Below are 55,930 nucleotides of genomic sequence, written 5' to 3'. Positions count from 1 at the left end.
GTCTCAAGGGGTTGTGTCATGCCCGAGTGCTCGATCTTGGCTGTGGCGCCGGTCACGTAAGCTTCAGGGTTTCCGATCTGGCTGATGAGATCGTCGCCTATGACCTGTCGCCACGGATGCTTGAAGTCGTGGCCGGGGCGGCTGCCGAGCGCGGGCTGGACAATATCCGGACGGTGCAGGGCGTTGCCGAGGCGCTGCCTTTTGCCGATGACAGCTTCGATATGGTGTGCAGCCGTTTCTCTGCCCATCACTGGCGCGATGTCGGGCTGGCACTGCGTGAAGCCCGGCGCGTTCTGAAGCCCGGCGGCGTGGCGGCATTCATTGATGTGACGGCCTCCGAGCAGCCGCTTTTCGATAGTTTTCTGCAAACGGTCGAGATGCTGCGCGACACCAGCCATGTTCGCGATTACGCCCCGAGTGAATGGGCGCAGATGGTCGGTGAGGCCGGGCTTGTCATGACATCCAGCACGCGTCAGCGCCTGCGGCTGGATTTCGAGACATGGATTGCGCGTATGCGCACCCCTGATGTGATGCGCGCTGCGATTTTGCACCTTCAGGGTCAGGTCGGTCAGGAAGTGCGTGATGCCTTCGAGATCGCTGATGATGGATCGTTCACTACCGATATGCTGGTGCTCTGGGCCACCAGGGAGCCGTTTTAAGGAAAACACATGAGCAAGAAGATTCTGGTACTGCCCGGCGACGGCATCGGCCCGGAGATCACCCGCGAGGCGCGGCGCCTGCTGGAAGCCTGCCGCCATGAGGGGCTGGATATCGCCATCGACGAGGCGCCGGTGGGCGGTGCCGAAATCGACCGCTCCGGCGTGCCGCTGGCCGCGGACACCCTGGAGCGTGCCCGGGCCGCCGACGCCGTGCTGCTCGGCGCCGTGGGCGGGCCGCAGTGGGACAGCATGTCGGATATCAGCAAGCGCCCGGAGAAGGGGCTGCTGGTACTGCGCAAGGAGCTGGGGCTGTTTGGCAACCTGCGCCCGGCGATTTTGTATCCCCAGCTGGTGGCGGCATCGAGTCTCAAGCCGGAAGTGGTATCGGGGCTCGATATCATGATCGTGCGCGAGCTGACCGGCGGCATCTACTTCGGCCAGCCACGCGGCCGCGAGACCCGCGACGACGGCAGCCGCTACGGCTACAACACCTACGTCTATGACGAGCACGAGATTCGCCGCATCGGCAGGGTGGCCTTCGAGATGGCGCAAAAACGCGGCAAAAGGCTCTGCAGCGTCGACAAGGCCAACGTGCTGGAAGTGACCATGCTGTGGCGCGATATCATGAACGAGCTGGCGCCGGAGTATGCCGACGTCGAGCTGTCGCACATGTACGTCGATAACGCCGCCATGCAGCTGGTGCGCGCACCGAAGCAGTTCGACGTGATCGTCACCGGCAACATGTTTGGCGACATCCTGTCGGACGCCGCCGCCATGCTGACCGGTTCGATCGGTATGCTGCCATCGGCCTCGCTCAACGAGTCAGGGCAGGGCATGTACGAGCCCTGTCACGGCAGCGCGCCGGATATCGCCGGCCAGGGGCAGGCCAATCCGCTGGCGACGATTCTGTCGGTGGCGATGATGCTGCGCTACTCGCTCGACGAAGCCTCCCTTGCCGGTCGCATCGAGCAGGCGGTGGGCGCGGTGCTGGACGACGGCCTGCGCACTGCCGATATCGCTTATGAAGGTACCACCAGGGTGTCGACCGCCGAGATGGGCGATGCCGTCGTGGCGGCATTCAAAAAGGCGGGCGACCAGAAGTAGTCCGCTGTTGGTCGGCTTTTCAGAATGCACCTAAGCTACCATTTTACTATTCAGAACGGCACGCCCTCGGGCCGTGTCGCATTCGTTCAACGATAACCATTCGGGGTACTTATTCATGTTGAAAACCGGATTTGTCGGCTGGCGTGGCATGGTAGGTTCCGTGCTGCTTGATCGCATGCGCGAGGAGAACGGCTTCAAACGGATCGAGCCGGTCTTTTTCACCACCTCCCAGGTGGGTCAGCCGGGTCCGAACGTGGGCGTCGAAGTGCCGCCGCTGAAGGACGCTTTTGATCTCGAGGCGCTCAAGTCGCTCGATGTCATCGTCACCTGTCAGGGCGGCGACTATACCGGTCAGGTCTACGACAGGCTGCGCGAGTCCGGCTGGAAGGGCTACTGGATCGACGCCGCCAGCAGTCTGCGCATGCACGACGATACGGTGATCGTGCTCGACCCGGTCAACCGCCATGTGATCGACCAGCGCCTCGACGACGGTTTCAGGACCTTCGCCGGCGGCAACTGTACCGTCAGCCTGATGATGATGGGGCTGGGTGGTCTTTTCGAGGCCGACCTGATCGAGTGGATGAGCTCGATGACCTATCAGGCTGCCTCCGGGGCCGGTGCCCAGAACATGCGCGAGCTGCTGGAGCAGATGGCGATGGCCGGCAACGCCGCCCGTGCCGAACTGGACGACCCCGCCTCGGCGATTCTGGATATCGACCGCAAGGTGATCGAGGCGATGCGTGGCGATCAGTTCCCCATCGAGCAGTTCGGCGCCCCGCTGGGCGGCAGCCTGCTGCCGTGGATCGATAAAAGGATGGATAACGGCCAGAGCAAGGAGGAGTGGAAGGGCAACGCCGAGAGCAACAAGATTCTCGGCCTTGCCCCCAATACCGTGCCGATCGACGGTATCTGCGTGCGGGTCGGCTCGATGCGTTCCCACGCCCAGGCCTTTACCATCAAGCTCAGGCGCGACGTGCCGATAGATGAGATCGAGGACCGTATTGCACGTCACAACGACTGGGTCAGCGTGGTGCCCAACGACAAGGAGGCGACGCTGGCCGGGCTGACGCCGGCGGCCGTGACCGGCACCCTTGGCGTGCCGGTAGGCCGACTGCGCAAGATGGCGATGGGCGGCGAGTACCTGAGCGCCTTCAGCGTCGGCGATCAGCTGCTGTGGGGCGCCGCCGAGCCGCTGCGCCGCATGCTGGCACTGCTGGTCGAGCGCCACTGACGCCATCGCTATTGTCGCTGTGATACGGGGCGCCTCGGGTAGAGGCGCCCTTTTTATCGGGCGTTAGAATCGTTGGGCGCCGAAATCATCGCGACACCCGGAGGAGACCGATGCCATCAGGGCGTGCCATAACGTTGTTTGCCGCACTGCTTTTAACGCTTTTGCTGCCCGCTTCGCCGGCGCAGGCGCTGGGAGTGGGGATGCCGCAGGTCAGTTCGGGGCTCAATCAACCGCTGCAGGCGAGGGTGCCGCTGATCGACAGCGGTGCGCTGAGCGCCGATCAGATACAGGCGTCGCTGGCCGATGAGCGGCTGTGGCAGGCACTGGGGCTGTCGCGCAGTGCCGCTACCGACACCCTGCGGCTCGATGTACAGGGCTCGCCGGGGGCGCTTTATCTCCGCATGCGCGGTACTCGTCCGTTTGCTGGCGCCATGCTGCAGACGCTGATCACCCTGCGCTGGCCGCAGGGGGCGATTACGCCGCGCATCACCCTGCTGCCGTCGCTCGGCGCCGGTGGTGGCGACGATACCACGCAGCAGATGGCACCGGCCGATTCGCTGGCGGCGCTGGCCAATCCGCGCAACGCACGCCAGCCGCCGGCGCCACGTGAAGTGAGCCGCGAGCGCAGCAGTGGCGCCGCCAATCCGTCTGCCGAAAGCGGCAGCGCTGCCAATGGCGTTGCCGCTGCCGAGCTGGCTGCGCTGCGCAGCCGGGTCGATGAACTGGAGGAGCGTCTGCAGGCGCAGCAGATGGCGCAGACCTCGCTCTCCTCCACGCTCAGTGCCGGCGGTAGTACCGCCGAGCTGATCGATACGCTCGACGAGCGTCAGCAGCAGTTGGCGGCGCGCCTCGATAGCCTTGATGAGCAGCGCCTGGCGTCGCTCACCGATGCCCCCTCGCCCGCCGGCGAGGCGCCGCCTGCCACGCCGAATTCCGCTGATAGCATCAGCAACGCTGCCAGTGCCGGCAGCGCGTCGGCTGCCACGCCGGACGCTGACGCGGCGCAGCAGGCGTCGTCTTCACCCTCTGGCGAAACCTCGCAGCCTGCTGCCCCCGCCAGCGCGTCGACTGCCGCCGCTGGCGGCTTTCCCTGGCTGTGGCTGGCAGCGGGACTGGCACTGCTTGCCGTACTGTTGATAGCGCTGCGCGCCTGGCGCGAACGCCGTTACCGCCCGGTCACCGCCGACGAAATCGGGCTGGCGGCGTCGACCGAAAAAGAGGGTGACGAGAGCGATCAGACTTCGGCACCGGAGCAGGAGAATGCCGAGGCTGACCGCCGGAGTGCGTCGCGCGGTGGCGCTGACAGTGCCACGCCCAGCCCCGAGGAGACCCAGGCGCAGGCGATACGCGATGAAGCGGCCATCTTCGAGCAGTACGGGCGCCTGGCTCAGGCACGCGAACTGCTGGAATCGGGGCAGCAAAACTATCCGGACAGCGAGATTCTGAAGCAGGCGCTGGCCGCGCTGGCGCTCAGAGAGCAGGAGCAGCAGGCGCAGGCGCAGGCCGGTCAGTCGGCAGCGCCGCAGGAGAGCGCAGCGCGCGCGCAACGGGATGCTAATGAGGCCGAGCCGAGAGCGCCGTCGACGCCCGAGCACGTAGCGTCGGGGGAGAGCGAGGACGATACCGAGGAGCCGCAGGAGCGGGGCGATAGAGTCGATACGTCGAGCAGTGCCTTCTCTCTGCTGACGCCCCAGGAGCTGGAACTGCAGGAGAGTGAACGTCAACAGCAGCGCCGCCCCAGTGTGGATATCGACACTTCCGGCTTGCAACTGTCCGCGCCGGGCCTGCCCGAAGAGCCCGGCACGGGGGACAGGGCGCGTGGCTCGAAGGTGGCGTTTTCCCCCGAGGATACGGATAATGAGCGCCCCGAAAGCGCGCGCCACGGGCAGCGCCACAAGCGCTGAGTGTGCCGCCGCGCGCCGGGTCGTCTCATTGCCTGTTTGACCGAGTGCCATGTCCCTTTTTGAGCCCATCGACGAGAACGAACGCATTGCCGGGCGCATTGCGCTGGGTATCGAGTATCGCGGCACCCACTACCAGGGCTGGCAGCGCCTGCGACACGGCCCTTCGGTGCAGGCGGCGCTGGAGCAGGCGCTATCGAAGGTGGCCGTCGCACCGCTCGAGGTGATGTGCAGCGGACGAACCGATAGCGGCGTTCACGCCAGCCGCCAGATCGTCCACTTCGACTGCGATCGGCCGCGTACCCTCAAGGCCTGGGTGATGGGCACCAACGTCAATCTGCCGCGCGATGTATCGGTGCGCTGGGCGCACCCCGTACCGCTGGATTTTCACGCCCGTTTCTGTTCGCTGGCGCGGCGCTATCGCTATCTGATTGCCAACCAGCCGGTGCCGCCGGCGCTGGACGCCGAGCAGATGATCTGGCACCGCGTACCGTTGGATGTCGAGCGTATGCAGCAGGCGGCGCAGGCGCTGGTGGGCGAGCATGACTTTTCCGGTTTTCGCGCCGCCGGCTGCCAGTCCCGCACCCCCTGGCGCCATGTGCATTTCATCGAAGTGCAGCGCATCGGCCCGCTGGTGGTGATCGATATTCAGGCCAACGCCTTTGTCCACCACATGGTGCGCAACATTGCCGGGGCGCTGCTCACCGTCGGTGACGGCCGTCAGGGCGTCGAGCGCTGTGGCGATATTCTCGCCCGGGGTGATCGCCGCCGCGCCGAAGCGACCGCGCCGGCCCAGGGTCTGCACTTCGTCGATGTCTATTACGACGCGCGTTTCGATCTGCCGCGCGAACCGCTGGGGCCGTCGCCGCTGTGGTTTCGCGGCGAATGGAGCGGCGAGCGCCGCCTGCCGCCGTCAAACTACCGACGCCCGGTCTATCGCGGCGAGCCGCGTCGGCCGTCACAGCCGGACGAGATCCCGGAGGAGGGGCGCCCATGAGAACCCGCATCAAGATCTGCGGCCTGACACGCGAGGAGGACGTTGACGCGGCAGTGGCGCTGGGTGCCGACGCCGTCGGCTTCGTGATGTGGCCTGCAAGCCGCCGTGCCATCACCCCCGACCGGCTGGAAGTGCTGGCAGCGCGAGTGCCGCCTTTCGTTACCCGGGTGGGGCTGTTCGTCGACCAGACGCCTGATCTGATCGCGCGCTGTGCCGGCGCGCTCGACCTGCTGCAGTTCCACGGCGAGGAGCCGCCCGAGGCGTGTGACCTTTACGGCATCAGCTGGATAAAGGCGCTGCGCATGCGCGAGGACATCGACCTGGCGCGTGAGACCGAACGCTTCGCCGCCGCCCGCGGACTGCTGCTCGACGCTTATCGCCCCGGTGTGCCCGGCGGTACCGGTGAGTGCTTCGACTGGTCGCGTATTCCCGCCGAGCTGGCCGGTTCGGTGATTCTGGCCGGCGGGCTCACCCCCGACAACGTGGCGCAAGCGGTGGCACGAGTGAAGCCGCTGGCGGTGGATGTCTCCGGCGGGGTCGAGAGCGCTCCCGGTATCAAGGATCACCGGCGCATGGCGGCCTTTATCGAGTGCGCCTCGAGAGCCGCCATGGCAACAGGAACCCTCGACGGGCTGGCCCCGAGCGGTATCGATGATTGATAATGGTCGCCAGACAAGGCCGTGCCCCGGTGCGCGGCGCCGTTTGATTACCCACCACATGGAATCGTATTTCCAATGAGCTGGCTCGACAAGATTGTGCCCTCCATGGGGCGCACCACCCGAACCGACCGTCGTAACAGCATTCCCGACGGTCTGTGGCGCAAATGTCCCAACTGCGAGGCCGTGCTCTACCGGCCCGAGCTTGAGCGTCATTACAACGTCTGCCCCAAATGCGATCACCATCTGCGTCTCAACGCACGCAAGCGGCTGGCGTGGTTTCTCGACAGTGATGGGCGTGAAGAGATCGCCGCCCGGATGGAGCCTGTCGACCGGCTGCGCTTTCGTGATTCGAAGAAGTACAAGGACCGTCTCGCGGCTGCCCAGAAGTCCACCGAAGAAAAGGACGCCCTGATCGCCATGAAGGGCACCCTCGAGGGGCAGCCGGTAGTTGCGGTGGCCTTCGAGTTCGACTTCATGGGCGGCTCGATGGGCAGCGTGGTAGGCGAGAAGTTCGTACGCGCTGCCACCATCGCCCGCGAGCAGCAGTGCCCGCTGGTCTGCTTTGCCGCCTCGGGCGGCGCGCGCATGCAGGAAGCGCTCTTCTCGCTGATGCAGATGGCGCGTACTTCGGCGGCGCTGGAGCGCCTGCGCGAGGCGGGCGTGCCCTATATCTCGGTGCTTACCGATCCGGTGTTTGGCGGCGTGTCGGCGTCGCTGGCGATGCTGGGTGATCTCAACATTGCCGAGCCCAATGCCCTGATCGGCTTTGCCGGACCGCGCGTGATCGAGCAGACGGTGCGCGAAAAACTGCCGGAAGGCTTTCAACGCAGTGAGTTTCTGCTCGAGCACGGCACCGTCGACATGATCATCCACAGAAACGAGATGCGTGGCCGGCTGGCGCGCCTGCTGCGCAAGTTGACCGCTCGCCCGGCGGCGCCCGTTGACCCCGAGGCGACCCCCGGTGAGGAGAGCGAGTCGCTGGACGGCAGTGCCGCGGCGCACTGATTGGCCATGTCGCGCACGCTGACGCAGTGGCTCGCCGAGCTGGAGCAGCGCCATCTAGTAACCATCGATATGGGGCTGGAACGGGTGGGCGTCGTCGCTGACCGCCTCGAGTTGCGCGATCGGCCGTTGGCCGGCCGGCTGGTTACGGTGGCGGGGACCAACGGCAAGGGGTCGACGGCCGCCATGCTGGAGGCGCTGGGTCGTGCTCACGGCCTGACCACCGCCCTCTACACCTCGCCCCATCTGCTGCGTTATAACGAGCGGCTGCGTATCGACGGTCACGAGGTCGAGGACAGGGCATTGATCGCTGCCTTCGAACGCATCGATGCCGCGCGCGGCGACATCAGCCTGACCTATTTCGAGATGGGCACCCTGGCGGCACTGTTGATTATTGCCGAACACCGCCCCGAGCTGGCGGTGCTGGAGGTAGGACTGGGCGGTCGTCTGGACGCCACCAACGTGGTGGATGCCGACGTGGCGATAGTCACCAGCGTAGCGCTGGATCATGCCGACTACCTGGGCGATGACCTCGAACAGATCGGGCGCGAGAAGGCGGGTATCATGCGCTCCGGCCGTCCGGCGGTGCTGGGTAGCCGCGATATGGTGGCAAGCGTTGGCGACTACGCCCGCGAATTGGGCGTAGCGCGGCTGCTCGCCCCCGGTGATGACTTTACCTGGCACGCCGACGGCGAGGGCTGGTGCTGGCGCTGCCCGGTCGATGCGCCGGCGCGCCTTGAAGCGCTGCCCGACCCCGCGCTGCCGCTGGATAACGCCGCCGCCGCGCTGATGGCGTTCGAGCTGGCCGGCGTCGAGCCGGTTGCCGAGGCCTGCAGTCGCGCCTTTGCCGGTGTGCAACTGGCGGGGCGTATGCAGTGGGTCGGCCGCTTCTGCCTCGACGTGGCGCACAACCCGCACGCCGCCGACTATCTGGCACGCCACCTGGCCGAGCGACCATCGGTCCATCGTATCGCCCTGCTGGGCATGTTGGCCGACAAGGAAGCGGCCGGCGTGATCGAGGCGCTGGCGCCTGTCGTGGACGCCTGGCTGCCGGTCACCCTTGGCGGCGCGCGGGGCCGCGAAGCCGCATCACTGGCGGCGCTGATCGAAGCGCGCCACGCCTGGGTGCTCTATGCTGCCGACAGCCCCGCTGCCGGTCTCGACTGGCTGGTTGCACACAACAGCGAGAGTGAAGTGCTGGTCTGCGGCTCTTTTTTTACCGTTGCCGAAGCGCTCGAATGGCTCGATAGCGATGGTGCCCTACAGGGAGCAGGGAAGCGATGAAATACGGTATGCGCGAACGCATCAGTGGTACCGTCATTGTGGTGGCGATAGCCATCATCGTACTGCCGATGCTGTTTGATCGTTCGGATGACGATAGTGCGCCTTCTCGGGGAACGTCGATGTCGATCGATCAGCCGGTCGAGGTCGAGCAGCGTAATATTGGCGCGCCCCAATCACCGCTGGCCGATGAGGCGGTACAGAATCCGCAAAGCGGTGATTCGACCACCCGCCGGACAAGTCAGAGCAACCAGCTTTTCCCCGGCCGCAGCAGTGATGAAAGCGACGGCGGAGAGCGCGTCAGCGAGGATGTGGCGCGCAGCAACGAGCCGGCGCCCGCCGCCGACGAGGCCGCTCCCACGGCCGGTCAGCGCCAGACGCAGAGCGCACCGAGTTCCACACAGCGCGGCAGCGGCAGTAGCGGCGGCGGTGAAGACCCCATCATGGCGGCAGCCAGTCGCGGTTCCGGCAGCGCTGCCAGCGCCAGCCGCAGCGCTTCCGGTAGCGGTGCTCCACCGGCTTCGGCGGGCGGCTGGGCGTTGCAGGCCGGCAGTTTTGGCCAGTCGGCCAACGCCGATCGGCTGGTCAGCCAACTGCGTGAACAGGGTTTCAACGCCTGGCAGCAGCCGCGCGGCGAATTGAGCACGGTCTTTATCGGCCCCTTTGACAGCCGCGATGCGGGTGAACGCGCCGCCGGTCAGCTGCAGCAGCGTGCCGGTATCAACGGTTTTGTGGTGGAGCGCGGAGCCGGGCAGTGAGCTGGACATGGATCGACTGGGCCTTTGCAATCCTGCTCGGTTTCTCCATCCTGACCGGCCTGGCGCGAGGCTTTATTCGGGAAGGGCTGGGGCTGGCCGCCTGGATCGTCGCTCTGCTGGCGGCGCGAGCGCTGGCCGAGCCGGCGGGTGACCTGTTTGAACACTATATCGGCAGTGCGCAGATTCGGCTGGTAGCCGGCTTCGCTCTGGTGGTTATCGCCGTGCTGATCGCGGCGCGACTGGTCATCCGGGTCGTGCATGCCATGATCGAATGGGCCGGCATGGGGTTTTTCAATCGCCTGCTGGGGGCACTGTTCGGCGCCCTGCGTGGTGCGCTGGTGCTGATTCTGCTGGTAGCGGTGGTCGGGCTGACGCCGTTGCGCCAGTCGCCCGCCTGGCAGCAGTCGCAGCTGATACCGCGCGTCGAACAGGGACGCGACCTGCTGATCGCCCGCTACCAGCAGCTCGATCGCGACGGTGAGCTGCTCGATGAGGCCAACCGTCGTGCCGAGGATTTACAGCAGTCGCTGCCGTCGCGTCTGGGTGAACAGGCAGTGGATCAATTTCAACGCACGCCGCAGAATGGCGGGCAGGGCGGCAGGACGCCCGGCGCCGAACCTGATTCGGCACGGTAACCGGCCGACCGCTCGATAGGACGTTTTGCGGCGTATCGGATCGCCACCGACAGCGAGGGTAGAACTCATGTGCGGTATCCTGGGCCTGATGGCCAACTCGATGGTAAACCAGGCCGTCTACGACGCCCTGACGGTGCAACAGCATCGCGGTCAGGACGCCGCCGGCATGATGACCTGGGACGAAGGGCGCTTTCTGCTGCGCAAGAGCAACGGCCTCGTGCGGGATGTTTTCCATACCCGCCACATGACGCGCCTGAAAGGGCATCTTGGCATCGGCCATGTGCGCTATCCCACTGCCGGCTCCGCCAGCGAGGCCGAATCACAGCCCTTCTACGTCAACTCACCCTACGGCATTGCGCTGGTGCACAACGGCAACCTGACCAACTCCGACCAGCTGGTCGAGGAGCTGTTCAACGCCGATCTGCGCCACATCAACACCAGCTCAGACTCCGAAGTACTGCTCAACGTCTTCGCCCATGAGCTGGGCAAGCAGGGCCACCATCTCGGCGCCGAGGATATCTTCGATGCCGTGCGGCGCGTGCATCGCCGCTGCCGCGGCGGCTATGCGGCGGTATCGATCATCAACGGCAAGGGGCTGGTGGCGTTCCGCGATCCTTACGGTATCCGCCCGGTAGTGTTCGGCAAGCGCGATACTGCCGAAGGGCCGGAGTACATGATCGCCTCCGAGTCGGTGGCGCTGGACGTCGCCGGCTTCGAGATGATTCGCGATCTGGCGCCCGGTGAGGCCCTTTATATCGACCTGGATCGCAACCTGCACACCCAGCGCTGCGCCGAGCAGACCCGGCTGGCGCCCTGCATCTTCGAGTACGTCTATCTGTCGCGGCCGGATTCGATCCTCGACGGCGCCAACGTCTACGCCACCCGCATGCGCATGGGGCAGAAGCTGGCCGAGAAGGTTCACCGCGACTGGCCCGACAACGACATCGACGTGGTCATTCCCATCCCCGACACCAGCCGCACCGCGGCGCTGGAGATGGCACTGCATCTCGACGTGCCCTATCGCGAAGGCTTCATGAAAAACCGCTACATCGGGCGCACCTTCATCATGCCGGGGCAGACGCAGCGCAAGAAGTCGGTGCGCCAGAAACTCAACGCCATCGATATCGAGTTCAATGGCAAGAACGTACTGCTGGTCGATGACTCCATCGTGCGCGGTACCACCTGCAACGAGATCATCCAGATGGCCCGTGAGGCGGGGGCGAAGAACGTCTATTTCGCCTCCGCCGCGCCGGCGGTGCGCTATCCCAACGTCTACGGCATCGACATGCCGGTGGCGATGGAGCTGATCGCCTACGATCGTAGCGTCGACGAGGTGTGCCAACTGATCGGCGCCGACCGTTTGATCTATCAGGATCTCGACGACCTGAAGGCGGCGGTCAGCGAAGTCAATCCGGCGCTTACCGAGTTCGACTGCTCGGTGTTCGACGGCCGTTATATTACCGGTGATATCGACCCCGACTATCTGGCGCGGCTGGAGCTGGCGCGCAGTGACGACGCCAAACAGCAGTCCAGCGGCGAGCATGCGCTGGTGGATCTGCACAATGACGTCGAGGAAGTTGAATAAAGGATATTCGCTTTTATACCGTTATCCTGATAGACCCATGACATGATAACGCTCGCCGATGCCGGCGGGCGCTGTTCGGCCGGGAGCCGCCAACATGAAAGACAATCCGCAGCAGGACGGCAGCCTGCCCGAAGGCCTGCACGCCGACACCCTGGCGATTCGCGCCGGCCATCGGCGCACCGACGAGCAGGAGCACAGCGAGCCGATCTTTCCTACCTCCAGTTTCGTCTACGCAAGCGCCGCCGAAGCGGCGTCCAAATTTGCCGACGACGGTCTGGGTAACGTCTATTCGCGCTTTACCAACCCCAGCGTGCAGACCTTCGAAGGGCGGCTGGCGGCGCTGGAAGGCGGCGAGGCCTGCGTAGCCACCGCCTCCGGCATGGCGGCCATCATGTCGATGGTACTGGGGCTTCTCGAAGCCGGTGACGAGATCGTTGCCTCGCGCTCGCTGTTCGGCTCTACCATCAGCCTGCTGTCGAAGTACTTCGGCAAGTTCGGTATTACCACCCACTTCGTCGAACTGGCCGATAGTGAGGCCTGGCGCGCCGCCATGACGCCGAAAACGAAGCTGCTGTTTGCCGAGACGCCCTCCAACCCGCTCTCCGAGATTGCCGATATCGCCGCGCTGAGCGAGCTGGCGCACGCCCACGGCGCCTGGCTGGCGATCGACAACTGCTTCTGCACGCCGGCGCTGATGCAGCCGCTGGCGCATGGCGCGGATGTCGTCATTCACTCCGCTACCAAATACCTTGACGGTCAGGGGCGTGCAGTGGGCGGCGCCGTGGTCGGAAGCAGTGCACTGATCAGGGAAGTGCACGGCGTGGTGCGCACCTGCGGCCCCTGCATGAGCCCCTTCAACGCCTGGATCTTCACCAAGGGGCTGGAGACGCTGGGGCTGCGCATGCGTGCCCACTGCGACAACGCGCTGGCGCTGGCGCAGTGGCTGGAGGCGCATTCGGCAGTCGCACGAGTCTATTACAGCGGGCTGGCCTCTCACCCCCAGCACGAACTGGCGGCGCGTCAGCAGCGCGGCTTCGGCGCGGTGGTGGGCGTCGAGGTGAAGGGCGGGCGCGACGCCGCCTGGTCGGTGATCGACGCCACCCGGCTGCTTTCTATTACCGGCAATCTGGGCGATCTCAAGACCACCATCACCCATCCCGCGACCACCACTCACGGCCGGCTCTCCGAGACACAGCGTGCTGATGCCGGTATCCATGAGGGACTGATCCGTATCGCGGTGGGGCTCGAGCATATCGACGATATCAAAAACGACCTTGCCCGCGGGCTGGACGTGTTGTAAGCCGTTTCCCCCCTTACCGGCCGTCAGGCCGGCGCTTCGCAACGATCCTGCAAGGCAGGCCGAACGGCCTGCCTTTATATCGTTTATCCGCCTGAACTGGCGCGAGATTTCACTTTGCAGCAGGAGGATATGTGGCTTCAGCCGCAACCAGACAGATGGGCCGTACCCTCTGGCAGCAGACGCTGCCCATGGCAATGGGCGTGGCGGCGCTGTTGGGGTTCAATCTGATCGACAGTATTTTTATTGCCCGGCTGGGCACCCGGCCGCTGGCGGCGCATTCGTTCACCTTTCCGGTGGCGACGGTGATTATCGGCGTGCAGGTCGGTTTCGGTATTGCCATCGCGGCAATCATCTCACGCGCTCAGGGCGCCGATGAATACGAGCGCGCTCGTCGGCTGGGCAGTTTGGTGCTGCTCGGTTGCAGCGCCATCATGCTGCTGTTGATGCTGGGGCTCTATCTGCTGGCACCGGTGATTTTTACCCTGCTGGGCGCTGATCGGGCGCTGCTGCCGCTGATCTACAGCTACTGGACGCCCTGGCTGGCGGCGAGCTGGCTGGGGGCGCTGCTCTATCTGGGCTACAGCCTGTTTCGCGCCCACGGCGAGACCCGTTTGCCGGGGCGCATGATGGTGCTGACCAGCCTGCTCAATCTGATTCTGGACCCGATTTTCATCTTCGGCGTGGGCAGCTTCGAAGGTTGGGGGCTGTCCGGTGCGCCGCTGGCCACGCTGCTGGCCTTTGCCATTGGCCTTGCGGTGCTGGGCGGCCGGCTTGCCGGGCGCCACTGGCTGAGTACAACCGGACTGCTGGACGAGATGCACCGCTCGCTGCGTCGCTTTGCAGGCATTGCACTGCCCGCCATGGCTTCGCAATTGCTGCCGGCGGTGTCGGCGCTGGTTGCCACGGCCGTGGTGGCGCGGCTGGGAGAGACGGCGGTGGCGGCCTGGGGGCTGGCGGCACGGCTTGAAACCTTCGTGATCCTGGTGGTGCTGGGTATGACCATGTCGCTACCGCCCTGGCTGGGACGCTGCTACGGTGCCGGGCGTTGGCAGGAGGTGCGTGCACTGATGAATCTGGCCGCTCGCGTGGTGCTCATCTGGCAGTTCGTACTGGGCCTGCTGCTGGCGCTGCTGGCTGCGCCGCTGGCGAGTTTGCTGGCCGGCAGCGACGCCGTACGTGAACTGCTTACCGTACTGCTGCGCTTTCTGCTGCCGAGCTATGCGCTGCTGGGCATCTGCATGCTGGTGGTCTCGGCCTGCAATGCGCTGGGTTGGCCGCGGCGGGCGGTGGCCATCTCTTTCGCGCGGCTTTTCGTCTGCTATCTGCCCTGTCTGATAGTGGGCAGCTGGCTGGGTGGACTGACCGGGCTGGCGGCCGGAGCGGCGGTCGGCAATCTGCTTGCCGGCGTGCAGGCCTGGTGGCTCTATCGTCGGGCGTTGGGTGAGCGTGGTCGAACCGAAGAGACGACAGCTGCGGCGCCGGTCAGCTCATCAGCCAGTGGGTAACCAGCGCCGTTACGGCGGCGCTCAAGAGCATGGCGGCGATCAATATCAGCAGGTGGTGGCGACGACCGGCGGCATAGTGTAGCGCCCGATTCAGACGCGCCTCCAGCTGCCCGCGGCGCCCGGTATGCCGCGGCGGTCGCGGGGTGAAGTCGTGGGCCGTCTCGCCCTGCCAGTGGGCGGCGTGGGTCAGCCCCAGCTCCGCACGTAGCCGGCCCAGCGCCGCCAGCTCATCGCGATGGGCGTCGTAGCAGCGCCGGTTGGCCGGCACCAGCAGTGTGGTTTCGACATCCTGTTTGAGCGACTGATTGTTGCAGTGCGACAGCGCGCGGCGAATAGCGCGCGGTGACGCGTTCGGGGCGAGATTGAGCCGCTGGTAGAGATCACGCATGTTCGATCAGATAGTCGTAGGCGTCACGGATGCGCTGGAAGCGCTGCGCCGCCAGCGCCATGCGCCGCTCGCCCTGGCCGCAAAAACGGTCGGGGTGATGGCGCTGGGCCAGCCGCCGATAGGCGCGCTTGATGTCATGATGTGATACCGGCTCCTCGAGTTCCAGCACCTGCAGGGCAAGCCTGCGCCGCCAGCTGTTGCCGGGTTCTGCCCGCTGTTCATGCTGCTGCTGTTGGCGCTGTTCCTGCTGGCGTTGCTGTTCGTCGCGCTGGTGCTGTTGCTCGCGGCGCCGGCGTTCGGCCTGCTCGTAACGATACTGGCGCTCATGTGCTCGCTGCCAGCGTCGATGGCGGGCATGGCGGCGCCGCAGGCGCAGTCTGGCGCGTAGTCTGAGTTGCCGGGCGTGAAAGCCACGCGCGATGGCGCGCAGCGGGTTCGGTCCGGGGCGAGGGGCGCTGTTGAAGGCCGCCGCGTGACTATCGGCCGGCCAGTAGCCGTGGCGGCTCGGGTCGCCGGGCGCCTGTGGCCAGCGGCCGGTGATGCTGTAGAAAAGGCGCGTAAAAGCGGCGTTCTGGATGCCTGCCAGATCGGCGACAAGACCCAGCACATGACGGTTGTAGTGGCTGACGCTGCCGCCGCCGGCAGCAAGGCCGATCGCGCGGGTCAGCAGGTTGGAGAGGGCAGTATCGTGGCGCTCCTGGATCAGCACTTCGGCGGCGAGCTGAATGTCTGCCAGCGGCTGCTGGCTGGCGGCGTCGATCAGAGTGTCGAGGGCGCCGTCGTGATCGCAGCCGTGCGCCAGACTGCGCAGATACTCCTGATCCTCGGCGAGGATGTGCGTCTTGTTGACCAGTATCCATGCCAGTATCAGCAGCGAGGCGGTATCCGCCGGCCGGCGACTCTGCAACAGCAGCAGTTCGAAGGGCGAAAAGCGCGCTGACATGCTGGACTCCGCTCGGGCTTGTGCTGACGCCGGGAACAGGGCGGCGGTTCGAGTATCTCCTTGTGACTATAAAGGAAACGCTGCATAAATGCCTACGCGAGCGAATCGCTTCGTTGCGTGGTACTCGAAAACTCGCCTAACCTCATGTTATGTCTCGTTTTCTGCGTTCCATGCGCCTCGCGCTTCATCTCGCTCGTCGATTTATTCAGCGCTTCCTAAACCGATTGCCCTGATATGGGGAGTGCGATTCCCGCCGTGAACGGTCAGTCAGCGGCGGGAGAACAACCGGGCCGGTCAGCGCACTACGCTGGCGATGGCCTCTGCCACATAGTCGAGGCTGTTGGCGGAGAGTCCGGCGACATTGGCGCGGCCGGAGCCCACCATGTAGATACTGAACTCGTCGCGCAGGCGCTTGACCTGATCGGCATCGAGCCCGGTATAGGAGAACATGCCGCGCTGTTCGCCAATGAAGGCAAAGCGCTCCGCGAGGCCATGGGGGCGCAGCGCTTCGACGAAGTCGCTGCGCAGGCCGTTGATGCGATCACGCATTTGCGCCAGTTCCTTCAGCCACAGCGTGGTCAGCTCGTCGTCGGTGAGGATCTCCCCCACCACCGCGGCGCCGTGAGAAGGCGGTGTCGAGTAGTTTTCGCGCGCGGTGATAGCGATCTGCGAGCGGACGTCGAGCATCTGCTTTTCGTTAGCGGCGGCGATCATCAGCGCGCCGGTACGCTCACGATAGAGGCCGAAGTTTTTCGAGCAGGAGCTGGTTACCAGCACTTCATCGAGGGATTCGACGAACAGCCGCACGCCGCGGGCGTCCTCCTCGAGGCCGTCGCCAAAACCCTGATAGGCAAAGTCGATCAGCGGCAGCAGCTGGCGATTTTTGACCACTTCCAGCACCTGTTGCCACTGGTCGGTATCGAGATCGAAGCCGGTCGGGTTGTGGCAGCAGGCGTGCAACAGTACCACGTCGCCTGCGGGGACTTCGTTGAGCGCCGCCAGCATGGCGTCGAAGTCGAGTCGATTGTCGGCATTGACATAGGGGTAGTGCTTGAGTTCAAGCCCCGCTGCGCCGAATACGGCCGGGTGGTTGGGCCAGGTGGGCTGGCTCAGCCAGATGGCACGACCGGGCAGGCTGGTGGCGATGAAATCAGCCGCCAGCCGCAGCGCGCCGGTACCGCCCGGCGACTGGGTAACGCTGATGCGGTTGGCCTCCAGCGCCGAGGAGTCCTCGCCCAGCACCAGTCGCGCAATGGCATTGGTATAGCGCTCGTCACCATGAGAGCCGATATAGCTTTTGGTCTCCTCGCTCTCCTCGAGGCGCTTTTCAGCACGCTTGACAGCGGCGAGTACCGGCGTATTGCCCTCGTCGTCACGATAGACACCGACCCCGAGGTCGACCTTGCGGGGGTTGTCGTCCTGCTTGTAGGCTTCGATCAGGCCGAGGATAGCGTCCCCGGGTACGCGCTCGATATGCTCGAACATGGCTGATGGTGACCTCGTCTACTGCGTGGTGAGAAAAGTGGCCCACGAGAATGCGGACATCGACGCACTGGCCGATGTCTCGCGCTCTAAAGCCGCTGCCACCGATGATGCCATTGCCACCGCCCGACTACCACCGGGCAGTGTATGCCAGGGCGGGTTTCAGCGCGGGGCGTCGTAGCGTCCGGAACGTTTTTTGGAGAACACCACCTGCCACAGCTGCAGGTCGCGGGCGCGGAAGGCGCCGGCGCAGCTGGCCAGATAGTAGCGGAACATACGCTGGGTGCTTTCCTCATAGGGCAGCGACGGCCAGGCGCTTTCGACGTTGTCGAGCCATGCCATCAGAGTGCGATCATAATCGGCACCGAAGTTCTGCCAGTCTTCCATCACCAGCTGATCCTCGGTCGACATGATGATCTGGGCGACCGAGGGCAGCACGCCGTTGGGAAAGATGTACTTGTTGATGAAGGGGTCGGCGCTCACCTTCGAGTTGTTGGAGCCGATGGTGTGCAGCATGAAAAGGCCGTCGTCGGCCAGCAGACGCTCGACGGTCGAGAAATAGGTAGAGTAGTTTTTCTGACCCACGTGCTCGAACATGCCGATCGACACAATGCGGTCGAAGCTGCCTTCAAGATCGCGGTAGTCCTCCAGCACAATCTCCACATCCAGCCCTTCACAGCGCTTGCGCGCGAGCTCGGCCTGCTCCTTCGAGATTGTGATGCCGGTGACGTGAACGCCGTAGTGGCGCGCCGCGTAGGCGGCGAAGCTGCCCCAGCCGCAGCCGATATCCAGCACCCGCATGCCGGGTTCGAGACGCAGCTTGCGGGCGGCCAGGTCAAGCTTGGCAACCTGCGCCTCATACAGGTTGGTAGCCTCTTTCCAGTAGCCGCATGAGTAACACATGGTGTCATCCAGCATCGCCTCGAAGAGGTCGTTGCCGAAGTCGTAGTGTTGTTCGCCGACGATGAAGGCGCGCGTCTTGCTCTGCAGGTTGGTGAAGGTCGTCTGCAGCTGATAAAAGAGCTTCTCACGGCGCGTATGGGCGTGTTCCCCAAGGTTGGCGCGCAGCAGCTTTTCTATAAACTGGTCGATACGTTCGCAGGACCACCAGCCTTCCATGTAGGACTCGCCCAGTCCCAGCGATCCGTTGCGGATAACGCGCGTGTAGAAGCCCGGATTGTGGACGCGAATATCGCAGGCGCGCTCGCCGTTGAGCTGAATACCGGCCGTTTCGAGCCACTGCTGGACCAGTTTTCTGGCTCGTGTATTGGCGTCACTGTTTGCGTTTTCAGCCGTATCGCTGATCATGACTTTCTCCTTTATAAGCGGTTATTCTGTTTGCAACACTTTCGGGAATACGTACGCCCGAAATGCCCGCTCTCAAAGCAGTGCCTGACTTTATTTTCTTTTTCCAATCTGAATAATCTAGCCAATTCGACGGCGTCATGCAGCACTGATCTATTCTGAAATACAGTGAAAGGCGATTTTTTCAATATTTTACAGGAGGTTACGCGATGCAGGTGATGATCGATCTATGCGTGGTGCCACTGGGCGTGGGCGTCTCCGTGGCGCCCTATGTGGCCGCCTGCCAGCAGGTACTGGAGGACGCCGGGCTGAGCCATCAGATGCACGCCTACGGCACCAATGTCGAGGGGGAGTGGGAGGCGGTGTTCGCGGCAGTGAAACGCTGTCACGAGGTGGTGCACGAGATGGGCGCGCCGCGCATTACCACCTCGATGCGTATCGGCACGCGAACGGATCGCGAACAGAGCATGGCAGACAAGGTGCAGAGTGTGTACGCCCTGCGCGGCTCGGGCGATGCGTAGCCTTACCGGTCGAGGCACTGAAACGAGAGCGTGGCGCGCCAGCGATCACCTTCGGAAGTGGCGGCGGCAAGAGCCTCGCTGTCGTCGTTGATGCCGCCTTCGGCGGGCTGTGGTGAAGAGGGGGCAACGATGTCGTCATCGACGATAGCGACCTCACTGCCGATATTGCCCGCGGCACACCGCTCGCGAGCGAGATCCAGGGCAGCGTCGTGCGCCGTTGTCGCATCGAGCGCCTCGGCGCTAACGCTCATCGGCGGTGCCGAGGCCGTCGTCGAGCAGCCGGTCAGCATGGCCGGTATCGACAGCGCACATGCCAGTACCAGGGCAGCGAGTCGTTTCATCACTACCGTTTCCCCGGTGGTCATCTAGAGTATCCCCGTGGTGTTATCAAAGCCCTTCAAGTCGGTCAGCCATTTTTCCGTACAGCGCGTCAGGTGGTCGGTCAGGGCCTCGAGAATGTTGCCCCCCTGGCGCCAGTAGTGCCAGTAGAGCGGTACTACGATGTCCGATTCGCTTTCCAGTTCCACCAGGGCGCCGCTCTCCAGCGCCGGCCGCGCCTGGAGGTCGGGGACCAGGCCATAGCCGAGGCCGGCATGAATCATCAGATAAAACCCCTCGGATGAGGGGCAGAGATGGTGCGGAAAGGGCGAGGTGACGCCCAGATTGGCCACGTAGCGGTGCTGTAGGCGGTCATCGGGGCCGAACACCACAGCCGGCGCCTCGCTCAGCGAAATGCGGTCGACGCCGTTGGCGAAATAGCGTGCGGCAAACTCGGGGGTCGCCAGCGGGCGGTAGCGCATGCCGCCCAGCGGGCGAGCGCGAGCGCCCTGGATGGAGCGCGGCGTGGTACACAGGCAGGCCGCCACTTCGCCGTCGCGCATGCGCTTGAGCGATGACTCCTGATCCTCTATCACCAGGTCGAAAAGCACCGACTGCTGCTGATGAAAGGGCGCCACGGCTTCCGACCACCAGGTTGCAAGGCTGTCGGCATTGAGGGCGATACGCAGGCGCTGTTCACGATCGCCCAGCGAGGGCACATGGTCGAGAAGATCGTGCTCCAGCAGACGTACCTGCTGCACGTGATTGAGCAGCCGCCGACCCAGAGGGGTAGGCGCGATGCGCGGCGCGCGTACCAGCACCGGCTGCCCGAGACGCGCCTCGAGCAGTTTGATGCGTTGGGAAACCGCCGACTGGGTCAGTCCCAGTGCCTGGGCGCCACGCTCGAACCCGACCTGGTCAACGACAGCACCGAGCGCTTCCAGAAGTTTGTAATCGAGCATAGCGCTTTAAAGCCATTAGTTGGATGATAAGTCACTGTCCAGCATCGGTTATAACAGAACCCTAACCGATTTGTATCGCGCCGCGCGGATAACGGGTCACGGGCACGCGTCGCCTGGCGATCAGATAGCCCAGTGACAGCGGTCCCACACGTCCTACCAGCATGGTGACGATGATGATCAGCTGCCCCGGCGCCGATAGATGTCCCGTCAATCCCAGCGACAGTCCTACGGTGGCCAGCGCAGATATAGTTTCGAACAGGATCTCCTCGAGCGTGGCATTGGCTTCTGTCATGGTCAGTGCCAGCACCACCAGAAAGATCATGAAGACCGTCCCCAGCGCCACGGCAATCGCCTTGTTGACGGTGGCGACGGAGATACGCCGGCGCATGATCACCGGTTCGTCACGCTGCTGGAAAAAGGCGCGGGCGGTCAGCAGCAGTACCACGAAGGTGGTGATCTTGATACCGCTGGCGGTGGAGCTGGGGCCGCCCCCGATGAACATCAGTACCATGGTGAAGACTGTCGCGGGTTGGGTCATGGCGGCCGTATCGAGGGTGTTGAACCCCGCGGTACGCGGCGTTACCGCCTGGAACCAGCCCGCCAGCAGGCGGTCGAGGGTATCCGGCAGGCCACCCAGCGTATCGGGATTGTCCCACTCGAGGGTGGTAATGACGAAAAAGGCAACCAGATTGAGAATCAGCGTGGTCATCAGGATCAGCCGCGTCTGAAACGCTAGCCGTGAGAAGCGTCGCTTGTCGCGCAGATCGCCCAGTACGGCGAAACCGATGCCGCCGATAATGAACAGTGCGGTGATGGTCAGGTTGACCAGCGGGCTGCCGACGTCATCCATCAGACTGTTGCTGCGGGTCGAGAAACCGGCGTTGTTGAACGCCGAAATGGTGTGGAAAATGCTCTCCCAGAGCCCCTTGCGCCAGCCGAATTCAGGCACCCATTCCAGCGACAGCAGCACGATGCCGATCGCCTCGGCGACCAGCGCATAGAGGATAACGGTACGTACCAGCCGGCCGATCTCGCCCACCGAGGTCTGGTTGAGCGACTCCCTTACCAGGCTCTGATGCACCATCGGCAGGCGTCCGCCCAGCATGACGACCGTCAGGGCGGCGAAGGTCATGAAGCCCAGCCCGCCGATCTGAATCAGGGTGACCACTACGAGCTGACCCCAGAAGCTCAGGTCGCTGCCGGTATCGATCACGATCAGGCCGGTCACGGTGATCGCCGAGGTGGCGGTGAACAGCGCTTCCAGCCAGCTGATAGGCAGGGTTGCGGCGCCGGGGATCTTGAGCAGCAGGGTGCCCAGCAGGCTGAAGGTAATAAAGCCCAGCAGCAGAATTTCCGGCGGATGCATCTGCAGGATAAGACCGCGCGGTGAGCGCCGCGCGGGAAGCCTGAAACGCGCATTGATCTTCATGCCGGCTGCTCGGCATCGAACTGTTTCAGCGCATCCAGATGGCCGATCAGAATGGCGCGATCGCCGGGTTGCATCAGGGTATCGGCGTCCGGTGAGCAGTCGAGCTCTTCGTCGCGCTTGATCGCCACCAGTCGCGCCGACTCGTGGGTACCCACGCGCACACCGCCTTCATCGCCGCGTATTTTGACCAGCTCGGCGGTGATTTCCACTTCGACCACATACTGGTCGTCACCCAGCTCGATCATGTCGACCACGCTGCGGTGATTGAGACTCTGCGCCACGTGGACGCCGTGGTCGTGCTCGGGATAGACGATACGATCGACGCCGAAGTGGTTGAGCAGCTTGTAATGGTCATCCGATAGCGCACGAACCCAAAGCTCGCGCACTTCGAGGTTGCGCAGGTGCATGGCGCACAGAATGCTGCTTTCGATGGTGCCCAGGTCGATCAGAACGGCATCGAAGCGCTGCAGGTCGAGCTCCTGCAGCGCCCGTTCGTCGCGGGCATCGGCGATCACGGTATGGGTGAGCTGGTCGGCCAGTGCGTCGACGCGCCCTTCGTCGTAGTCCACGCCCAGCACTTCATGGCGCTGATTCATCAGCTCCAGCGCCACTGTCTTGCCGAAGTAGTCGAGGCCGATAATGGCATACTGGCGGCTCATGGGGTCACCTCCGCGCCGTCGAGCGTCCAGCTGGCGCTGACGGTGGCCTCGACACTGATGGTGCCGGGCGAGTAGTCGGCGCTGCTGCCGGCTGCCTGGCTGCGCATGGCACTGACCATCATGGGCCGCATGACCGGTGCTCCCACCTCTTCTACCCGGACGACCTCACCGAGACCTGTGCTCAGCGTATCGGCGATCAGCTGTGCCTTCTGGCGGGCGCGCTCGAGGGCCTGACGCAGCGCTCGATCCTCGAATTTTTCGCGATCGCCGACGTCGTAACGAATACCCTCGAGGCTGTCGACGCCGGTGGCAAAGAGGGCATCCAGCGTCGTCGGCAGGCGCGAAAGCTCGCTCAGTTCGATATCGAAACGGCGCTCGATCACCAGCCGTTCGCTCACCGGCGTTGCATCGGCGGCGCCGTTGTCGTTACTGCGGCTTTCTCGCTGCACGCTGATGCTGCCGGCGCTGATGGCGGAGGGCTCGATCCCCTGATCCCGCAGGCTGTCGAGCAGTTTGCTGCTGCGCGCTTCGAGTCGCTGGCGTGCCTCGTCAAGGGCGCTGTCGCGGCGCTCGTCGCCGCTGCGCCAGGGGGTGGTTTCGCGCAGCACGGCGCCGATATTGGCACGATCGGGCATGACATCAAGACTGGCCTGACCCTGCACATCGACGCTATGCGGCGGCTGTGGCGGTGAGGGTGGTGTTTCGGCACGCACGGCAAGTGCCGGTAGCATCAGTAGTGCAGGCAATATAAAACGAACAGCAGGGGGCATTCAGTAAACTCCGAACGGCGATGCAGGCCCTTGGCAGGCAATGCGGGTTGATCTGACTCCGATAGTAAAAAGGGCGTTGGCGGCCGGTGCAACTATCGATGCCTTATTGGGCGTTATGCACCGCGGTTTGCGTCGCGCCGGCCTGCGCCGCATTATGCCCGCTGGCTCGCCGAAACGGCATTGGACAACTCCGAGGACAGTCAGCACTCATGCAGTTGGTATTGAAATGGTGTGTCGGCGCCGCCCTGGCGGCGTTGGTGACGACGGCCCACGCAGACATCAGCGTGGAGGATATCGAAGGGCGCCATGTGACGCTCGAGGCGCCGGCCGAGCGTATCGTACTGGCCGAGGGGCGTCAGCTTATCGCCCTGTCGCTGCTGGATGACAACCCGGCCCATTGGCTGGTGGGCTGGGGCAGCGACCTCAAGCGTTACAGTGCCCTCTACGACATTTATCGCCAGCGTGCGCCCGAGCTCGATGCACTGCCGATTGTCGGCGATGGCCCCGGGCCTGCGGGCATCTCCACCGAGACGATCATCTCGCTCGATCCCGATGCCGTAGTGCTGAGTCGCTCCCAGGTGCCGCCGTCCCAGGCGCAGCCGCTGCTTGCGCGGCTGGAGGCGGCCGGCATTCCGGCGCTGTTCATCGACTTCGCCACCGATCCGCTGGATGACACCGTGCCCAGCATGCGAACCCTGGGGCAGCTACTGGGGCGCGAGGATCAGGCGCAGCGCTTTATCGATATCTACACGGCGCGCCGCGATGCGGTGCTCGATGATATCGAAGATGACGCCGGCAGTGACGGCCCCAGCGTGATGATCGAAACCCACGCCGGCATGACCGAGTGCTGCAACTCGCCGGGGCAGGGCAGCTTTGATCACTTCGTGCGTCTGCTGGGCGCCGACAATATCGGCGCCGACGTGCTCAAGGGCAAGAGCGGACGCCTCGACCCGGAGTACGTGCTGACCCGTGACCCCCAGGTCTATATCGCCACCGGCGGCAGCTATCTGCGCGACGTCGGCGGACTGGTGCTGGGCCCGGGGGTCAGTGAGGAGGAGGCGCGGCAGTCGCTCGAACATGTTCTCCAGCGGCCGCTGATCAGCCACCTGAGCGCCGTCGAGCAGGGGCGGGTGCACGGTCTTTATCACCATCTGATCAATACGCCGCTCAACGTGGTGGTGCTGGAGAAGCTGGCGCAGTGGCTCCATCCCGGGCGCTTTGCCGATATCGACGCCGATGAGACGATGGCGACGTTCAACGCCGATTATCTCAGCGATCCGCTGACCGGCACCCTGTGGGTGGATCTGCAACCCGGCGACTAGCCGCCGGGCGTTTTACGCCGGTTCAGTAATCCAGCCCGCGCCGCGCTTTCAATCCGTTATTGAAGGCGTGGCGCGTCTCCTGCATCTCGGTGATGGTATCGGCCATCGCCAGCAGTTCGCGATGGGCGTTGCGGCCGGTGACGATCACGCTCTGCTCACGGGGGCGATTCTCGAGTGCCTGCCTGACCGCTGCCATCTCCAGGTAGCCGAACTTGAGCATGTAGGTGATCTCGTCGAGCACCACCAGGTAGCAGTTCGGATCGGCCAGCATGCGCGCGGCTTCCTGCCAGACCTGCTGGCAGGCGGCGCGGTCGCTGTCGCGATTCCGGGTATCCCAGGTGAAACCGGTGGCCATGATCGCCACCTCGAGATTGTCATCCGCTTCCAGCCGCGCTCGTTCGCCGCACTCCCACTCGCCCTTGATGAACTGCAACACGCCGACCCGATAGCCGTAGCCCAGCGCCCGCGTCACGGTGCCCCAGGCGGCGGTGGTCTTGCCCTTGCCGTTACCCGTGAAGATCAGCAGCTGGCCGCGCTCCTCGTCGGCGCCGGCGACGCGCTCATCGACGTGCGCCTTGAGCTGTTCCATGGCGCGCCTGTGGCGTGTCTGACGCTGTTCATCACTCATCGTTGGCTCCTGAATGGCGCTTACAGCGCCAGGAAAAGCCCCGCCAGCGAGGCGCTCATCAGGTTGGAGAGGGTGCCGGCCAGCACCGCCTTCGGCCCCAGCCGGGCCACGTCGCCGCGCCGTGACGGCGCCAGCACCGCCAGTCCGCCAAGCAGGATGGCGATCGACGACAGGTTGGCGAAGCCGCACAGGGCGAAGGTGATGATGGCGCGACTGTGCTGGCTCAGCTCGCCTTCGAAGCCGGTCAGCGCCGAAAAGGCGACGAACTCGTTGAGCACGATCTTCTGGCCGATGAAGCTGCCGGCGGTAATCGCCTCCGACCAGGGCACGCCGATCAGAAAGGCGACCGGCGAGAAAAGATAGCCCAGAATCAGCTGCAGGGTCAGCTCGCCATGGCCGAACAGCCCGCCAATGCCGCCGAGAATGATGTTGGCCAGCGCGATCAGACTGATGAAGGCGAGCAGCATACCGCCCACGTTGAGCGCCAGCTGCACACCGGTGCCGGCGCCGGTGGCGGCGGCTTCGATGACGTTGGCGGGAGGCTCCTCGTCGGCGATCGAAACGTCGCTGTCATGTGCCGGAGCATCGGTTTCGGGAATGATCAGCTTGGCCATCAAAAGTCCGCCCGGGGCGGCCATGAAGGAGGCAGCGATCAGATACTGCAGATTGACGCCCATGGCGGCATAGCCCGCCAGCACGCTGCCGGCGACGCTGGCCAGCCCGCCGACCATGATCGCGAACAGCTCCGAGCGGGTCATGCTGGCGATAAAGGGGCGCACCACCAGCGGCGCCTCGGACTGGCCGACGAAAATATTGGCGGCCGCGGAGAGCGACTCGGGTCGGCTGGTGCCCATCAGCTTGTAGATGGCGCCACCCAGCAGTTTGATCACCAGCCGCATCACGCCGAGATAATAAAGCACCGACATCAGCGAGGAGAAGAAGACGATGATCGACAGCACCTGAATGGCGAAGATGAAGCCAGTATCGCCGCCGGCCAGCGAGCCGAAGATAAAGTTGATGCCGGCTCCGGCGCTGTCGATCACCGCCTGTACGCCACGCGATATTGCCAGCAGAATCTGCTGTCCGGCCGGCAGGTAGAGCACGAAAAGGCCCAGCCCCGCCTGCAGCGCAAAGGCCCAGACGACGGTGCGCAGTCGTATTGCGCGGCGTTTTTCGGAAAAGGCGAGCGCTACGGCCAGCACGAAAACGATGCCAACCAGACCCATTACGATCTGCATGGTTGTTGTCTCCCGGTCTCTGTTTGTTGATTGTGCCAGGTAGGTGTTGAGGAGGCGGTTGCTCTCCGTGCCGACAGCAGGATGCCGTGGCGAGAAAGCAGCGGCCTACCTTATCAGATCGAATTTACGGCGCGGAACGCTTTTTTATCGGCAGCAGGAAAAATGACAGGTCGCGCCCTGTATCTCGAGCGAGCGCCCCTGGGCGCTCGCTCGGTACCTCAGGAGGGCAGCCGGTCGGGGTTATGGCTATCGCCGTTGTCGGGCGTGACGCGCTGGCCGTCGAGGGCGCGCTGCTGTCGCTCGTCGGGGGCCATCGCCGGTGAATCGGGATAGATCAGGCTGACCAGCCGCTCGCCGGAGCGCACCGTCAGCTCGTTGGCGGTGTGCAGTACCCGCAGCCGGTTGTTGGCGGAAATGCAGAACAGCGGCATCAGGCGGCTGTTATGAATACGGCGATACTCATCGAGCGTGAAGCTGTCGGTGATGCGTGCCACCCGCAGCTCGGCGCCGTTGGCGATCAGGCTGGCGAGATGGGCGAAGGTCGCCTCCTCGCTGAACAGCCTTGGCAGGTGGCCCAGCGCCCGGTCCTGCTGACGCTTGGCGTTTTTACCGGGCTCCTCGGCAAGGCGAAAGACATTGCCATGGCCCAGGTTGTGCTCGAAGTGCAGGGCGGCGAGGTTATTCAGCTCGCGGTAGGGCGACAGCGGCAGCAGCCGGCCGATACCCGTCATCTCCAGATGCTGCACGGCGTGCTCGGAAAGCGGATTGCCGTAGTAGACCGGCAGTCCTGCCATGCGCGCTTCCTGTACGGCGTCCCAGCTGGTGTCGGTCAGTCGTACCGTCCAGCCCAGCGCCATCAGCTCGCCGGCGATGGCGCGCGCCACCGGATTGGCACCGATGATCAGAAAGCCGGTGGGTTCCGGCTCGTTGACGCCCAGCGCCTTGACGATGGGGCGCGAGAACAGGCTCTGAATCACCACCGTGCCGATGATCACCAGAAAGGTGATCGGCACCAGCATATCGGCCCCTTCGACACCCGCCTGCTCCAGTTTGATGGCAAACAGCGAGGCGACCGCGGCCGCCACGATACCGCGCGGCGACAGCCAGGCGAGCAGTGCCTTTTCACGCCAGTGCAGTCCGGTACCGAGAGTGCAGACCCAGACCGTGATCGGACGGGCGATAAACATCAGGATGGCGAGAAACAGCCAGGCGGGCCAGCTGATGGTAGCCAGCTGTTCCTGAGTGATACGCGCCGCCAGCAGAATGAACAGTCCCGACACCAGTAAAACCGTCAGCGTCTCCTTGAACTCGATGATGGGACGCACCGGCAGGCCGCGCATGTTGGCCATCCAGATGCCCATCACGGTGACGGTCAGAAGTCCCGACTCCTCGAACAGGACGTTGGAGCCGGCGAACAGGGTCAGCATGATCATCAGGGTGCCGAAGCTGTGCATGCGCTGCGGCAGCCAGTGATGGCGCAGCACCAGCCCCCACAGCCAGCCGCCCAGCGCGCCGAGGCCGAACCCCACCGCCATCGCCTTGCCGAACATCAAAAAGGTGTGGGACATGGCGCCGTTTTCCTGTCCCAGCGCCACGAACTCGTAGACCAGTACCGCCAGCAGGGCGCCCACCGGATCGACCAGGATGCCCTCCCAGCGCAGAATCTGGGTCAGGTTGCCCCTGGCGCGCAGCGTCTGGAGCAGGGGAATCACCACCGTCGGGCCGGTGACGACCAGCAGACCGCCCAGCACCGCGGCGATCTCCAGCGGCATGGCCAGCAGCCACCAGGCGGCCAGGGTGCCGATGATGGCGGTAATCACCACTCCCCAGGTGATCAAACGGCTGACGGTGCGGCCGTGGCCGCGCAGGTCTTCGTAGTTCAGCGTCAGGCTGCCCTCGAACAGGATCACCGCCACCGCCAGCGAGACCAGCGGGAAGAGCAGATCGCCGAGAATGGCGTCGGGATCGAGCCAGCCGGTCACCGGGCCGGCAATCATGCCGACGATCAGCAGCGGCAGGATCGCCGGCAGATGGACGCGCCAGGCGGCCCACTGACAGGCGAGCGACAGCAGGCCGATCAGGGCCAGATAGAGAGCGATATGTTCCATGCGGCGGAGTTCCGGTAGGCGAAAGGTATTGTTGTCCGGTCAACGGCACCCGAAGGATAGCCCAATGTCGACTTATGCATCATTGACGACACTGATTCGGCGACCACAGGAATTTCCTGAAAGCTGCGCAGACTAGCCGCTGCCCGGGACGCATGCAATGGCATCGCCGGGCCGCGACCGACGGCGATGCTAAGCGCCCGTTCAGCTTTTTCGAAAGAGCGTCAGGGGCCGCTCACGCGCTGCTGTTTCAGGTGCTGTAGCAGAGCCTGAAGCGGGTGCCGCAGTTGAGTCCCGGCAAGGCGTTTTACCTGGCTGCGACAGGAGTAGCCGGTGGCCAGCACCCGCTGCTGATCCAGCCGTGCCAGCGCCGGCTGCCACGACTGCGTATAGATGGTGCGCGAGGTGTCGAGATGGCGCGCTTCATGGCCGTAGGTGCCGGACATGCCGCAGCAGCCGGTGGCGACCGTCTCCAGCTGCAGTCCGAAGGCCTCGAAGACCTGCTGCCAGGCCTGCTGGCTGCCCGGGGCGTTGGTCTTTTCGGTACAGTGGCCGAGCAGATAAAAGGGCCGCTCGTCGCGGCTCAGACCGCTCGGGGCCAGCGAAGTGGTCATCGACACCAGCCACTCCTGCGGCAGCAGCACCTGCGGCAGCAGCGCCGGCTCGACGGCGTCGCGATACTCCTGACGGTAGGTCAGCGTCATCGCCGGGTCGAGGCCCACCAGCGGCACATCGAAGCGAGCCAGCGCCCTCAGGTGCGCCGCCTGCTGTCGGGCGGCGCGCTCGAAGCCGCCGATAAAGCCCTGCACGTGCATCGGCTTGCCGTTGGGACGAAAGGGGGCAACAAAGACCCGCACACCCAGTCGCGTCAGACACTCGACAAACTGGCGCGCCACCGGCGCATCGAACCAGCTGGTGAAGGCGTCCTGCACCACGATCACGCTGCGCGCCTTCTGCCGCTCGGTGAGCCGTCCCAGCGAGGTGGGCGTGGCCTCGGCGATGCCCCAGCTTTTCAGCTGGCGGTGGAAGCTGTCGGGCGAGAAGGTGGGAAGATCGACCATGCCGAGGGTGCGCGCCACCAGACGCTGCACCCCGGGTTGTGCCACGACGGCGTTGTAGAGCGGCGCGGCGGGGGCCAGCCGCGGCATCAGCGACTCCAGCCGAGCGATCAGATGATCGCGCAGCGGGCGGGCACGACGGCCGTGGTAGAGCTCCAGAAAGCGGCTTCTGAAGTCCGGCACGTTGACCCGGATGGGGCACTGCCCGGCGCAGGACTTGCACGCCAGGCAGCCGGACATGGCGTCATGGACCTGGTCATCGAAATCGCCTTGCCGACGATAGCGGTTGAGTAATCGGCGCGGCAGTCCCGCCAGCCGCTTGAGGGGGCTCGCATGGCGCTGTGCGTCGGCTTCGGCGAGAACGTCGCGGCCGGCGGCCTGCTCGCGGCGCAGCCACTCGCGCATCAGACTGGCGCGCCCCTTGGGCGAATGCACGCGCTCGCGGGTTGCCTTCCAGGAAGGGCACATGGCGTCGTCGGGGTCGACGTTGTAGCAGGCGCCGTTGCCGTTGCAGTAGACGGCGCTGGCGTAGTGCTGCCACACCCGTTCATCGATGCTGCGATCCAGTTCACCGCGCGTGGTCACGCCGTCGATGGTCAGCAGCCGGGCGTCGCTGTCCGGTGGGGTAGCGATCTTGCCGGGGTTGAGCTGATTGTGCGGGTCGAAGGCGCCCTTGAGCTGCTGCAGTGCCGGATACAGCTCGCCGAAAAAGGCCGGCGTGTACTCCGAGCGGATACCCTTGCCGTGCTCGCCCCACAAAAGCCCGCCGTAGCGCTGCGTGAGGGCCACCACGCGGTCGGAGAGGGGGCGGATCATGGCCGCCTGGTCGGGGTCTTTCATGTCGAGCGCCGGCCGCACATGCAGTACGCCGGCATCGACGTGACCGAACATGCCGTACTCGAGGCCGTACTCGTCGAGCAGGGCGCGAAATTCGGCGATGAAATCGGCCAGCCGTTCGGGGGGGACGGCGGTATCCTCGACGAAGGGAAGGGGCCGCTTTTCGCCCTTCACATTGCCCAGCAGACCCACCGCGCGCTTGCGCATGCCGTAGACGGCGATGATCCGCTCCCGCCCGCTGGCCTGCGTCCAGCCCAGCCGGGTGACCGAGGCGTCGCCGTCGAGCGCGGCGGTAAAGCGCTCGACGCGCTCGGCGAGGCGCTGCTGGTCGTCGTCATTGAACTCCACCAGATTGATGCCGCGCACCGCCGGGGCGTCTTCATCGCCGGCGGGAAAGTAGTCCGCCACGCCCTCCCAGACGATATCCTCCATGGCGAGCATCAGCACCTTATCGTCGATGGTCTCGATCGAGGTGGGGGCGTCACGGCTGTCATCCTCGCCCATCAGCGCGCGGGCGTCGCGCAGGGCGTCCATGAAGCCCGCGTAGCGCACATTGATCAGCGTCGAGAAGCGCGGCACGGGCAGTACGTTGAGCGTCGCCTCGATCACCAGTCCGAGGGTGCCCTCGCCGCCACACAGCACGCTGTTGAGGTCGAAACGGCCATCCTCGGTGCGCAGGTGGGCCAGGTCATAGCCGGTCAGGCTGCGGTTGAGCGTCGGAAAGACCGCTGCGATCTGCTCGCCGCGGCTGTCGATGATCTCCCGCGCGGCGCGATGCACGGCGCCGACCCGGTCGTCGCGTCGGCACGCCGCCTCGAGCTCGGCGTCGTCCAGCGGCCGGCTTTCGAAGCGCTCGCCGCCGACCAGGGCAACATCGAGAGAGAGCACGTGGTGGCGCGTCTTGCCATAGGCGCGCGAGCCCTGGCCGCAGGCGTCGGTGGCGATCATGCCGCCGAGGGTAGCGCGGTTGGAGGTCGAAAGCTCGGGGGCGAAAAACAGGCCGTGGGGTTTCAGTGCGGCGTTGAGCTGATCCTTGACCACCCCGGCCTCGACCCGCACACGGCGGTTGTCGACGTCGATCTCGAGGATACGGTTCATGTGGCGACTGACATCGACCACCAGACCATCGGTCAGCGACTGGCCGTTGGTACCGGTGCCGCCGCCGCGCGGGGCGATGATGATGTCGTGGAACTCGCGCTCGCCGGCCAGCGCCGCGATCAGGCGGACATCCTCGCCGCTGCGGGGATAAAGCACCGCCTGCGGAGGACGCTGATAGATGGAGTTGTCGGTGGCGAGCACCACCCGATTGGCCTCGTCGGCGGCGATATCGCCGTCAAAACCGTGTTCGGCAAGGCGGTCGAGAAACTGCCGGTAGCGCTGTGCAAGGGCGAGCGGCTCGCGGCCTGAAAGAGTATCGGTGTCTGCAATCATGATGGTCACTGGCTGCGGTGAGCGCCCGGGCGGTTGCCGAAAGGGCCTGTGTGCCCCGGAATGGGCTGTCGCCATCGCCGGGGTTGAGCGCATAATGGTGCGCCGCTCGAGGCGTTGTGGTGCAACGCGTGGAAGTAAAGCGTGTTGACGTAAAGTGATGCGATAGTCTCGCGCGGCGTATTTTTTTACAATCGACGAACGCTTTACCGATTCCGCCGCGCGCTCACGCGCCGAGCGGGTTTTCTGGTCACGAACCGACAGGATAGTCATGCTCGATCCCAGACTGCTGCGCAACGAACTCGACAGCGTTGCCGCTCGACTCGCCCGCCGGGGCTATGCCCTTGATGTCGACCGGGTGCGCTCGTTGGAGTCGCGTCGCCGCGAACTTCAGACCCGTACCGAGGAACTGCGCGGTGAGCGTAACACACGCTCGAAGGAGATCGGGCAGGCGAAGTCGCGGGGTGAGGACATCGAGCCGCTGCTGGCGCAGATGGGCGATCTGGGCGAGCGGCTCGATCGCGCCAACGACGAGCTGGCCGAACTGCAGGCGAGCTTCGAGCAGCTGTTGAGCGGCATTCCCAATCTGCCCGACGACAGCGTGCCGGACGGCAACGACGAAGAGGATAACGTCGAACTGCACCGCTGGGGCACGCCGCGCGAATTCGACTTCACGGTGCGCGACCACACCGATCTCGGCGGTCTTCACGGCTATCTCGATTTCGAGCTGGCAACGAAGATTACCGGCTCGCGCTTTGCCGTCATGCGCGGCCCGATTGCGCGACTGCACCGGGCGCTGGCGCAGTTCATGCTCGACCATCAGACGCTGGAGCACGGCTACGAAGAGATGCTGGTGCCGGCCATCGTCAATCGCGACTCGCTGCTGGGAACCGGCCAACTGCCCAAGTTCGGCGACGACCTGTTCCGGCTGGAGGGCGAGCAGGCGTACTACCTGATTCCCACCTCGGAGGTGCCGCTAACCAATGTGGTGCGCGACGAGATTCTCGATGCCGACAGCCTGCCCATGAAGATGACCGCTCACACCTCCTGCTTTCGCAGCGAGGCGGGTTCCCACGGCCGCGACACCCGCGGCATGATCCGCCAGCACCAGTTCGAGAAGGTGGAGATGGTGCAGATTACCCATCCCGACCACTCCTGGCAGGCGCTGGAGGAGATGCGTGGCCACGCCGAGGCGATTCTGCAGGCGCTGGCGCTGCCCTATCGGGTGGTGACGCTGTGCACCGGTGATATGGGCTTTGCCGCGGCCAAAACCTACGACATCGAGGTGTGGCTGCCGAGCCAGAACACCTGGCGCGAGATCTCCTCGGTCTCCAACACCACCGACTTCCAGGCGCGGCGCATGCACGCCCGCTACCGCGAGGCAGGACAGAAAAAGCCGGCGCTGGTGCACACCCTCAACGGCTCCGGGCTGGCGGTGGGGCGCTGCATGCTGGCGCTGATGGAAAACCACCAGCGCGAGGATGGCTCGATCGCGGTCCCCGAGGCGCTGCGCCCCTGGCTGGGCGGGCAGGAGGTAATCAACCTGCCGCAGCAAGGGCCGGCGTCGAGGTAGCGACGACGTTCGATAACAACACGAGCGATAATGAAGCGCTGAATAAATCGACGAGAGTGACCCATGGAGCTGCTTTCACTTCAGTTTGATCCGCGCCACCTCGAGGCTCATCTGATCGGCGCCGGCCGCGACGCCCTGGAGCTGGCCCGTCAGTTCGAGGGGCTCGATCTCGCCCTGACCCTGCACGGCGACGCGATGCCGGCGTTGGCGGCACTGGCCGAGGCGCAGGGCTGGCGGCGGACTGATGAATCGCCCGGTAGCGGTCAGCTGTGGCTGGTGGCCACCGGCTGTCGCGAGCGAGACGAGCAGTGGGTCGAGCGCGCCATTGAGCTGGGTATTGCGGTATTCGCGCCGCGGTTGCCGCAGCGCTCCAGCGTACGTCTACCGCCGCGTACCCGCACGCTGGCGCCCACCGAGTCGGCAGGGCTGCGACGCGGCCACGTGGCACTGGTGGGGGCCGGGCCCGGCGATCCCGGCCTGCTGACCCTGCGCGCGCTGGAGCGGCTGCGGGATGCGGAGGTGATCGTTCATGACCGACTGGTCAGCCCGGAAATTCTGGCGCTGGCCAACCCCGAGGCGCGGCGGCTCTATGTCGGCAAGGCGCGCTCGCAGCACAGCGTTCCCCAGGAGGGCATCAACGAGGCGCTGATCAACTGGGTGCGCGGCGGTTATCGGGTGGTGCGACTCAAGGGCGGTGATCCCTTCATTTTCGGCCGCGGCGGCGAGGAGCTGCAGGCGCTGGCCGAGCAGGGGCTCTCCTTCGAGGTGGTGCCCGGGATTACTGCCGCTACCGGCGTTTCTGCCTATACGGGCATCGCCCTGACGCATCGTGACTACGCTCAGTCAGTGCGCTTTGTCACCGGTCATCTGCGCAACGGCAGCTGTGATCTGGACTGGCACACTCTGGCATCAGCGGGGCAGACGCTGGTGTTCTACATGGGACTGGGAACGCTTGCGACTATCTGCACACGGCTGATCGAACACGGCCTCGCCGCCGAAACGCCGATCGCGCTGGTGGAGCAGGGCACCACGGCCCGCCAGCGTGTGCATGTCGGTACGCTCTCCGACCTGCCGGAGCGCCGTGGCGAGCTTCAGGCGATGCCGCCGACGCTGATTATTGTCGGTGAGGTCGTACGCCTGCATGAGCAGCTTGGGTGGTTTGCCGCGGATATGGCGCGCAGCCTGGGCTGGCAGAGCGGTAACGGCAAACATCCCACACCGCTGTCGCGCGCCGACAGCCAGTAGCCGCGCGGCTTACCAGGGGAGTGCCAGCGCGGGCAGCGATGGCATCGAAAAGGGCAGGGGAACGTTTTGGGCGCCGGCGATGACCAGGCTCAGCACAATCGGGCTGAACAGTATCAGCACCGTCAGCAATAGCCAGTTCAGGCGCTCCTGCCACAGCACGGCGCGGTAGCGTAGATTGCTCGGCAGCGGGTTGGGCAGCGAGCGATAGCCGGGCGGGTGGTCCTGTTCGCTGTCGGGCTCGGATTTTGCAGCGCTCATGACACCATCTGCGCCTCGATCAGAGAGTCGATCAGTACCTCTGCGCCGAGATGAGGGCGGGTCACCCGCAGGAGAATAAAGGCCGTGCGGTGGGCTGACTCGAAGGTATCCCAGGCCTCACCGGGACACTCCAGATAGGCGTCGAGCCAGCGTGCGGCCCACTCCTGACAGGGGGTAAGATGCTCGGGGTAGCAGGCGCCGTCGCTCATATCGACCTCACAGTCCGATGCCGGGAATACGCTCAGTCTATCAGCGCAGGCGGTCATTGCCACTGCTTGTGCTGTCGGGAATCTGACGCCCGCTGTCCGGAGGCTGCTGACGGTAGTCGCGCTGCTGCTGCCTGAGCTGGCGCTGTGATTGGCGCAGCTGTTGCTGAAGCTGTGCGCTGCTACTGTCGGCTGCGCTGCCGGCGTTTTGGGCGCGGCGGCGCAGCTCCGCCTGCTGCCGTTCGATGTCGGCCTGACGGCGCTGAATCTCGCTATGCTGCTGCGACTGTTCGAAACGCTGCTGCGCTGCGCTGTCGGTCTGCGAAGCCGCCGTGGTCAGCGCCGGCAGCATCAGCACCGAGAGCAGGATGGCGATACGGGGAATGAATTTTGTCATGGGAGCCTCCCTTCAGCCTGCTCGGCGCAGCGGAGAGTAGCGATGGTGGAGCAGTTCTTCGGCCATGAGCAACTCCCGGGCGGCCAGACGGAATTCACCCATGGTACAGAGATAGTGGCCGTTGCCGCAGTAGAGTTGATGATGATCGGGCAGCCGTGCCGGCCATTCGAGCGCTACGCCGCAATCGGGGCAGCAGGGTGCCTGCGGCAGTTGGGCATGGAGGGAGGTGACCGATCTTTTCATGATAAATCCCTTTGTCTCTGCGATAAGAGAAGCGTGCGATGGCGTTCCGTGCCAGCGGCGTACAGCATAGTCCAACATAATATGGATGGATAAACAGTTTTACGGTATAGGGCATTGGACCAGGATTGGCCTGCCCGGCTTCAGCCACGGCCAGGCCGTGACGGTGTTGCCGAGAATACGCAGGCCGGGTGAATAAAAAATCGTCGGGAATGATTTTTAACGCCGAAGGCGGTCCAGAGGATGTCTGCCAGGGATGGCGGACATAAAAAATGGCCCCTTGTGGAACCCCGCTGCGATAAAGCGGTCACACTATAGGCAAGACATCCTACCGGGTAACATTGCCCCTCTTTCGAGGGGCTTTTCTTGTATTCGAAACGCGCCATTTGACTGCCCCTGTGCAGCGGTTAGAATACGCCGCACTCGCGGGAGTGGTGGAATTGGTAGACACGCTGGATTTAGGTTCCAGTGCCGCAAGGCGTGAGAGTTCGAGTCTCTCCTTCCGCACCATCTTGATCTACAAGGCTTTTCGACCCTCGATGCTCTCCTCGAGCTGGGCTGCTTGATTGCCGGTGTGACCTGATTGTGACGAGCCATTCAATTCGGTTAACCGCTTCGCGGACCCGGTGCGGTGAAAGGTGTGCGTATCGCTGTGTCATCACGATGATGCTGTGGCCCGGCAGTTCCATGACGATCTTGAGTGTATGCTGTCCGTCATCAGGCAGGAGGTCAATGGTGTCGCGTAAATCATGAATCCCGAGATCCCCGAGGTGTGTGCCGACAGCCTGTGATGTTTTAGCGTTCGGGATGGCCGCCCGGGTTAAAGACCGTAGCGAGACGGCCGATGTCTTTCAAGGGACATCCCGGCGGGGAGGAAGCGTTATGACCAGTAAAGGAACCATCTCCTGGGGCATGGCTGGCGCTGCCCTGGGGGCCCTCGGGCTCTGCCTTGGTAGCCTTGAGCCGGCTCAGGCCACAGCGGGCAATATCTCTGACGTCGCCAAAGTCCAGAAGACCGGCACGCACGAGATCGCCGATGTGCGTAGTTCGGTTGCGGCCTCCATCCAGCGTGCGCGCAACATATCTCGAATCCTGCATCAGGCCATGGTCGATATAGCCGGCAAGCCCGAAGAATACGTGGTAGAGGCTTCAGACTTCACGGCTGTAAAAGAGCAGCTGATCGAAATGGAAGACATCATCGATGGGCTGACTCGTGGTGCTTCAGCTGAAGTTGTCGCCTGTCTGGGCTATGACACTCTGCGCCGCGTTACGGCTGAGGCCCGCTCTAACGCGGCGGGCGCTGAAATGCTGGCCTGGCAGTCCATGAAAACGCCTGACGTTGCTGAAACGGATTCCAACGGTGAAGGTCTGAAGGCGCTCGCGGATCGTTTCGAGTCCGAGCAGAAAAGCCGGCAGCACACCTGGTCTGTCTAATTACGTATGATTGATGTGAGCTTCCATCCGGAAACCGAATATCTGTTCGACGAGGTGGAAGCTGCTCATCCCGGTCTCAAGTCAGAGCTCGTTCAAGGTTTCAGGACATGTATCGAAAGCAATTTCGATGTCAGGGCGCCACGGTTCGGTAAGTTCGACCCCTATTTGCAGCCGCCCTCGGTTCTTTCTGCCGAGCTTTGGCATGTGCATATCTGTATGCCGCCACGCCGTGATTTTGACGCTCGCCGTTTACGATGGGACGAGATGAAATGCCGGACGGATGAGCCTGAACTCGATGCGGCGTTGGTATACGTTCAGGGGTTGATGGATCGGGATGCCTATTGCCTGATAGCCTTCCTTTATCCTAAAGCACACCATAAGTCCAATCAGGATGCCTTTATGAAATGGCTGGCCAGATTGGGAAAGCAGTTCCGTAGAGGTCATTGAATCCCCGCCATAGCGATGACCCAGGCGAAGTGCTGATCGTTGGCGGGCTGGGTCAGCCTTATGAAGGCGGGAGAAACGGCAATTCCCGTTGCGAGCTTGATGAATGAGCGGTAGCTTCAAGGCACTGGCAGCCTTGGCCGCCCGTCTCGAGGCGCTGGCCGGCTGGCTGATGCCGGGGCACTGCCTTTTCTGCCTCGCGGCTATCGAGGGTCGGGCGCTGTGCTGCGATCGCTGCCGCTTTGATCTGCCGCTCAACCACCACCCCTGCCGGCGCTGTGCCGAACCGTTGCCGGAGAGTGCTGACGGCAGGTTGGAGTGCGGCCGTTGCGTCATCACGCCGCCGCAATTCGATGAGGCCTTCGTGCCCTTTCTGTACGGTGGCGGCATCGCCGAGCTGGTGCAGCGCTTCAAGTACGGTGCTGACCGCCGGGCCGCGGAAGTGCTGTACGGGCTGGTCTGCGAGCGGCTGCTGGAGGAGATGGCACGCCGCCGCAGTGCCGGTGCGTTGCCACCCGAGGCGCTGGTGGTGGCCAGCCTGCATGAGGAGCGTGCCCGCCAACGCGGCTTTGATCAGAGCCTGTGGCTGGGGCGGCGGCTATCGGCGGCGCTGGGCTGCCGGCTGGTACCTGCCCATCGCCTGCGCGTTGGCGATGTGCAGCATCGGCTGTCGCGCGCCGAGCGCTTTCGCAATCTGCGTCACGCCTATCGCGTCGATGTGGCGCTGCCGCAGCGGGTGCTGCTTTTCGACGATGTCATGACCACCGGGGCGACGCTGGAGGCACTGGCCAACGCCTGTCGCCGCGCCGGTGCATGGCACTGCACGGCGCTGGCGGCGGCGCGCACTCCCGCCGATCGCATGATCTGATAGCATTGGCCTCCCTGAAGTTTCGGAGTCCGCCATGGTCCACCCCTTTGAACAACTCGACCCCGCCCGTGTCGTGGCCGCCATCGAAGCCCGGGGGTTTCTGACCGAGGGTGAGCCCTTCGCGCTCAACAGCTATGAAAACCGCGTCTTCATGTGGCATGACGTGGAAGGTCGGCGCTTCGTCACCAAGTTTTACCGCCCCGACCGGCTCAGCGATGCGGCGATTCTCGAAGAGCACGCTTTCCTCGAGGAACTGGTGCAGGCGGGCTGCCGGGTCAATCGCTTGTGGCGCAGCGACGCCGGCGAGAGCCTTCACTACCACGACGGTTTTCGACTGGCGATCTTTTACTTCATGCCGGGTCAGGCGCCCGAGCTGGAGCGCCCCGACCATCTTTTCGCGCTGGGCAGTACTCTCGGTGAAATTCACGCCGTGGCGCGGCGCCGGTCTTTTCAGCATCGCTCGGCGCTGCATCCGCACCGTATCGCCAGGGCAAGCTTCGACCACGTTGCCGACAGCCACTGGTTGACCGCCAGACAGCATCGCGCGCATCAGCGTATCGGCCATCAACTGCTCGAACTACTGCCCGATCGCGCCTGGCCTGACGAGGCCTTCCAGCGTGTTCATGGCGACTGTCACCCGGGCAATATTCTGGGTCGCGATGATGACTTCGGTCTGGTGGATTTCGATGACTGCGTCATGGCGCCGGCGGTGCAGGATCTATGGATGCTGCTGAGTGCCGAGGATGAGCCCGGCTGGCAGATGCAGCTTTCCGAGCTGCTGGAGGGCTACGAGCAGCACTGCGCGTTCGATCGCCGTCAGCTGGGCTGGATCGAACAGCTGCGCACCCTGCGGCTGGTACGCTATAGTGCCTGGCTGGTCGAGCGCTGGAGCGATCCGGCGTTTCCCCGCGCCTTTCCATGGCTGGCCAGCGAGCACTTCTGGGACCAGCATCTGCGCATGCTGGAGCAGCAGCGCCAGCTGCTCGCCGAACCCCGTTGGCTGGCGTAGCCGGGTGGGCTCCTGCCATTTCAACTCTCCCATACAGCGCCGCTGCGCCGCGATCGGGCGCCCGCGATACGGACGATGCAATGACTGAGGACATGGAACACCACTACCGCGACATTATCTCGGCGCTGGGCGAGGACCCGAACCGCGAGGGGCTGCGGGATACGCCACAGCGCGCCGCTAAAGCGATGAGTTTTCTCACCGGCGGCTATCATCAGCACCTTGATGACATCATCAACGGCGCGGTGTTCTCCTCGGATACCGACGAGATGGTGATCGTTCAGGATATCGAGCTTTATTCGCTGTGCGAGCACCATATGCTGCCCTTTATCGGCAAGTGCCATATCGGTTACCTGCCGCGTGGCAAGGTGCTGGGACTCTCCAAGCTCGCCCGCATCGTCGATATGTATGCGCGACGCCTGCAGATTCAGGAGGAGTTGACTCGTCAGATCGCTACTGCCATTTCGCAGGCCACCGACGCCCGTGGCGTGGGCGTGATCATCGAGGCGCGTCATATGTGCATGATGATGCGCGGCGTACAGAAGCAGAATTCCAGCATGAAGACCTCCGTCATGCTGGGCGACTTTCGTGATAACCTGCCTACAAGACAGGAATTTCTCAATCTCGTCTACAGTTGAGCGCGAGCCTGGGTGGGAGACTTTAGCGCGTCGCCGCAACGGCTCTTGTCTTGGCTGACAGACAACCAGGGAGCAGGAAAATGGATGGCTTGAACGATCAGAATCTATTTCGGCCCTATGCCTACATCGACGGCAGCTGGGTGGCTGCCGACAGCGGCGAGCAGATCGAGGTCGACAACCCTGCCAACGGCGAGGTGATCGCTCGCGTGCCGCTGCTGGGGGGCGCCGAGACCGAGCGTGCGATCGAGGCGGCCAATGCCGCCTTTCCCGAGTGGCGGGCCAAAACCGCCATCGAGCGCGCCGATATTCTCTACCGCTGGTACGAGCTGATGCTCGAGCACAAGCGGGACCTGGGTCGCATCATGACGCTTGAACAGGGCAAGCCGGTGGCCGAGGCGGAGGGCGAGATCGTCTATGCCGCCAGTTTCATGCGCTGGTTCGCCGAGGAAGCACGGCGCATTTATGGCGACACCATTCCGGGCGCGAAGTCCAATCAGCGCATCATGGTGCTCAAGCAGCCGGTTGGCGTGGTGGGTGCCATCACACCGTGGAATTTTCCCTCCTCGATGATTACCCGCAAGGCCGCCGCGGCGCTGGCGGCGGGCTGTACCATCGTGGTCAAACCGGCGGAGCAGACGCCGCTGTCGGCCACTGCCCTGGCGGCCCTGGCCGAGCGTGCCGGCGTACCGCGCGGTGTATTCAATGTGCTGCCGGGGAACGCCAAAGAGATCGGGCAGACCCTGACGCAGTCGACCCTGGTGCGCAAGATTACCTTTACCGGCTCCACGGCGGTGGGGCGCCAGCTGATGTCGCAGGCTGCCGAGAACATCCAGAAGGTATCGCTGGAGCTGGGCGGCAACGCGCCCTTCATCGTTTTCGACGACGCCGACCTTGACGCCGCCGTGCAGGGCGCGATGGGCGCCAAGTTCCGCAACGCCGGCCAGACCTGTATCTGCACCAACCGCTTTCTGGTGCAGTCGGGTGTGATCAACGCCTTCTGCGAGAAGCTGGCAGCGGCCATGAACGGCGATCTGGTGGTGGGCGACGGTTTCGAGGAGGGGGTCAACATCGGCCCGCTGATCAACGAGGACGCCATCGACAAGGTGCACGACCATGTGCAGGACGCCATCGACAAGGGCGCCGAGCTGATGATCGGTGGCCATCGCCACACCCTCGGCGGCCGTTTCTACCAGCCGACACTGATCAACGGCGCCGACGCCTCGATGAAGGTGGCCAGCGAAGAGACCTTCGGTCCGCTGGCGGCGGTTTTCCCCTTCGAAAGCGAAGAGGAAGCGCTCGAAATGGCCAACGATACCCAATACGGCCTGGCGGCCTACTTCTATACCCGCGATATCAGCCGTATCTGGCGCGTCGGCGAGGGTCTCGAATACGGCATCGTGGGTATCAACGAAGGGCTGGTGTCCAACGCCGCGGCGCCGTTCGGCGGCATGAAGGCCTCCGGGCTGGGGCGCGAAGGGTCAAAATACGGTCTTGAAGAGTACATGGAGACCAAGTATCTCTGTATGACCCTGTGAAGCCTGCACTCGTGAAAGCCTGTAGAAGGAAGGCCCCGCATCAAGCGGGGCCTTCTGCATGTTCGGCAATGGATATTGTAGCGACGGGCGGGGAGTGTAGTCGGTACCTCGGGACATCGAATTAACCGGGGTTGCAAAAGAACGCCTTCGTGAATATATTGAAGGCAGTTATCTTTGTGCCCGGCGCACCATGCCGCCGACGCTACATGGGAGGCCGAAACATGCAGTCTCGAACGTCTCTGGCACCGCTTCTGCTGGTTATGACGATGGCGGTGGTCTATTCGATCAGCCGCGATCCGGCGCTCTCCGCGATCGCCACACTGGTGCTGGCCCCCTTGCTGGTCGTCGCCGCCAGGGCGCTGACGGCTCTGGCCTGTCGCAGCACACGCAGCAGCGCGCAGCGCACCACGCCAGGCGGTCGTCACGACCCGGAAAGCGCGCCCCATTTCATTCCCTGCGCTTTCTGCCGCGAGCCTAGACGATGCCAGCCGCGCCGCGATTGACGACTTTTTTACCGCAGCAGGGCGCATTGCAAAAGGGCCGCCATCCCAACGAATGGCGGCCCTTTTTGTGGTGCGCCAGGCAGGCGGGCACCTTCGGGCCGCCTGCGGCGTCAAAAATCACTACAGCGCGCTGTCAGTGCCGGAAGTGGCGCATGCCGGTGAAGACCATGGCGATATCGGCCTCGTCGGCGGCGGCGATGACCTCCTCGTCGCGCATCGAACCGCCCGGCTGAATGACGGCACGGATACCGGCGGCAGCGGCGTTGTCGATGCCGTCGCGGAAGGGGAAGAAGGCGTCCGAGGCCATCACGCTGCCGCTGACCTCAAGGCCCGCCTGTTCCGCCTTGATGGCGGCGATGCGCGCCGAGTTGACCCGGCTCATCTGGCCGGCACCGACACCCACGGTCTGGCCGTCGCGGGCATAGACGATAGCGTTGGACTTGACGAACCTGGCCACTTTCCACGCAAACAGCAGATCGGCAAGCTCCTGCTCGGAGGGCGCGCGGCGGGTCATCACCCGGAGATCGTCGGCGCCGACCATACCGTCGTCGCGGGACTGCACCAGCAGCCCGCCGGAGACGCGCTTGAGGTCAAAGCCGCCATCGCGCTCTCCGCTGCCCTCGCCGCAGGCGAGCAGGCGCACGTTTTTCTTTGCCGACACCGCTTCACGAGCCTCTGCGCTGATACGCGGGGAGATAATCACTTCGACGAACTGACGCGCGACGATTGCGCGTGCGGTGTCACCATCCAGCTCGCGGTTGAAGGCGATGATGCCGCCGAAGGCTGATTCACTGTCGGTGGCGAAGGCGAGTTCATAGGCGCTTTTGAGCGTGCCGTCACGGCTGATGCCGACACCGCAGGGGTTGGCGTGCTTGACGATCACGCAGGCGGTATCGTCGAAGGCGCGCACGCAGGCCAGGGCGGCATCGGTATCGGCGAGGTTGTTGTAGGAGAGCGCCTTGCCCTGCAGCTGTTCGGCAGCGGCGAGGCTGCCCGCCGCCGGGTCGCGCTCGGTATAGAAGGCCGCCTGCTGGTGGGGGTTCTCACCGTAGCGCAGCTGTGAGCGCTTGTGGTACTGGGTCGACCAGGTACGCGGCAGCGGCGCGCGGCCGTCGTCGCCGCGCTTTTCCACCAGCCGGCCCAGCCAGGTGGCAATAGCACTGTCGTAGCCGGCGGTGTGCTCGAATGCTTTGACCGCCAGGTCGAAGCGCAGCTCGGGGTCGACGATGCCCTTGCTCTCCTCCAGCGAAGCGAGCACCCGGTCGTAGTCATCGGGATTGACCACGACCGTGGTGTAAGCGTTGTTCTTGGCGCAGGCGCGCACCATGGTGGGGCCGCCGATATCGATATTTTCGATCGCCTCATTCAGGCTGCAGTCGGGATCGGCTACCGTCTCCTCGAAAGGGTAGAGGTTGACCACGACCAGATCGATAGGGGCGATGTCGTGCTCGGCCATGACCTCATCATCCTGGCCGCGACGCCCCAGGATGCCGCCGTGAATACGCGGATGAAGGGTCTTGACGCGGCCGTCCATGATCTCGGGAAAACCGGTGTGCCGGGACACCTCGGTAACCGCGATGCCGGCATCGGCCAGCAGCCGATGAGTACCACCGGTAGACAGCAGTTCGATGCCACGCGCCTCCAGCGCGCGGGCGAAATCCACCACGCCGCGCTTGTCGGAAACACTGATAAGGGCGCGGGCCAGCGGCCGGGAAGCGGTAGTGGGGCGCGAAGAGCCTGGTGATGACATCAAAAGTCCTGACGGGTCAGTGGTAGAAAGGCGCCGCGCCGAACGAAGCGCCTCACGTATTGAATGAAGGGGCTATTCGCGCCCTTCATCGATCAGATCGTACTGCTTGAGCTTCTTGCGCAGGGTGCCGCGATTGAGGCCCAGCATCTGCGAGGCGCGGGTCTGGTTGCCGCCGGTGTAATCCATCACCGAGCGCAGCAGCGGCGCCTCTACCTCGGCCAGTACCATGGCGTAGAGGTCGGTGACATTCTCGCCATCGAGATGGGAGAAATAGAGCGACATGGCCTGGTCGACCGCCTGGCGCAGGGTGCGTGACTGATCGGGCATTGGGTGCGCCCGGAAAGCGGTCTCTTCGCCAGTGGCGGAATCCGGCAGTGGAGGATGACTCATGCGGCACGCGTTCCATCAGGGTCGGCAAGGGGTAAGGCATCGGCCAGCAGCATGGCGAGTTGCCGTCGCTGCTCGGCCGGCTTTTCGATACGGTTGAACACCCGGCGCCCCTGCTCGCCGCCACGGACGCCGGCCAGGTACCAGCCGATGTGTTTGCGCGCGACGCGCACGCCCATGTAATCGCCGTAAAGCGCATGGAGGGCGTCAAGATGCTGCATCATTACGGCGGCGCGCTCGTCGGCGCCGGGCGGTGCCAGTCGTTCGCCGGTATTCAGAAAATGTTCGATTTCGCGAAATATCCAGGGGTTGCCCTGAGCGCCCCGGCCCACCATAACAGCGGCGGCGCCGGTATGATCGAGCACCCGGCGCGCCCGCTCGGGGCTTTCGATATCGCCATTGGCGAACACCGGAATGTCGAGCGCGCTGCAGATATCGGCAATGGTGTCGTACTCCGCTTCACCGCTGTAGCGCTGCTCACGAGTGCGGCCGTGAACTGCCAGCGCCGCGATACCGGCGGACTCGGCCATACGGGCGATGGTCAGGGCGTTGCGGCTCGACGCGCACCAGCCGGTACGAATCTTGAGCGTGACCGGAACATCGACGGCGGCGACGACCGCCTCGAGGATGTCGCCGACCAGCTTTTCGTCGCGCATCAGCGCCGATCCGGCCGCCTTGTTGCACACTTTTTTGGCCGGACAGCCCATGTTGATATCGATAATCTCGGCACCGTTATCGGCATTGACCCGAGCGGCATCGGCCAGCATGGCCGCGTCGCCACCGGCAATCTGCACCGAACGAGGGCCCGGTTCGCCGCGGTGGTCGAGGCGCAGGCGCGACTTGGGGGTGTGCCACAAGCGCCTGTCGGCCGTCACCATCTCGGAGACGACCAGACCCGCGCCCAGACGCCGGCAGAGCTGGCGAAAGGGGCGATCCGTGATGCCTGCCATGGGCGCCAGAATCACGCGCCCGGCAAGTCGGTGAGGGCCAATACGGGGCAGTGCAGTGACCATCGAGGAGTGTCCGCGCAAAAGGGAAACCATGATAGCGACTGCGCCGCCGATCTTGAAGGGCCGGTTGACCCCGACAGCAGGTTTCAGGCCGGTCGAGTGCCGGTAATACAGACCCAGCCCTCGCGTTCGCGCGGTTCGTCGATATGAAGGCCACAGTGGCGGTAGGCGTCGATGACCTCTTCGGCCTGCTGTGCCAGTACGCCCGAAAGGGCGATGCGACCGCCGGGCGCCACACGCGCGGCAATCATTGATGACAGCTCGATCAGCGGCGCGGCGAGGATATTGGCCAGCACGATATCGAAGCGCCCGCTGGGTGCCGGTTCGGCGGGTGCCAGCAGCAGACGGTGTTCCTCGATGGCATTGCGCTCGGCGTTGTCGCGGCTGGCCTGCAGCGCCTGGGGGTCGATATCGGTACCCAGCGCGTAGCCGGCGCCCAGCGCCAGCGCGGCGATGGCCAGAATGCCGGAGCCACAGCCCACATCGAGCACCGTGGTGTCGCGCAGATGACCGGCCAGCGCCTGCTCATCGAGCCACCCCAGGCAAAGCGCTGTGGTGGGGTGGGTGCCGGTGCCGAAGGCGAGCCCCGGATCGAGCAGCAGATTGACCGCATCGGGCTGCGGCGCTTCATGCCAGCTGGGCACGATCCACAGCCGCTCGCCCATTTGCAGCGGCTCGAAGCCATCCATCCATTCGCGGCTCCAGTCGCGATCCTGGAGCACCTCCCAGTCGATCTGCGGGCAGGGCTCGTCGATGGCGTGACTGGCCCACTGGGCACGCACGCGATCGATCATCGCCTCGACGCCCTCGAGATCGTCGTAGAGTCCGGTCAGCACGGTTTGCTGCCACAGCGGCGTGGTGCCGCGTTCGGGCTCGAAGACCGGATCGTCAACGGCGTCCTCGAGGGTGATCGCCTGAGCGCCCTCGTCGGTCAGCAGGGTTTCGAGCAGGTCGGCGTGTTGTGGCGCGATATGTGCCCTGAGTTGCAGCCAGGCCATGGCGGTTCCAGAGAGTCGAAAGGGGAGAAGAAACGGGGAGCGACGGCGGTCGCTCCCGATGGAGCCTTCATGCCAACGGCGTCAGGAGAGCCCCAGCTTGTGTTCCAGATAGTGGATGTTGACCCCACCATCGCGGAATTTGGGGTCACGCACCAAATCCTTCTGCAGATCGGTATTGGTCTTGATGCCCTCCACCAGCAGTTCGTCGAGGGCGTTCTGCATACGAGTAAGGGCGTTTTCGCGGTTTTCGCCCCAGGTGATCAGCTTGCCGATCAGCGAGTCATAGTGGGGCGGCACCGTATAGCCGGTATAGAGATGGGAGTCCATACGAACGCCCAGCCCGCCCGGCGAGTGGTAGAAGCTGATTCTGCCGGGCGAGGGCACAAAGGTGCGCGAGTCCTCGGCATTGATGCGGCACTCGAAAGCGTGGCCGCTGCACACCACGTCTTCCTGACTGACCGAGAGCGGCAGACCGGAGGCGATACGCAGCTGCTCCTTGACGATATCGATGCCGGTGACCATCTCGGTGACCGGGTGTTCGACCTGCACGCGAGTGTTCATCTCGATAAAGAAAAACTCGCCGTTTTCATACAGGAACTCGAAGGTGCCGGCGCCGCGATAGCCGATCTCGATGCAGGCATCGACACAGGCCTTGAGCACTCTGGTGCGGGCATTTTCGTCGATATGCGGCGCGGGGGCTTCTTCCAGTACCTTCTGATGGCGGCGCTGCAGCGAGCAGTCGCGATCGAAAAGGTGAATGGCGCCGCCCTGGCCGTCGGCCAGCACCTGCACCTCGACGTGGCGCGGCCGCTCGAGGTACTTCTCCATGTAGACCACGTCGCTGCCAAAGGCGGCGTTGGCCTCGGAGCGGGTCACGGCCACCGACGACACCAGCTGTGCCTCGTCACGCACCACGCGCATGCCACGACCGCCGCCGCCGGCGGCGGCCTTGATCATGACCGGGAAACCGATGCGCCGACCGATGGCGATGATCTCTTCGTCGTCTTCCGGCAGGGGACCGTTGGAGCCGGGCACGGTGGGCACCCCGGCGGCCTTCATCGCCTCGATGGCGGAGACCTTGTCGCCCATCAGGCGGATGACATCGGCGGTGGGTCCGACGAACACGAAGCCGGAGCGCTCGACCTGCTCGGCAAAACTGGCGTTTTCGGAGAGAAAGCCATAGCCGGGATGGATGGCGGAGGCGTCGGTCACCTCGGCGGCTGAAATCAGCGCCGGAATATTGAGATAGGAGGCGGTCGAGGAGGCCGGCCCGATACAGACCGCCTCGTCAGCGAGGCGAACGTGAATCAGGTCGCGGTCGGCCTTGGAGTGCACCGCCACGGTGCGTATGCCCAGCTCCTTGCAGGCGCGCAGGATACGCAGAGCAATTTCGCCACGGTTGGCGATCAGAACCTTTTCCAGCATGCGTCAACCCTGTATCAGGCAATGATGATCATCGGCTGGTCGAACTCAACCGGCTCGCCATCCTCGACCAGGATGGCATCGATGACGCCGTCCTTGTCGGCCTCGATCTGGTTCATCATCTTCATCGCCTCGACGATGCAGATGGTGTCCCCCTTTTTCACGCTCTGGCCGACTTCAACGAAGGATTTGGCGCCCGGCGCCGGTGCGCGATAGAAGGTGCCGACCATGGGCGATACCACCTGATGCCCGGCGGGCGTGGCCGGCGTTTCGGCGGTGTCGCTTTCGGGCTGAGCCGGCGCCGGCGCGGTGGGTGCCGCCGCAGGGGCGCCATGGGCGTAATAGCCCATCGGCGGCTGGGGCATCATTTGCCCCTGCTGGCCGGGCAGATTACGGCTGATGCGAACGGACTCCTCGCCTTCCTGAATCTCGATTTCGCTGATATTGGACTCTTCAAGCAGCTCGATGAGTTTCTTGACCTTGCGAATGTCCATGTCGATACCCGTGTGTTTGAAACTATCCGGCTTCGAGCTGTCGAAGCCTGTTGGCAAAGAAGCGATGGGCGCTGTAGCAGGCTTTAGAGAAGCTGTTAACCTGCTCGACAAGCGCCAGGATAGCGGCATGATCTCAGACGATCAGTGCGCAAAAAACGTGTGCCGCGAGTTTGCCGAAAAAAGCAAATGCTGTCCAGAAAACGCTGTTCACGAATGCGCAGGCGACCTCTGGTCGTTCAAAAGGGCGCCGAGGCATGTCGCATACAGTCGCATACAGCGGGTGCAGCCGCAGGCGGCAGTCGAGAAAGGTGGGGGAGTGACGGCGCCGCCCGGCGGTCGGTCCGGCGGGCGGCGAGCAGGGCTTATTGATCGTCCTTCTTGAAGGCGTCGATGGCCTTTTCGATCGTTTTGCACGCTTCGTCGCTGTTCCCCCAATCGTCGATCTTGACCCATTTGCCTTTTTCGAGATCCTTGTAGTTCTCGAAAAAGTGGGCGATCTGCTGGCGCAGCAGCTCGGGCAGATCGGTGATCTCCTCGACGTGATCGTAGGCCGGAGTGAGTTTCCTGTGCGGCACGCAGATCACCTTGGCATCCTCGCCGGCCTCGTCGGTCATGTGCAGAATGCCGACCGGGCGAGCGCGAACCACGCTGCCGGCCTGTACCGGATAGGGGGTCACGACCAGCGCATCGAGGGGGTCGCCGTCATCGGCCAGGGTATGAGGAATGAAGCCGTAGTTGGCCGGGTAGAACATCGGCGTGGGCATGAAGCGATCGACCAGCAGGGCGTCGAGATCCTTGTCGATTTCATACTTGATTGGCGTATGGTTGGCAGGGATTTCTATCGCCACGAACAGATCGTGGGGAACATCCTTGCCGGCGGGGATCCTGTCGAAACTCATCGATCGAGTCCTTTCATTTGCGGGTTGGTGATTCGAGAGTGAAAATCGGTAAAAAATTATACGAATCCAGCGCTACGATTACCAACTCGGCGCGGGGATAATGCCATCCACACGGTGCAGCAGTGCCGTTGAACGGTAAACAGGGTATCAGCAACGTGGACAGCGCGCTTTCGCTAAGTTTTGGCCATGCCTTCGTGGTCTCCGACCAGCGCCGCCATCGTTCTTCGATGTCGGTACAGATTCCCGATGAGCCACAGCAGCTGGCGTTGCGCGGTGCCTGCGCCGTTATCGCTGACTCCACCTGGCGCAATGCGATTGCCAGGCAGGCGAGCGACATTTCGGTACGCGGTTTTCTGGCCGACTTCTATTCGACACCCGAACACTGGGATCTCAAGACGTCCGCTACCCGCGTACTGCGCGCGCTGAACGGCTGGTGCTACAGCCAGAGCCGCTATGTCGTGGGCGGCAGCTACATCAGTTCGCTGTCGGCCATGGTGTTTCGCGGTCGCGACAGTGCGCTGTTTCACATGGGCGATACGCTGGTCTTTCGCCTGCGTGGCGCCGAGTTCGAGCAGCTCACCCGCGATCACGTAACCGATCTCGGCGGCTACCGCTACCCCTCGCGGGCGCTGGGTATGGACAACAACATCGATATCGACTTCGTGACCCTGCCGCTCAAGCAGGGTGACATCTTTCTGTTCACCACCCAGGCGGTGCGCGGCACGCTGATGCCGAGCGACTTTGTGCAGAGCATTCGCCAGTATGGCGATGATCTCGATGCCGCCTGCGAGCGCCTGGCGTCGATGGCCAGTGAGCGTGCCGGCGAGCGTGGTTACGGCGCCGAAGCCTTCTGTTTTCAACTGGTGCGGGTGGAAAGTCTGCCCGCCGAGTCGCTGGGGCCGCCTTCTGAAGTATCGGATCAGTTGCCGATTCCCGCCGAACTGAGCGTCGGCGATCGGCTCGACGGTTTCGTGGTCGAGTCGCTGATCGCTCGAAGCGCCCGCGCCTGTCTCTACGGTGTGCGCGACGACGTTTCGTCTCAGCGGCTGGTAATGAAGGTGCCGGGACCGGCAATGTCACTGCGCAACCCCTGTCTTGAGCACTTTCTGCTGCAACAGTGGGTCGGCGAGCGCATCCGCTCGCCCTATGTGGTGAAGGTAGTACCACCGCCGCGCCCGCGGCGCTATCTCTATTACCTGATGCAGCCGATCGAAGGCGAGCCGCTGGAGCGCTGGCTGGAGAAGCACCCCGGGGCAGGCTTTGAGCAGCGCCTTGATATGGCGCGTCAGCTGGCACGCGCGGTACATGCCCACCACCGTCGCGACGTACTGCACCAGGCCATTCGCCCCGACAACATCATGATCGATCGCCACGAGCAGCTGGTGTTGATCGATTTCGGCGCCTGTGCAAGGCGCCTCGATGACGACAACGACGCGGCGCTGGCGCTGGCTCGCGAGGCCGGGCTGACACCCTTCAGCGCCCCCGAATACGCCCTGGGACTGGGTGTCAGCCGGCGCAGCGATCAGTTCTCGCTGGCCGCCGTCATCTACTGGCTGTTGACCGAGCGCATGCCCTTCGAGACTTCACCGGACAGCCTGCGCGACGAGCCTTCGCTGGCACGGCTGGTCTATCGCAGTGCGCGTGAGGTCAACCCGCGTATGCCGCGCGCCCTCGACAACGCCCTGGAGCGCGCTCTGGCGCCGCAGCGCGCGCTGCGCTTTCGGCGACTCTCCGAGTTTATCTATGCCCTGCGCTACTCCCAGACCGAGCAGGGCGAGAGCGCACCGGAGTTTTCGGTGGCCGAGCAGAGCGACCGCGAGGCGCAGCGGCGCCACCGCGCCCTGCGTCTCTGGCAGGGGGTAGCGGCGGCGCTGCTGGCGGTGCTGGTGGTGGTGTTGGCTTTGGGTTAGGGAAGCCGGGCGACGTACTTTACCAGACGCCTGAAGGCAAGCACGCCTTCATCTACCAACATCGTCAGATGTTCAGCAGCCAGCGCATGCACCACACCGACACAAAAATTAACTTTACGAAAAAACATCAGGTCGATTAAAAATAAAAATCGCACATGGCGACAACGACCGGATCGGCTTTCGCATCTGCCATGTTGCCGCAACAGCGACAGGGTAAAACGTCGATAGACAGGCCGATATAAAAGAGAGAGCCCGACTCATGGCCGACGCCACGGCACTTCATGCGCTTTTCGACACCTTCGGCATCGCGCTCTCCCAGTAGCAGCGGCTGGTGACCCTCGACATCGCCGGGGCGGACCTGATCCCCCACCGGCTGGTCGGCGAGGAGCGCGTCAGCGCCCCCTTCGCCTACACCCTCGACTGCATCGCACAGCGCGCCGATATCGAGCTCAAGACCCTGATGGCGCAGCCGGCAGGGCTTGCGATCCTGCAGGCCGACGGTAGCTACCGGCCGCTCCACGGGCTGGTCAGCGAGGCCGCCCTGCTCGGCGAGGACGGCGGCGTTGCCTACTACCAGCTTACCCTCGTGCCCTGGCTCGACATGCTGAAGCTGGGCCGCGACAGCCGTATCTTCCAGGACCGTTCGGTGCCCGACATCCTCGCCGAGGTCTTTGCCGCCTTCGCCCCCGCCGCCGGCCCCCGCCGCCGGCCGCTGGCGCCTCGACCTGCGCCGCGACTACCCGCCGCGCAGCTACTGCGTGCAGTACCGCGAGAGCGATCTCGACTTCATCAGCCGGCTGTGCGAGGAAGAGGGCCTCTGGTACTACGTCACCCACGAGGACGACAACCACTGCGTGGTGTTCACCGACGACGTCGACACCTGCCCGCCGGTCAGTCCGCAGGCGATCCGCTTTCACCGCCAGGACGCTACCGAGACCGAGGACGCCCTCACCCAGTGGGGCGGCGTGCGCACCCGGCAGCCCACCCGGGTCAGCGTGGCCACCTTCGACTACAAGCAGCCCGGGCTCGAAAAACGCACCGCCCTCGATACCCTCATTGATCAGGGCAACCTGCCCGAACGCGAACTCTACGACTACGCCGGCGAGTACTACTACCCCGACCACCGGCGCGGCGAACGCCTCACCGAAAACCGCCTCGAAGCCCACGAGTCGCTGGTCAAGCGCTTTCGTGGCGCCGGCGGCGCGCGCCAGCTGCAGGCCGGCCACTGGTTCGAACTGACCCAGCACCCGCTGCACGACAGCGGCGGCCCGGCGGAGCGCGAGTTCCTGCTGCTCAGGGTCACCGTGCACGCCGAGAACGCCCTGCCGATATCGGCCCACCTGAAGACCCTGCCCGGCAGCCTGCAGCCCCAGCTCGACGCCGCCAGAAAGGCGCACGGACTGGAGGACGAGGACGATAGTGACCGTCTCTCCGACCATCTCAAGGACTACGCCACCGGCGGCACCGGCCACTTTCTGGTCGACCTCGAGGCCCAGCGCCGCCGCCAGGTCTACCGCCACCCGCTGACCCACCACCGGCCGGTGATCGGCGGGCCGCAGACCGCCATCGTGGTCGGCCCCCGGGGCGAGGAGATCCACACCGACCACCTCGACCGGGTGCGGGTCCAGTTCCCCTGGGACCGCCAGGGGCAGAATGATGAGAACTCGGGCGTCTGGCTGCGCGTCGCCCAGCCCAACGCCGGCGCCGGCTGGGGCGGGGTCTTCGTGCCGCGCATCGGCCAGGAAGTGCTGGTCGACTTCCTCGAAGGCGACGCCGACCGGCCGCTGATCACCGGGCGGGTCTACAACGGCGAACAGACCCCCGGCTGGCACAGCCACGGCCTGTTCTCCGGGTTCAAGAGCAGGACCTGGCGCGGCAGCGCCTACAACGAGCTGGTGTTCGACGACGCCACCGACCAGGAGCGGGTGCGGCTCAACTCCGAGAACGCGAAGAGCCAGCTCAACCTCGGCTACCTGATCCACCAGCAGGGCAACCACCGCGGCGCCTTTCGTGGCACCGGCTTTGAGCTGCGCAGCGACGCCTTCGGTGCCATCCGCGCCAACCGGGGGCTCTACCTCACCAGCTGGGGCCAGCCCGGCGCCAGCGGCGACCAGCTCGACCTCAGCCCCGCCTACCGACAGCTCAGCCTTGCCCACGACATGGCCGAGAAACTGAGCCGCAGCGCCGAGGCGCACAACGCCGAATCCCTGGCGGGCAACACCTCGCTGAAGAAGGCGGGCGATGACACGGATGCTCCCTATGGTGGCAGCGACGTGATCGGCGGCGACAGTGCCGCCCAGCGCGCCGTCGACAGCGGCGGCCGCGGCCAGAGCGCCGGCCTGAAGGCGCCCTGGCTGTACCTCGCCTCGCCGGCGGGCATTGCCCTGAGCACCCCGGAGTCGACCCACCTGGTGCAGGAGCACAGCCTGGGGATCGAAAGCGGCGAGGACGTCAACATTGCCACCGGTCGCAGCCTGGTGGCATCGGTCGCGGAAAAACTCTCGCTGTTCGTACAGCAGGCGGGCCTCAAACTCTTCGCCGCCCGCGGCAGGGTGGAGATGCAGGCGCAGTCGGACAACCTGGAAGCCACCGCGCGGCGCGACCTGACGGTCACCTCCAGCGAGGAGAAGATCGACCTGGCGGCGGCCGAGGAGATCCTGCTGGTCAGCGGCGGCGCCTACGTGCGCCTCAAGGACGGCAACATCGAGCTGCATGCGCCGGGGCGGGTCAATGTCAGAGGGGCGCTGAAGAGTTTCAGCGGACCCGCTCGAATGAGCGTGGCGCTACCGCAGATGCCGGACGGTATCTGCGTGGAGTGTCTTCTCAAGAACCTCTCCCGAGGTTCCCCTGTTGTGAACGTTTCCTGAGAGTGCCATGTCACTGATCGATCACTATTCACCCGGTTGGCTCAGCGAAACACGGGCAATGCTCGAGAACCTGCTTGCCCGTGAACCACGCCCCGGTCTCCATTTTTTGCTGGATGCGTCCTTCAGGCATGAAACGGTGCTACCGCTGATCAGGGCGCGATGGCCCGAAGGCCGCTGGTGTTCGCTGTATCAGGATACCGCCAATGTCAGTGAGCGTGTACTGGCAGTCTCGCCGCTACTCCTTGCCATCGATGAAGAAAGCCTGGACAGTCTGGCAGCGCTCGCTGAAGAGACCTCCGGCCGGCCCATGCTGAGCCTTGTCGTCAGCGATGAATCCATGGCGTCCCTGTATCGGCGACTGGGCGCCTTTCGTATCGTCACCGTCCGGGGCATGCGGTACGTGCTGCGTCTTGCCGATACGCGCCGTCTGCCACAGATCGTCGAGATGCTGACGGAGAGTCAGCGTTCACTGCTGATGGGTCATATGACGGCGTGGTATCACACAGGACGAGATGGCAGTTGGCATGACGTATCTATCGACGTTGACGCCGTTACCGAGCCCGATAGCCTGACTGCCATGACCGGCCTTGCGCTTGATGAACGACAGGCTCGAATCCTGATCGATATGAACCGTATTGATGCCCTGATCGATAGCCTCAGGTTGCATGAGCCGGCACTGTATAACGCTTTCACGACCCCGTCACAGCGTTACGTATGGGTCGAGGAAATGCTGTCTCATGCCACGGGGTCTGTCGAGACCTACCCGCAACAGGTCGAGTGCTGCCGTCGCGCTGCCGTTGAACAGGGGTGGCTTGTTTGACCCCCCTGAATCGACAGACAACGTTACCTGTTCACAAGCAACGAGATTGATCATGCGCCACTATCTTCAACGGGGACTTCTTCTTCTCTGGCTGCTGTCACTGACCGCCTGTGGTGACGACAGGGTCGACCTGAATGTCACGGGCGTGGACTACGCCGGTCAGGGGATTCGTTATTACTATGTGGTCGACCCCTCCGACAACAGTAATCGCGGAGGCGGAGAATCGATCGGCCCCTATAGTGCCGGTGGCATCATGTGCTGCTACTCGGTGCCTCAGAAGTGGCACGAAGGGCTGAGTGTCGATGTGGTGGTCAGCTATCCACTGGAAGGCGACACCACGGATGAGCGCTCAGCATCCCTGGCCAGGCGCGAGGCGGAGGGCAAGTTGAACGAGACGATTCACGTCGAGATTCCGGAATATGAGACGCCAGCCGAAGGCACGCTCTGGGTGCAGTTTCTGCCCGACAAACAGGCCAGAGTGGTTGTCAGTAACCTGTCTCCCGATCATGAGGACTTTCCGGGCGAGGTCAAGGGGTGGCCTGTGCCGTCAGATGAGTATCGAACTAAGCTCATCGATAGAGAGTTGCGATCGGTGAAACAACGACTTGAGAGGAATAGGAGGAATTTGAACGAGCTTGAGGAAACCCCGGAAGAGACGTTGAAGAAATTTTGGGGAAGCTTCGAGAGAACGCGAACTAGAAGTCTTGAACAGTACTCTGGCTATGAGGATCCTCGCTTTCAAAAGATGGTTAAAAGTTACCTTGAAAAATATATCAAGGATGATCAGAAAAGGATTGATGATCTTGAGGAGGCTAGCAGCCTGTCGGACTTTCCACGCCGGGCATGAGATAATACCGACATCCATCTGATCCCGGATCCGCCATGAGCCACTTCCGCCCTGTCGATCGCCACACGCCCTATCTGCTTCCGCCATCCGTTGATGAGTGGTTGCCTCAGGATCATCTGGCGCGCTTCATCGTCGAGGTCGTCGACGGCCTCGATCTGCGCGCGATGGT

54 protein-coding genes, 1 tRNA gene and 1 pseudogene (1 of these 56 cut by a window edge) are annotated in these 55,930 nt (G+C 64.2%); 31 read left to right on the top strand and 25 right to left on the bottom strand.

Going from position 1 to position 55,930, the window contains the following annotated elements; genetic code table 11:
- From H146_RS0108935 to H146_RS0108875, 13 genes are all read left to right on the top strand, one after another.
- Nucleotides 1-659, top strand: the 3' portion of a protein-coding gene (locus H146_RS0108935; protein WP_019951537.1) for a class I SAM-dependent methyltransferase. It extends 127 nt beyond the left edge of the window; only the last 659 of its 786 coding nucleotides appear in the window; its start codon lies beyond the left edge, outside the window; its stop codon occupies nt 657-659.
- Nucleotides 660-668: 9 nt separating this feature from the next.
- Nucleotides 669-1,763 (top strand): 3-isopropylmalate dehydrogenase, encoded by a 1,095-nt coding sequence (gene leuB, locus H146_RS0108930; protein ID WP_019951536.1) that lies wholly within the window; start codon nt 669-671, stop codon nt 1,761-1,763.
- A gap of 115 nt (nt 1,764-1,878) precedes the next feature.
- Nucleotides 1,879-2,994, top strand: coding sequence for an aspartate-semialdehyde dehydrogenase (asd, locus tag H146_RS0108925; RefSeq protein ID WP_019951535.1), 1,116 nt, complete (start codon nt 1,879-1,881; stop codon nt 2,992-2,994).
- A gap of 110 nt (nt 2,995-3,104) precedes the next feature.
- A complete protein-coding gene (locus H146_RS0108920) occupies nt 3,105-4,898 on the top strand; it encodes a type IV pilus assembly protein FimV (RefSeq protein WP_156826753.1) in 1,794 nt (597 codons plus the stop codon).
- A 49-nt stretch (nt 4,899-4,947) separates the two neighbouring features.
- The gene (gene truA, locus H146_RS0108915; protein ID WP_019951533.1) at nt 4,948-5,892 is read left to right on the top strand and encodes a tRNA pseudouridine(38-40) synthase TruA; all 945 of its coding nucleotides are present in this window, start codon (nt 4,948-4,950) and stop codon (nt 5,890-5,892) included.
- Entirely contained in the window at nt 5,889-6,551 is a 663-nt protein-coding gene (locus H146_RS0108910) for a phosphoribosylanthranilate isomerase (protein ID WP_019951532.1), read from the top strand. Before truA ends, H146_RS0108910 begins: the two co-directional genes overlap by 4 nt.
- A gap of 75 nt (nt 6,552-6,626) precedes the next feature.
- Nucleotides 6,627-7,556: an acetyl-CoA carboxylase, carboxyltransferase subunit beta gene (gene accD / locus H146_RS0108905; RefSeq protein WP_019951531.1), complete on the top strand. Its 930-nt coding sequence runs from the start codon at nt 6,627-6,629 to the stop codon at nt 7,554-7,556.
- 6 nt (nt 7,557-7,562) lie between these two features.
- Entirely contained in the window at nt 7,563-8,837 is a 1,275-nt protein-coding gene (folC, locus tag H146_RS0108900; protein ID WP_019951530.1) for a bifunctional tetrahydrofolate synthase/dihydrofolate synthase, read from the top strand.
- Nucleotides 8,834-9,592 (top strand): SPOR domain-containing protein, encoded by a 759-nt coding sequence (locus tag H146_RS0108895; protein ID WP_019951529.1) that lies wholly within the window; start codon nt 8,834-8,836, stop codon nt 9,590-9,592. Before folC ends, H146_RS0108895 begins: the two co-directional genes overlap by 4 nt.
- Nucleotides 9,589-10,227 (top strand): CvpA family protein, encoded by a 639-nt coding sequence (locus tag H146_RS0108890; protein WP_019951528.1) that lies wholly within the window; start codon nt 9,589-9,591, stop codon nt 10,225-10,227. The genes H146_RS0108895 and H146_RS0108890 overlap by 4 nt, the downstream gene beginning before the upstream one ends.
- A 67-nt stretch (nt 10,228-10,294) precedes the next feature.
- Nucleotides 10,295-11,812 (top strand): amidophosphoribosyltransferase, encoded by a 1,518-nt coding sequence (purF, locus tag H146_RS0108885; protein ID WP_019951527.1) that lies wholly within the window; start codon nt 10,295-10,297, stop codon nt 11,810-11,812.
- 94 nt (nt 11,813-11,906) lie between these two features.
- A complete protein-coding gene (locus H146_RS0108880; protein ID WP_019951526.1) occupies nt 11,907-13,112 on the top strand; it encodes an O-succinylhomoserine sulfhydrylase in 1,206 nt (401 codons plus the stop codon).
- A gap of 155 nt (nt 13,113-13,267) precedes the next feature.
- A complete protein-coding gene (locus H146_RS0108875) occupies nt 13,268-14,617 on the top strand; it encodes an MATE family efflux transporter (RefSeq protein ID WP_019951525.1) in 1,350 nt (449 codons plus the stop codon).
- On the opposite strand, the gene H146_RS18940 is transcribed toward H146_RS0108875, so the two are convergent.
- The 4 genes from H146_RS18940 to cfa all read right to left on the bottom strand — a co-directional run bounded on the left by H146_RS18940 (nt 14,595) and on the right by cfa (nt 18,738).
- Entirely contained in the window at nt 14,595-15,005 is a 411-nt protein-coding gene (locus H146_RS18940) for a hypothetical protein (RefSeq protein WP_019951524.1), read from the bottom strand. The genes H146_RS0108875 and H146_RS18940 overlap by 23 nt on opposite strands.
- Nucleotides 14,998-15,948, bottom strand: coding sequence for a J domain-containing protein (locus H146_RS20230; protein WP_019951523.1), 951 nt, complete (start codon nt 15,946-15,948; stop codon nt 14,998-15,000). Before H146_RS20230 ends, H146_RS18940 begins: the two co-directional genes overlap by 8 nt.
- A 294-nt stretch (nt 15,949-16,242) precedes the next feature.
- The gene (locus tag H146_RS0108860) at nt 16,243-17,433 is read right to left on the bottom strand and encodes an amino acid aminotransferase (RefSeq protein ID WP_019951522.1); all 1,191 of its coding nucleotides are present in this window, start codon (nt 17,431-17,433) and stop codon (nt 16,243-16,245) included.
- 159 nt (nt 17,434-17,592) lie between these two features.
- A complete protein-coding gene (cfa, locus tag H146_RS0108850; protein WP_019951520.1) occupies nt 17,593-18,738 on the bottom strand; it encodes a cyclopropane fatty acyl phospholipid synthase in 1,146 nt (381 codons plus the stop codon).
- Between the two features lie 206 nt (nt 18,739-18,944).
- Here cfa and H146_RS0108845 point away from each other — a divergent pair, with 206 nt between their 5' ends.
- Complete coding sequence (locus tag H146_RS0108845; protein WP_019951519.1) at nt 18,945-19,256, top strand: MTH1187 family thiamine-binding protein; 312 nt, start codon at nt 18,945-18,947, stop codon at nt 19,254-19,256.
- Between the two features lie 2 nt (nt 19,257-19,258).
- Here H146_RS0108845 and H146_RS0108840 read toward each other — a convergent pair whose 3' ends face one another.
- The 5 genes from H146_RS0108840 to H146_RS18930 all read right to left on the bottom strand — a co-directional run bounded on the left by H146_RS0108840 (nt 19,259) and on the right by H146_RS18930 (nt 23,394).
- Nucleotides 19,259-19,621 (bottom strand): hypothetical protein, encoded by a 363-nt coding sequence (locus tag H146_RS0108840; RefSeq protein ID WP_019951518.1) that lies wholly within the window; start codon nt 19,619-19,621, stop codon nt 19,259-19,261.
- A complete protein-coding gene (locus H146_RS0108835; RefSeq protein WP_019951517.1) occupies nt 19,622-20,536 on the bottom strand; it encodes a LysR family transcriptional regulator ArgP in 915 nt (304 codons plus the stop codon).
- A 61-nt stretch (nt 20,537-20,597) separates the two neighbouring features.
- A complete protein-coding gene (locus H146_RS0108830) occupies nt 20,598-21,965 on the bottom strand; it encodes a TrkH family potassium uptake protein (RefSeq protein WP_019951516.1) in 1,368 nt (455 codons plus the stop codon).
- The gene (locus H146_RS0108825) at nt 21,962-22,624 is read right to left on the bottom strand and encodes a potassium channel family protein (RefSeq protein WP_019951515.1); all 663 of its coding nucleotides are present in this window, start codon (nt 22,622-22,624) and stop codon (nt 21,962-21,964) included. Before H146_RS0108825 ends, H146_RS0108830 begins: the two co-directional genes overlap by 4 nt.
- The gene (locus tag H146_RS18930) at nt 22,621-23,394 is read right to left on the bottom strand and encodes an SIMPL domain-containing protein (RefSeq protein WP_033195592.1); all 774 of its coding nucleotides are present in this window, start codon (nt 23,392-23,394) and stop codon (nt 22,621-22,623) included. The genes H146_RS0108825 and H146_RS18930 overlap by 4 nt, the downstream gene beginning before the upstream one ends.
- Before the next feature lie 209 nt (nt 23,395-23,603).
- Between H146_RS18930 and H146_RS0108815 the strand changes: the two genes are divergently transcribed.
- The gene (locus tag H146_RS0108815; RefSeq protein ID WP_019951513.1) at nt 23,604-24,716 is read left to right on the top strand and encodes an ABC transporter substrate-binding protein; all 1,113 of its coding nucleotides are present in this window, start codon (nt 23,604-23,606) and stop codon (nt 24,714-24,716) included.
- Between the two features lie 22 nt (nt 24,717-24,738).
- On the opposite strand, the gene cobO is transcribed toward H146_RS0108815, so the two are convergent.
- The 4 genes from cobO to ydiJ form a co-directional block, all read right to left on the bottom strand.
- Nucleotides 24,739-25,344 (bottom strand): cob(I)yrinic acid a,c-diamide adenosyltransferase, encoded by a 606-nt coding sequence (gene cobO, locus H146_RS0108810; RefSeq protein ID WP_019951512.1) that lies wholly within the window; start codon nt 25,342-25,344, stop codon nt 24,739-24,741.
- Nucleotides 25,345-25,364: 20 nt separating this feature from the next.
- On the bottom strand, nt 25,365-26,582 hold the full coding sequence (locus H146_RS0108805) for a NupC/NupG family nucleoside CNT transporter (protein ID WP_019951511.1): 1,218 nt from the start codon (nt 26,580-26,582) through the stop codon (nt 25,365-25,367).
- Between the two features lie 218 nt (nt 26,583-26,800).
- Nucleotides 26,801-28,690, bottom strand: a complete 1,890-nt coding sequence (locus H146_RS0108800; RefSeq protein WP_019951510.1) for a cation:proton antiporter — start codon at nt 28,688-28,690, stop codon at nt 26,801-26,803.
- A 221-nt stretch (nt 28,691-28,911) separates the two neighbouring features.
- A complete protein-coding gene (gene ydiJ, locus H146_RS0108795) occupies nt 28,912-32,013 on the bottom strand; it encodes a D-2-hydroxyglutarate dehydrogenase YdiJ (protein WP_033195598.1) in 3,102 nt (1,033 codons plus the stop codon).
- A 268-nt stretch (nt 32,014-32,281) separates the two neighbouring features.
- On the opposite strand from ydiJ, the gene serS reads away from it, so the two are divergent.
- Both serS and cobA read left to right on the top strand, forming a co-directional pair.
- Nucleotides 32,282-33,583, top strand: coding sequence for a serine--tRNA ligase (gene serS / locus H146_RS0108790; protein WP_019951508.1), 1,302 nt, complete (start codon nt 32,282-32,284; stop codon nt 33,581-33,583).
- 63 nt (nt 33,584-33,646) lie between these two features.
- A complete protein-coding gene (gene cobA / locus H146_RS0108785) occupies nt 33,647-34,828 on the top strand; it encodes a uroporphyrinogen-III C-methyltransferase (protein ID WP_019951507.1) in 1,182 nt (393 codons plus the stop codon).
- A gap of 9 nt (nt 34,829-34,837) precedes the next feature.
- Here the strand turns inward: cobA and H146_RS0108780 are convergent, their stop codons facing one another.
- Genes H146_RS0108780 through H146_RS21330 form a run of 4 tightly spaced genes read right to left on the bottom strand, consistent with a single transcriptional unit; the run spans nt 34,838 to nt 35,932 of the window.
- Nucleotides 34,838-35,086 carry a hypothetical protein gene (locus H146_RS0108780; protein ID WP_019951506.1) on the bottom strand — a complete coding sequence of 83 codons (249 nt, stop codon included), beginning with the start codon at nt 35,084-35,086 and terminating at the stop codon, nt 34,838-34,840.
- A complete protein-coding gene (locus H146_RS0108775) occupies nt 35,083-35,295 on the bottom strand; it encodes a hypothetical protein (RefSeq protein ID WP_156826752.1) in 213 nt (70 codons plus the stop codon). The genes H146_RS0108780 and H146_RS0108775 overlap by 4 nt, the downstream gene beginning before the upstream one ends.
- 40 nt (nt 35,296-35,335) lie before the next feature.
- A complete protein-coding gene (locus H146_RS0108770) occupies nt 35,336-35,689 on the bottom strand; it encodes a hypothetical protein (RefSeq protein ID WP_019951504.1) in 354 nt (117 codons plus the stop codon).
- A 12-nt stretch (nt 35,690-35,701) separates the two neighbouring features.
- Nucleotides 35,702-35,932, bottom strand: a complete 231-nt coding sequence (locus H146_RS21330) for a hypothetical protein (protein WP_156826751.1) — start codon at nt 35,930-35,932, stop codon at nt 35,702-35,704.
- A 422-nt stretch (nt 35,933-36,354) separates the two neighbouring features.
- Between H146_RS21330 and H146_RS0108760 the strand changes: the two genes are divergently transcribed.
- The 8 genes from H146_RS0108760 to H146_RS0108725 all read left to right on the top strand — a co-directional run bounded on the left by H146_RS0108760 (nt 36,355) and on the right by H146_RS0108725 (nt 42,357).
- Nucleotides 36,355-36,439, top strand: a tRNA-Leu gene (locus tag H146_RS0108760).
- A 372-nt stretch (nt 36,440-36,811) separates the two neighbouring features.
- Nucleotides 36,812-37,363, top strand: a complete 552-nt coding sequence (locus tag H146_RS0108755; RefSeq protein WP_019951502.1) for a hypothetical protein — start codon at nt 36,812-36,814, stop codon at nt 37,361-37,363.
- A gap of 6 nt (nt 37,364-37,369) precedes the next feature.
- A complete protein-coding gene (locus tag H146_RS18925; protein ID WP_019951501.1) occupies nt 37,370-37,810 on the top strand; it encodes a type II toxin-antitoxin system YafO family toxin in 441 nt (146 codons plus the stop codon).
- 103 nt (nt 37,811-37,913) lie between these two features.
- A complete protein-coding gene (locus H146_RS0108745) occupies nt 37,914-38,675 on the top strand; it encodes a ComFC family protein (RefSeq protein WP_019951500.1) in 762 nt (253 codons plus the stop codon).
- A gap of 34 nt (nt 38,676-38,709) precedes the next feature.
- Nucleotides 38,710-39,684 carry a serine/threonine protein kinase gene (locus H146_RS0108740; RefSeq protein ID WP_019951499.1) on the top strand — a complete coding sequence of 325 codons (975 nt, stop codon included), beginning with the start codon at nt 38,710-38,712 and terminating at the stop codon, nt 39,682-39,684.
- An 80-nt stretch (nt 39,685-39,764) separates the two neighbouring features.
- Nucleotides 39,765-40,319, top strand: a complete 555-nt coding sequence (gene folE / locus H146_RS0108735; RefSeq protein WP_019951498.1) for a GTP cyclohydrolase I FolE — start codon at nt 39,765-39,767, stop codon at nt 40,317-40,319.
- A gap of 80 nt (nt 40,320-40,399) precedes the next feature.
- The gene (locus H146_RS0108730) at nt 40,400-41,854 is read left to right on the top strand and encodes an NAD-dependent succinate-semialdehyde dehydrogenase (RefSeq protein WP_019951497.1); all 1,455 of its coding nucleotides are present in this window, start codon (nt 40,400-40,402) and stop codon (nt 41,852-41,854) included.
- Between the two features lie 221 nt (nt 41,855-42,075).
- Nucleotides 42,076-42,357, top strand: a complete 282-nt coding sequence (locus H146_RS0108725) for a hypothetical protein (protein ID WP_019951496.1) — start codon at nt 42,076-42,078, stop codon at nt 42,355-42,357.
- Between the two features lie 133 nt (nt 42,358-42,490).
- Here the strand turns inward: H146_RS0108725 and purH are convergent, their stop codons facing one another.
- The 6 genes from purH to accB all read right to left on the bottom strand — a co-directional run bounded on the left by purH (nt 42,491) and on the right by accB (nt 48,418).
- Nucleotides 42,491-44,107 (bottom strand): bifunctional phosphoribosylaminoimidazolecarboxamide formyltransferase/IMP cyclohydrolase, encoded by a 1,617-nt coding sequence (purH, locus tag H146_RS0108720; RefSeq protein ID WP_019951495.1) that lies wholly within the window; start codon nt 44,105-44,107, stop codon nt 42,491-42,493.
- A gap of 72 nt (nt 44,108-44,179) precedes the next feature.
- Entirely contained in the window at nt 44,180-44,434 is a 255-nt protein-coding gene (gene fis, locus H146_RS0108715; RefSeq protein ID WP_019951494.1) for a DNA-binding transcriptional regulator Fis, read from the bottom strand.
- A 59-nt stretch (nt 44,435-44,493) separates the two neighbouring features.
- Nucleotides 44,494-45,507, bottom strand: coding sequence for a tRNA dihydrouridine synthase DusB (dusB, locus tag H146_RS18920; protein ID WP_019951493.1), 1,014 nt, complete (start codon nt 45,505-45,507; stop codon nt 44,494-44,496).
- Between the two features lie 83 nt (nt 45,508-45,590).
- Nucleotides 45,591-46,502, bottom strand: a complete 912-nt coding sequence (gene prmA / locus H146_RS0108705) for a 50S ribosomal protein L11 methyltransferase (protein ID WP_019951492.1) — start codon at nt 46,500-46,502, stop codon at nt 45,591-45,593.
- Between the two features lie 81 nt (nt 46,503-46,583).
- Nucleotides 46,584-47,927, bottom strand: a complete 1,344-nt coding sequence (accC, locus tag H146_RS0108700; protein WP_019951491.1) for an acetyl-CoA carboxylase biotin carboxylase subunit — start codon at nt 47,925-47,927, stop codon at nt 46,584-46,586.
- Nucleotides 47,928-47,941: 14 nt separating this feature from the next.
- Entirely contained in the window at nt 47,942-48,418 is a 477-nt protein-coding gene (gene accB / locus H146_RS0108695) for an acetyl-CoA carboxylase biotin carboxyl carrier protein (RefSeq protein ID WP_019951490.1), read from the bottom strand.
- Here accB and H146_RS21325 point away from each other — a divergent pair.
- Nucleotides 48,417-48,800, top strand: a complete 384-nt coding sequence (locus H146_RS21325; RefSeq protein ID WP_156826750.1) for a hypothetical protein — start codon at nt 48,417-48,419, stop codon at nt 48,798-48,800. The genes accB and H146_RS21325 overlap by 2 nt on opposite strands.
- Here H146_RS21325 and ppa read toward each other — a convergent pair.
- Nucleotides 48,781-49,317: an inorganic diphosphatase gene (gene ppa, locus H146_RS0108690; protein WP_019951489.1), complete on the bottom strand. Its 537-nt coding sequence runs from the start codon at nt 49,315-49,317 to the stop codon at nt 48,781-48,783. The genes H146_RS21325 and ppa overlap by 20 nt on opposite strands.
- 128 nt (nt 49,318-49,445) lie before the next feature.
- Here ppa and H146_RS0108685 point away from each other — a divergent pair, with 128 nt between their 5' ends.
- The gene (locus H146_RS0108685; protein ID WP_019951488.1) at nt 49,446-51,227 is read left to right on the top strand and encodes a bifunctional protein-serine/threonine kinase/phosphatase; all 1,782 of its coding nucleotides are present in this window, start codon (nt 49,446-49,448) and stop codon (nt 51,225-51,227) included.
- A gap of 136 nt (nt 51,228-51,363) precedes the next feature.
- On the opposite strand, the gene H146_RS22125 is transcribed toward H146_RS0108685, so the two are convergent.
- Nucleotides 51,364-51,747 (bottom strand): hypothetical protein, encoded by a 384-nt coding sequence (locus H146_RS22125; protein ID WP_019951487.1) that lies wholly within the window; start codon nt 51,745-51,747, stop codon nt 51,364-51,366.
- Between H146_RS22125 and H146_RS22305 the strand changes: the two are divergent.
- The 4 genes and pseudogenes from H146_RS22305 to H146_RS0108670 form a co-directional block, all read left to right on the top strand.
- A pseudogene (locus H146_RS22305) lies at nt 51,652-51,861 on the top strand (phage late control D family protein); the annotation flags it as partial. The gene H146_RS22125 and the pseudogene H146_RS22305 overlap by 96 nt on opposite strands.
- A 37-nt stretch (nt 51,862-51,898) precedes the next feature.
- The gene (locus H146_RS22300; RefSeq protein WP_019951486.1) at nt 51,899-54,094 is read left to right on the top strand and encodes a type VI secretion system Vgr family protein; all 2,196 of its coding nucleotides are present in this window, start codon (nt 51,899-51,901) and stop codon (nt 54,092-54,094) included.
- A 7-nt stretch (nt 54,095-54,101) separates the two neighbouring features.
- Nucleotides 54,102-54,914, top strand: coding sequence for a DUF4123 domain-containing protein (locus tag H146_RS0108675; protein ID WP_019951485.1), 813 nt, complete (start codon nt 54,102-54,104; stop codon nt 54,912-54,914).
- A 52-nt stretch (nt 54,915-54,966) separates the two neighbouring features.
- A complete protein-coding gene (locus tag H146_RS0108670; protein ID WP_019951484.1) occupies nt 54,967-55,761 on the top strand; it encodes a DUF3304 domain-containing protein in 795 nt (264 codons plus the stop codon).
- Nucleotides 55,762-55,930 lie beyond the last annotated feature (169 nt).

It is taken from the genome of Kushneria aurantia DSM 21353, from assembly GCF_000382245.1.
Classification (GTDB): Bacteria; Pseudomonadota; Gammaproteobacteria; order Pseudomonadales; family Halomonadaceae; genus Kushneria; species Kushneria aurantia.
Note: the sequence above shows the minus strand (reverse complement) of the source record. Positions and strands in the feature narration are given on the sequence as shown.

What these genes read in the sequence shown, in the direction of transcription:
- dusB (WP_019951493.1), bottom strand. Translation starts at nt 45,507, where the DNA reads ATGGTCACTGCACTGCCCCGTATTGGCCCTCACCGACTTGCCGGGCGC.
- H146_RS0108920 (WP_156826753.1), top strand. Translation starts at nt 3,105, where the DNA reads ATGCCATCAGGGCGTGCCATAACGTTGTTTGCCGCACTGCTTTTAACG.
- H146_RS0108675 (WP_019951485.1), top strand. Translation starts at nt 54,102, where the DNA reads ATGTCACTGATCGATCACTATTCACCCGGTTGGCTCAGCGAAACACGG.
- H146_RS0108830 (WP_019951516.1), bottom strand. Translation starts at nt 21,965, where the DNA reads ATGAAGATCAATGCGCGTTTCAGGCTTCCCGCGCGGCGCTCACCGCGC.
- H146_RS0108745 (WP_019951500.1), top strand. Translation starts at nt 37,914, where the DNA reads ATGAGCGGTAGCTTCAAGGCACTGGCAGCCTTGGCCGCCCGTCTCGAG.
- H146_RS0108780 (WP_019951506.1), bottom strand. Translation starts at nt 35,086, where the DNA reads ATGAGCGCTGCAAAATCCGAGCCCGACAGCGAACAGGACCACCCGCCC.
- H146_RS0108845 (WP_019951519.1), top strand. Translation starts at nt 18,945, where the DNA reads ATGCAGGTGATGATCGATCTATGCGTGGTGCCACTGGGCGTGGGCGTC.
- accC (WP_019951491.1), bottom strand. Translation starts at nt 47,927, where the DNA reads ATGCTGGAAAAGGTTCTGATCGCCAACCGTGGCGAAATTGCTCTGCGT.
- cobA (WP_019951507.1), top strand. Translation starts at nt 33,647, where the DNA reads ATGGAGCTGCTTTCACTTCAGTTTGATCCGCGCCACCTCGAGGCTCAT.
- H146_RS21325 (WP_156826750.1), top strand. Translation starts at nt 48,417, where the DNA reads ATGTCGATACCCGTGTGTTTGAAACTATCCGGCTTCGAGCTGTCGAAG.
- H146_RS0108805 (WP_019951511.1), bottom strand. Translation starts at nt 26,582, where the DNA reads ATGCAGATCGTAATGGGTCTGGTTGGCATCGTTTTCGTGCTGGCCGTA.
- purF (WP_019951527.1), top strand. Translation starts at nt 10,295, where the DNA reads ATGTGCGGTATCCTGGGCCTGATGGCCAACTCGATGGTAAACCAGGCC.
- H146_RS0108835 (WP_019951517.1), bottom strand. Translation starts at nt 20,536, where the DNA reads ATGCTCGATTACAAACTTCTGGAAGCGCTCGGTGCTGTCGTTGACCAG.
- purH (WP_019951495.1), bottom strand. Translation starts at nt 44,107, where the DNA reads ATGTCATCACCAGGCTCTTCGCGCCCCACTACCGCTTCCCGGCCGCTG.
- serS (WP_019951508.1), top strand. Translation starts at nt 32,282, where the DNA reads ATGCTCGATCCCAGACTGCTGCGCAACGAACTCGACAGCGTTGCCGCT.
- H146_RS0108895 (WP_019951529.1), top strand. Translation starts at nt 8,834, where the DNA reads ATGAAATACGGTATGCGCGAACGCATCAGTGGTACCGTCATTGTGGTG.
- folE (WP_019951498.1), top strand. Translation starts at nt 39,765, where the DNA reads ATGACTGAGGACATGGAACACCACTACCGCGACATTATCTCGGCGCTG.
- H146_RS0108725 (WP_019951496.1), top strand. Translation starts at nt 42,076, where the DNA reads ATGCAGTCTCGAACGTCTCTGGCACCGCTTCTGCTGGTTATGACGATG.
- truA (WP_019951533.1), top strand. Translation starts at nt 4,948, where the DNA reads ATGTCCCTTTTTGAGCCCATCGACGAGAACGAACGCATTGCCGGGCGC.
- H146_RS0108840 (WP_019951518.1), bottom strand. Translation starts at nt 19,621, where the DNA reads ATGACCACCGGGGAAACGGTAGTGATGAAACGACTCGCTGCCCTGGTA.
- H146_RS20230 (WP_019951523.1), bottom strand. Translation starts at nt 15,948, where the DNA reads ATGTCAGCGCGCTTTTCGCCCTTCGAACTGCTGCTGTTGCAGAGTCGC.
- prmA (WP_019951492.1), bottom strand. Translation starts at nt 46,502, where the DNA reads ATGGCCTGGCTGCAACTCAGGGCACATATCGCGCCACAACACGCCGAC.
- leuB (WP_019951536.1), top strand. Translation starts at nt 669, where the DNA reads ATGAGCAAGAAGATTCTGGTACTGCCCGGCGACGGCATCGGCCCGGAG.
- accB (WP_019951490.1), bottom strand. Translation starts at nt 48,418, where the DNA reads ATGGACATTCGCAAGGTCAAGAAACTCATCGAGCTGCTTGAAGAGTCC.
- H146_RS18940 (WP_019951524.1), bottom strand. Translation starts at nt 15,005, where the DNA reads ATGCGTGATCTCTACCAGCGGCTCAATCTCGCCCCGAACGCGTCACCG.
- cobO (WP_019951512.1), bottom strand. Translation starts at nt 25,344, where the DNA reads ATGAGTGATGAACAGCGTCAGACACGCCACAGGCGCGCCATGGAACAG.
- cfa (WP_019951520.1), bottom strand. Translation starts at nt 18,738, where the DNA reads ATGATCAGCGATACGGCTGAAAACGCAAACAGTGACGCCAATACACGA.
- H146_RS0108730 (WP_019951497.1), top strand. Translation starts at nt 40,400, where the DNA reads ATGGATGGCTTGAACGATCAGAATCTATTTCGGCCCTATGCCTACATC.
- H146_RS0108670 (WP_019951484.1), top strand. Translation starts at nt 54,967, where the DNA reads ATGCGCCACTATCTTCAACGGGGACTTCTTCTTCTCTGGCTGCTGTCA.
- H146_RS21330 (WP_156826751.1), bottom strand. Translation starts at nt 35,932, where the DNA reads ATGAAAAGATCGGTCACCTCCCTCCATGCCCAACTGCCGCAGGCACCC.
- H146_RS0108875 (WP_019951525.1), top strand. Translation starts at nt 13,268, where the DNA reads ATGGGCCGTACCCTCTGGCAGCAGACGCTGCCCATGGCAATGGGCGTG.
- asd (WP_019951535.1), top strand. Translation starts at nt 1,879, where the DNA reads ATGTTGAAAACCGGATTTGTCGGCTGGCGTGGCATGGTAGGTTCCGTG.
- H146_RS0108910 (WP_019951532.1), top strand. Translation starts at nt 5,889, where the DNA reads ATGAGAACCCGCATCAAGATCTGCGGCCTGACACGCGAGGAGGACGTT.
- H146_RS0108825 (WP_019951515.1), bottom strand. Translation starts at nt 22,624, where the DNA reads ATGAGCCGCCAGTATGCCATTATCGGCCTCGACTACTTCGGCAAGACA.
- folC (WP_019951530.1), top strand. Translation starts at nt 7,563, where the DNA reads ATGTCGCGCACGCTGACGCAGTGGCTCGCCGAGCTGGAGCAGCGCCAT.
- H146_RS0108860 (WP_019951522.1), bottom strand. Translation starts at nt 17,433, where the DNA reads ATGTTCGAGCATATCGAGCGCGTACCCGGGGACGCTATCCTCGGCCTG.
- H146_RS0108800 (WP_019951510.1), bottom strand. Translation starts at nt 28,690, where the DNA reads ATGGAACATATCGCTCTCTATCTGGCCCTGATCGGCCTGCTGTCGCTC.
- H146_RS18930 (WP_033195592.1), bottom strand. Translation starts at nt 23,394, where the DNA reads ATGCCCCCTGCTGTTCGTTTTATATTGCCTGCACTACTGATGCTACCG.
- ydiJ (WP_033195598.1), bottom strand. Translation starts at nt 32,013, where the DNA reads ATGATTGCAGACACCGATACTCTTTCAGGCCGCGAGCCGCTCGCCCTT.
- H146_RS0108880 (WP_019951526.1), top strand. Translation starts at nt 11,907, where the DNA reads ATGAAAGACAATCCGCAGCAGGACGGCAGCCTGCCCGAAGGCCTGCAC.
- H146_RS0108775 (WP_156826752.1), bottom strand. Translation starts at nt 35,295, where the DNA reads ATGAGCGACGGCGCCTGCTACCCCGAGCATCTTACCCCCTGTCAGGAG.
- H146_RS18925 (WP_019951501.1), top strand. Translation starts at nt 37,370, where the DNA reads ATGATTGATGTGAGCTTCCATCCGGAAACCGAATATCTGTTCGACGAG.
- H146_RS0108740 (WP_019951499.1), top strand. Translation starts at nt 38,710, where the DNA reads ATGGTCCACCCCTTTGAACAACTCGACCCCGCCCGTGTCGTGGCCGCC.
- H146_RS0108815 (WP_019951513.1), top strand. Translation starts at nt 23,604, where the DNA reads ATGCAGTTGGTATTGAAATGGTGTGTCGGCGCCGCCCTGGCGGCGTTG.
- H146_RS0108755 (WP_019951502.1), top strand. Translation starts at nt 36,812, where the DNA reads ATGACCAGTAAAGGAACCATCTCCTGGGGCATGGCTGGCGCTGCCCTG.
- accD (WP_019951531.1), top strand. Translation starts at nt 6,627, where the DNA reads ATGAGCTGGCTCGACAAGATTGTGCCCTCCATGGGGCGCACCACCCGA.
- ppa (WP_019951489.1), bottom strand. Translation starts at nt 49,317, where the DNA reads ATGAGTTTCGACAGGATCCCCGCCGGCAAGGATGTTCCCCACGATCTG.
- fis (WP_019951494.1), bottom strand. Translation starts at nt 44,434, where the DNA reads ATGCCCGATCAGTCACGCACCCTGCGCCAGGCGGTCGACCAGGCCATG.
- H146_RS0108770 (WP_019951504.1), bottom strand. Translation starts at nt 35,689, where the DNA reads ATGACAAAATTCATTCCCCGTATCGCCATCCTGCTCTCGGTGCTGATG.